The organism is Microbacterium sp. JB110, from assembly GCF_003335195.1.
Classification (GTDB): domain Bacteria; phylum Actinomycetota; class Actinomycetes; order Actinomycetales; family Microbacteriaceae; genus Microbacterium.
The window spans coordinates 398,172-454,008 of sequence record NZ_QPGM01000001.1 but is presented as its reverse complement, the minus strand read 5'-3'; the positions used below and the strand labels follow the sequence as shown (position 1 = coordinate 454,008).

Genomic DNA, 55,837 nt, shown 5'->3' with positions numbered 1-55,837 from the left:
CTACGCCCGCGAGTCATCGTCGGCTCGGCGCGCTGCGGAACCGATCAGGACGGAGCGGCCCATCCACAGCCGCAGACAGCACGGTCGCCTCACACGTCGCTTCTGGAAGAATGGACGGATGACCACCGCGCTGACCGAACCGCATGCTGCGGCCCCGGCGAACCCGACGGGCGGGCCGCTGAAGATCGGCCCGCTCTCGATCGACGTTCCCGTGGTGCTCGCTCCGATGGCAGGCATCACCAACACGGCATTCCGACGCCTGTGCCGCGAGTACGGTGCAGGCCTCTACGTCAGCGAGATGATCACGACCCGCGCCCTGGTCGAACGCAACCCGGTCACGATGCGCCTCATCCAGCATCACGAGTCCGAGACGCCGCGTTCGATTCAGCTCTACGGCGTCGACCCCGAGTACACGGGGAAGGCCGCGCGCATCATCGCGGAGGAGAATCACGCCGACCACATCGACCTCAACTTCGGTTGCCCCGTGCCGAAGGTCACGCGCAAGGGCGGCGGAGCGGCGCTGCCGTGGAAGCTCGACCTGTTCCGCGACATCGTGAAGGCCGCAGTCGACGGTGCCGGCGATCTGCCCGTGACGGTCAAGATGCGCAAAGGCATCGATGACGACCACCTCACCTTCCTCGACGCCGGCCGCATCGCGGAGGACGTCGGCGCGAAAGCCGTCGCCCTGCACGCCCGCACGGCTGGCGAGTTCTATTCGGGCCACGCCGACTGGTCCGCCATCGCCGAGCTGAAACAGGCGGTCACCTCGATCCCCGTGCTCGGCAACGGCGACATCTGGAGCGCGGACGACGCCGTCCGGATGGTCGAAGAGACCGGATGCGACGGCGTCGTCGTCGGCCGGGGCTGCCTCGGGCGCCCATGGCTGTTCGGCGAGCTCGCACGGGCCTTCGGCGGCGAGGGCACCTCCGTGAATGCCACGCTCGCCTTCGTCGCGCAGGCGTTCAAGCGCCACGCCGAGCTCCTCGTGGAGTTCTTCGAGAGCGAGGACCGCGGCTGCCGCGACGTGCGAAAGCACGCCTCGTGGTACTTCAAGGGGTACCCGATCGGCGGCGATCTGCGCGGGCAGTTCTCGCAGGTCACGTCGCTGGACCACATCGACGAGCTCATCTCCCAGCTCGACCTCGACGCTCCGTACCCGGGTGCGCCGGCGGAAGGGCAGCGCGGGCGGTCCGGCCGCCCGAAGCGACCCGTGCTGCCCGAGGGCTGGCTAGACTCGCGAGGGATGGCCGCAGACGCGACCAGCGAACTTCAGGAAGCGGAGCTGGACACCAGTGGGGGATGAGCTGACCCGGATGAGGCCTGCCGGATACACGGACGAAGACGCAGAGCGCTTCCATCCGGAACAGCACCGTTCCGAACGCGACAGCTTCGCGCGCGACCGCGCTCGAGTGCTCCACTCCGCGGGCCTTCGGCGGCTGGCGGCGAAGACGCAGGTGCTCAGCCCCGCCAGCCCTGCCGATTTCGCACGCAACCGGCTGACGCACTCGCTCGAGGTCGCGCAGGTCGGCCGCGAGATCGGCAGCTCGCTCGACATCGCCGCCGATGTCGTCGACACCGCGTGCCTGAGCCACGATCTCGGCCACCCGCCGTTCGGACACAACGGAGAACGCGCGCTCAACACCTGGGCCGGCGACGTCGGAGGCTTCGAGGGCAACGCCCAGAGCCTGCGCATTCTGACGCGCCTGGAGGCCAAGATCGTCGGCGACGGGCGCTCGCACGGCCTCAACCTCACGCGCGCCTCGCTCGACGCCGTCTGCAAGTACCCGTGGACCGTCGATGATCCCGTGCCCGACCCCGGCGGCCGCCTCAAGTTCGGTGTCTATCCAGAAGACGAAGACGTGTTCGCGTGGATGCGGCAGGATGCCCCGTACCGGAAGCGCTGCATCGAAGCCGAGGTGATGGATCTCTGCGACGACATCGCCTACTCCGTGCACGATTTCGAGGATGCGCTGCTGAACGGCTACCTCGACCTCCGGCTCATCAACGATCCGGTCGAGCATCACCCGATGGTGGGACGCATCCAGCAGTGGGTCGGCTACGACTTCTCCCGTGAGGAGCTCGCCGACGGCCTGTACCGCCTCACCCATCAGCCGATGTGGCTGAGAAGGTTCGACCGCTCGCGCTCCGACATCGGCCGACTGAAGAACCTCACCAGCGACCTGATCGGCCGCTTCGCCACCGAGAGCGTGAAGGCCACCCGCGAGGCATACCCGCAGGAGTCGCTCACGCGCTACCGTGCCAGTGTCATCGTTCCGCGCGAGGTCGAGGTGGAGATCGCGGTGCTCAAGGGCATCATGGGCGCGACGGTCGCGAGCCTCGACACCCGCCGCGGCATCTACGAGGAGCAGCGCCGGGTGCTGGAGCGCCTCGCGAACACACTGCTGTCGACCGACACGCTGTTCTCCTCCGGCGCCGACCAGCTCGATCCGGAGTTCGCCGCCGACTTCGCGGACGCGACGAGCGATGCCGAACGCAAGCGGGTCATCGTCGACCAAGTCGCGAGCCTGACCGATCAGACGGCGCTCTCGTGGCACAACCGGCTGGTGGGCCCCATCGACCCCGAGGAGGTCGGCATCTGGGCTCCTCGCCCCTCCGAGCTGGCGGAGGTGTAGCCCGTGCCGCGCATTCGACAGGCCGACGTCGAAGAGGTCAAGTCACGCACGAACATCGCCGACGTGATCGGCGAGCGCGTCGCTCTGAAGACTGCAGGCATCGGCTCGATGAAGGGCCTGTGCCCGTTCCACGACGAGAAGTCACCCAGCTTCCACGTGCGGCCGCAGCACGGTTACTACCACTGCTTCGGGTGCGGCGAATCCGGCGACGTGTACAGCTTTCTGCGCGAGATGGACCACATGTCGTTCACCGAGGCCGTCGAGCGTCTCGCCGCGCGCATCGGCTTCCCCCTGCACTACGAGGAGGGCGGCGGCCCAGCACCCGAGACGAGCGGCAGGTCACGGCTGCTCGCGGTGAACAAAGCAGCGGCCGACTACTTCCGCTCGCAGCTCGGCTCACCCGGCGCCGAGATCGCGCGTCGTTTTCTGGGGGAGCGGGGCTTCGATCCTGCTGCGGCCGCACATTTCGGCGTCGGCTTCGCACCCCAGGGGTGGGATCACATGCTGAAGGCTCTCGGTCAGCAGGGTTTCACTCGTGAGGAGATGATCGCCGCCGGCGTGGTCTCGCAGAACCAGCGAGGCGGCGTCTACGACCGATTCCGCGGGCGCGTCGTGTGGCCCATCCGCGACGTCACCGGTCAGACCATCGGGTTCGGCGCGCGCAGGCTCTTCGACGACGACAAGGGTCCGAAGTACCTGAACACGCCAGAGACCGCCGTGTACAAGAAGAACCAGGTGCTGTACGGGCTCGACTTGGCCAAGCGAGACATCTCGCGCGGCGAGCCGAAGCGCGTGGTCGTCGTCGAGGGATACACCGACGTGATGGCATGCCACCTCGCAGGCATCACCACCGCGATCGCGACGTGCGGTACGGCGTTCGGGTCGGAGCACGTCACCGTGCTGCGACGTGTGATGGGCGATGACTCCGCCAACGGCGAGGTCATCTTCACCTTCGATCCGGATGAGGCGGGCCAGAAGGCGGCCGTGCGCGCCTTCGCGGAGGAGAAGCGGTTCAACGCCCAGTCCTACGTTGCCGTGGCCCCGGACGGCCTCGACCCGTGCGACCTCCGCCTGCAGCGTGGCGACAGCGCCGTGAAGGGCCTCATCGAGCAGAAGAAGCCGATGTTCGAGTTCATGATCGACCGGCGGATCTCCGGGTTCGACCTCGCGACGGTCGAGGGCAGGGTCGGTGCACTGCGTTCGGGCGCTCCTATCGTCGCGGAGATCCGGGATCGACTGCTGCGCCCCGGCTACGAGCGCGTCCTGGCACTTCGCCTCGGCATGGATCCGGCCGACGTGCACCGCGAGGTCGAGGGTGCCGCGCGCCAGGCGCGTCGCACTGCGTCCCAGCCGCAGCGCACCTACGGTGCGGAGCAGGTGCCAGAGCAGCAGGTCGCAGCCCCCGCGGTGACACTCGGCTCGCTCCCGCCCACACCGCAGAACGCGCGCGAGCGCGACGCCCTCACCGGCTTCCTGCAGTACGGCCATCGGGTCGATCCGGAGCTGTTCGTCAGGGCGCTCGCCGTGCCGTTCCATCATCCGGCACTGGAAGGCGTGCGCGTGACACTGGAGGGAACCGATCGGACCAAGCCCGGATGGGCGCTGACGGTCGTCGAGACCGCACCGTCCGCCTACGCGACACTGGCCGGCGAGCTCTTGGCGCGCGACTTCCCCGCACGTGACGAAGAGCACGCGGTCAGCTCGATCAACGACCTGGCCAGGCAGCTCATCATCGGAGCGCTCCTGGCGCAGAAGAATCAGCTGCTCGGGGCGATCCAGCGCGTGCCGGCCGATTCCGAGGAGGGCAGAGCGCTGCGCATGCAGCTGCGCGACCTCGACGCACAGAAGGCGCGCCTCACCCTCGACGACTGAGAGGCGGCACGAGAAAGGCCCCCACCCCTGAGGGTGAGGGCCGTCTGCTCCCCGGGTTGGACTCGAACCAACAACCTATCGGTTAACAGCCGATTGCTCTGCCATTGAGCTACCGGGGAATACTCCGTGGAGCACGCCGCCGCGATCGCGGCAACTCGTCCAGCTTAGCAAATGATCCGGAGGGAGAACGACTCGTGACACGCCCCGGGCGCGTCACGAGATCGAGAGCGTTCCGTCGACCTGGGCATCCGGCGTCCACTGCACGTCGTCGCTGGTTCCGATCGCCACGACGTGTCCGCCGCGCAGCTGCATCCGGTCGGCGCGCAGCTCCCGCGCCAGATAGGGGTCATTGCTGACGATCAGCGAGGCCATGTTCCACTCGGCGCGGCGTTTCACGATGGCATCGAAGACTGTGTGGCGCACCTCGAGGTCGAGATTCGCCAGCGGCTCGTCGGCGACGAACAGCTGCGGGTCGAGGACGAGTGCGCGAGCGATCGCGACGCGCTGTCGCATGCCGGCGCTGAGTTCGTACGGGAAGCGGTCCGTGGCGCCCAGTGGGAGCTGCACCTCATCGAGCAGTGCCGCGATGCGCAGGTCGAGTGCGCGCCCGGATGCGCGACGGTCGCGGGAGAGGATCGGCTCGGCGATGATCTCGGCGACGTTGAGGCGCGGGGGAAGGTTCGCTCCCGCGCTCTGCGGCAAGTATCCGGCGCGGTACGTCAGAATGCGGTGCCCGCGACCGGGCTTGCGCACGTTCACTCCGCACACGGTGGCCTCGCCGCCAGCCACCTTGCGGGTGTCGTCTCGTTCTCCTGCGAGCACGGACACGAGACTCGATTTGCCGGAACCCGTCGGCCCGCTGATGCACATGGTGCCGCCCCAGGCAAGAGTGAATGAGACGCCGTCTGCGGCTCTGATCGTCGGCCCTCGCCCTGAACGTCCGACGCTGAGATCGCGACAGGTGATCGCAGCGTCTGGATGGTCTTCGATGCGCATTCCTCCATCCTGCCCCACGAAGAGCGCCCCGTGGTGGTCACCGCCCGCCGGCGAGTGCGAAATTCACTCTGGACATCGGAGCGTCGGCATTGCAAACTAGCGGCAAGCGGCCGATGAGCCGACCATCGAGAGCAAGGGGGTTGTCTGTGGGAATCGACGATATCGCTGGCAAGGCGAAGGGCTTTCTCAACTCCGACAAGGCAGAAGAGATCAGCGACCAGGTACTCGATGGGGCTGAAGGCCTCGCAAACAAGGTCACAGGTGACAAGTTCGCCGACAAGGTCGAGGGCGCACGCGATGCGGCTGACGACAAGATCGGCAACGAGTAACCTTCGCACTTGACGCGAACAGGTCCCTCGCTCGGTTTCCGAGCGAGGGACTCTTGCTGTGTGCTGACTCCTGGGGTCAGCCCTCGAGGTCGTCGATGCCGGGTGTCCAGGCCCGGCCCGGCTTGCCCCAGCCACGCTTCTTCGAGATCTTCTGCGCGGTCTTCCAATCGCGGTCGGAGACCCGATCGAGGTAGATGATCCCGTCGAGGTGGTCGAACTCGTGCTGCATGATGCGCGCGCGCCATCCGTCGACGTCGATGCGCACCGCATCACCGCGCACGTCGATGCCCGTCACGATCACACGATCGGAACGGCGCAGCGGGAACCTCTCACCGGGAAAGGAGAGACATCCCTCCGACTCCTCGTCCTCATCCGGGTGACCGGGCTCTGGGGGCGTCATGAACAGCTCCGGGTTCAGGATCTCCCCGCGCCACGGCCTGCCGTCGTCGTCTTCGAATGAATACACGTAGATGCGCAGGGCGACCCCGACCTGGGGTGCGGCGAGCCCGACGCCTGGCGCGGCGTCCATGGTCTCGTACATGTCGGAGACGAGGGCACGGATCTCGTCGGTGATCTCTGCGACCTCGTCGGCGGGTGCGTGGAGGACGGGATCGCCCCAGATGCGAATGGGAAGAACTGCCATTGCTTCAGCGTAGACGCGCCGGTTCGGAGAACAGTGCGAACGCCGAACCGTCTCGATTCGGTCACAGCAGCGGGGGAGAACCCCCGTAATCGCGTGGTTTCCTGCGTGCTGGCGCCTGCTGTGCAGGAGCGCGCATTAGGCTCGGTTTCCGTGATGTGGGGCATGGAGGTCAACGATCCCGGCGAGCAGCTCGTCGGGTTCCTGGACAACCCCGGGCTGCTTCTCGGCATTCCGCTTGCGCTGGCCGGAGCCGTTTTCATGTCGCTCGGCGCGCAGTACCAGAGCCGCGGCGTCCGGAAGGTCGAGCGGATCTCCGGCGAGACCGGTGAACAGGGGCTCGGGATCTCGCATTTCCTGCGCCTGCTGCGTCGTCCGTCGTGGATCGTCGGCACGCTCCTGCTGGGCGTCGCCGTCCTCTGCCAGCTCAGCGCTCTCTCCGTTGCTCCGCTCGTCGTGGTGCAGCCACTCGGCGCCGTCTCCCTGGTGATCACGACCCTGCTCAATGCGCAGATGACGGGCCACATGCCGACCAAGCGGTCGATGACCGCGATCGGCCTGTGCGTCGGCGGCATCTTCGTCTTCGTCATCATCGCGGCGCTGTTCGCAACCGAGCGACCGGTCACCGACTACGAGCTGCTCACGGTGCTCGCGATCCTGCTCATGGTGGCCATCGCACTCGGAACGGCATGGCTGGCGCTGCGGAGACGACTGTCCGCGCTGTTCTACATCACCGCAGGCGGCATGCTCTACGGCTTCGTCGCCACATTCGCGAAGATCATCATCCTCCGCGTGCAGAGCGGGAACTTCGGCTGGGTGTCCATCACCTGCGCGGTCGCATTGGTCGCCGCGGCCGTCGTCGGCGGGTACTTCGTGCAGACCGCGTACTCCTCGGGGCCGCCTGACCTGGTCATCGCCGGGCTCACCGTGATCGACCCGATCATCGCCGTGCTCATCGGTGCGCTGGTGCTGGGGGAGACGGCGCACGCGCCGATGTGGGCCGTCATCGTGTTCCTGCTGATGGGCGGCGTCGCCGCCGTCGGGGTGTTCCTGCTCGCCAGACACCACCCCCAGGTGATCAGCGAGTCGCAGCAGCTGAACATCGCGCGCGGCGGCGACCCGCGTCTCGATCGGACGGCCACGGACGCACGCCGCGGGGCGCCGCGCTCATCCAACGAACCGTTCGAACAGGATTCCGCAGTGATTCGGGATCAGCCGCTCACGCGCGATCCGGATTCTTCGCATTCACCGTCGACGCCGCTCGACGACCTGCGCGCGCTGCGCGACCCCGATGATCTGCTTCAGCGCCGCAACCCGCCGCAGGACGGATCGCCGAAGCGCGGCGGGACCGCCCCGCCGCCGCGCGGCACCGACGACACCTCGCGATAAGCTGTGAACCGACAGGGGGCCGTAGCCAAGATGGTCAAGGCAGCGAGCTCATAACTCGACGATCCGTGGGTTCAAGTCCCACCGGCCCCACCAAGTGCAGGCTCTGATCGACGCACGATCTGCTGAGTCACGACGCGCCCGAATGACACGCTTGTGATTTCGGTGCCGAAGGTGTGATAATCGAACCGCAATCGAATACGCAGTCCGCCGGTTCTCCGGTCGGGTTCATGACAGGTCGTAGGGGAAGACGCACCTGACACACGAACCAGACGAAAACGGAGAAGATCATGGCGACACCACATGCGCGCGGAGTGATCTACATCCACTCCGCGCCGAAAGCGCTCTGCTCACACCTGGAGTGGGCGGTCGGCCGTTCGCTCGGCCGGGCCGTGAACTTCGAGTGGGCGGAGCAGTCGGTTATGCCCGGTGCTCGGCGTGCCGAGTTCTACTGGGAGGCTCCGGCGGGAACCGGCGCCGCTCTGGCGACCGCGATTCGCGGCTGGGAGCATCTGCGATTCGAGGTGACGGAGGATCCGACGCCTCGCAGCGACGGCGGCCGTTGGATGCACACCCCGGATCTCGGCATCCACTACTCCCAGATGGACACTGTCGGCAATGTCGTGATCCCGGAGGATCGCGTGCGCTACGCCATGGAAGTCGCCTCAGGTGATGCGTTCGAGCTGCAGCGTGAGCTCGACATCGCGTTGGGCTCCGCGTGGGACGACGAGCTGGAGCCCTTCCGGCACGCCTCTGACGATGCCGCCGTGGTCTGGCTCCACAAGGTCGGCTGACCGACCCTCAGGCAGTCATCTGTGATCCGTCGGCGGACACAAAGACTTGCGGCCGCCCGGTCGAAGGATCCTGGGCGGCCGCAGTACGTCGTCGTCAGCCGTCAGCCGTCATAGCTGACGAAGGCCACGACGGCGTTGTGCCCGCCGAAGCCGAACGAGTTGCTGATCGCGATCTGCGGACCGTCACCGAGCGGCTGCGCCTCACCAGACAGCTTGAATGGAACGTCCGGATCCTGTTCCGTCATGTTGATCGTCGGCGGGGCGACGCGGTCGCGCAGCGCGAGCACCGTGAACACGGCTTCCAGCGCACCGGTTCCGCCGAGCAGATGCCCTGTCGACGCCTTGGTCGCCGACACCGGGATGTCGTCGACCCTGTCGCCGAACACGCTCTTCAAAGCCATGTACTCGTTCGGGTCACCGACCGGGGTGGACGTGGCGTGGGCATTGATGTGCGTCACCTCGTCCGGCGTCGCACCGGCCTGCGCCAGCGCCTGCTCCACGGCGCGGGCTGCGCCCGTGCCCTCCGGGTCGTTGCCCGTGATGTGGTACGAATCCGCGGTCACGCCGCCGCCCACGAGGTAGGCGTAGATCTTCGCGCCGCGCGCCTTGGCGTGCTCCTCGGTCTCGAGCACGAGCGCGGCTCCGCCCTCGCCCATCACGAAGCCGTCGCGGTCGATCGCCCCGGGACGCGATGCACCCTCCGGATCGTCGTTGCGACGCGACAGCGCCTGTGCGGATGCGAACGATGCCATCGTGATCGGGTGGATCGCGGATTCCGCGCCGCCGGCGATCACGACATCGGCGAGTCCGTCCTGCAGGTGCTCGTACGCGTTCCCGATCGATTCCGTGCTGGAGGCGCAGGCGCTGACCACAGTACGGGCGAAGGCCTTCGCGCCGAACTGCAGCGAGAGATTGCCTGCACCCGCGTTGGGCATGAGCATCGGCACGGTGAGAGGCATCACCCGCCTCGGGCCCTTCTCGCGCAGCGTGTCCCAGGCGTCCAGCAGCGTCCATACGCCGCCGATGCCCGTCGCCCAGTCCACGCCGAGCCGCTCGGGGGCGACGTCCGGGGCACCGGCGTCCTCCCACGCCTCGCGGGCGGCGATGAGGGCGAACTGCGTCGACGGATCGAGACGCTTCGCCTCGTGGCGGGGCAGCACTTCCGAGGGACGAACGGACGCCTCAGCGGCGAACGTCACCGGGATCTGATACTGCTCGATCCACTCGTGGGGCAGAGTGTGCGCTCCTGGCGTTCCTGCGAGCAGGTTCTTCCAGTTGTCCTGCACGGTGCCGCCGAGCGCCGAGGTGGCTCCGATTCCGGTAACGACAATGCGCTTGGTCATGGTTGGTTCCTTGATCCGGGCTTGAGTGTTGCTCGGGAGAGTGACGTGGTGCCGCGCGCCGTGCACACGGCACCACGCACCATCACTGGTTGTTGGTGATGTAGTCGACCGCGTTCTTCACGGTCTTGAGGTTCTTGACCTCGTCGTCCGGAATGGTCACGCCGAACTTCTCCTCCGCGTTGACGACGATCGTCATCATCGAGATCGAGTCGATGTCGAGATCGTCAGTGAACGACTTCTCGAGCGCCACCTCCGATGCGTCGATGCCGGTCTCGTCGGTGATCAGCTCAGCAAGGCCCTCGAGGACCTCGTCGTTCGTGAATGCCATGGGTTTCTCCTTAGTCGAAGGGATTATTCGGGTCTCAGAACCGGGATCAATTCTATGAGTGATCGTGCTCGATCACGGGAGCACGACCACCTGCGCGGCGAAAACGAGGCCGGCGCCGAAGCCGATCTGCAGTGCGAGGCCGCCGCTGAGCTCCGGCCGCTCCTCGAGAAGCCGGTGCGCGGCGAGCGGAATCGACGCGGCTGAGGTGTTGCCCGTCGTCGTGATGTCATCCGCAATCGCGACCGTGTCGGGCAGGCCGAGCTGCTTCGCGAACTCGCTCACGATGCGCATGTTGGCCTGGTGCGGCACGAAGGCAGAAAGATCTTCGGCCTTCACGCCCGCCTCGTCGAGCGTCTTCTGGGCGACCTTGACCATGTCCCACACGGCCCAACGGAAGACGGACGGACCCTCCTGGCGCAGCGTCGGCCACTCCGCCTCGCCGTCGCGGAACTGCGTCAGTGTCGCGTTCATGCCGACGAGGTCGGCCTTGGAGCCGTCAGAGCCCCACTGCGTCTTGGAGACGCCCGGCGTGTCGCTCGGGCCGAGCACGGCGGCGCCGGCGCCGTCGCCCAACAGGAACGAGATGCTGCGATCGGTCGGGTCGATGACGTCGCTGAGCTTCTCGGCCCCGACGACGACCACGAAGCGCGCTCCGCCCGACCGGATGAGGGCATCTGCCTGCGCGATCCCATAGCAGTATCCGGCGCAGGCGGCGTTGAGATCGAAAGCGGCGGCCGGCGTCGACCCGATGCGGTCTGCGACGATCGCCGATACGGAAGGAGTCTGCTGCGGGTTGCTGATCGTCGCGACGATCACCGCGTCGATCTCCGTCGGGTCGACACCGGACTTCCGAATCGCCTCAGTCGCGGCGTCGACGGCGAGGTCGACAGCTGACGTCGATTTGTCGGCCCGCACGCGTGTGATCACACCCGTGCGCTTCTGGATCCACTCGTCGCTGGAGTCGATCGGTTCGATGATGTCCGCGTTCGGCACGATGTTCTCGCCGCGCGCGGCGCCCATCGCGTAGATCCGCGAATGGGCGGCGCCGGTCGCTTCGGTGATTGTGGCAGTCATTCTGGGTCTTTCTGCTCAGGCGGCGAGAAGCTCGCGTGCGGCGGCGAGATCATCCGGGGTCTTGACCGCGACGCTGGGCACGCCGCGGAGTCCGCGCTTGGCGAGGCCGACGAGCGCGCCGGCAGGTGCGAGCTCGATGATGCCCGTGATGCCGCGTTCGACGAAATCGGCCATGGTGAGATCCCAGCGCACCGGGTTCGAGATCTGGTGCACGATCAGGTCGAGTGCGCGCGCTCCCGTCTCGACCGGCTTGCCGTCGCTGTTGCTCCACAGCGTGAGCGACGGGGGCTTCACGTCTGCGACACCGTCGACGGCCGAGCGCAGCTCGTCCCGCGCGGAGGCCATGTAGCGCGTGTGGAAGGCACCGGCAACCTGCAGTGGGATCACGCGTGCGCCGCGCGGAGCGTTCTCGCCGAGGGAGACGAGGTTCTCCTTCGCACCGGCGGCGACGATCTGGCCGCCGCCGTTGAAATTGGCTGGCTCCAGGTCGTTGTCCGCGATCGCCTGCAGCACCTGCTCCTCGACGCCGCCCACAACGGCGCTCATTCCGGTCTCGACTCGTGCCGCGGCCTCGGCCATCGCACGACCGCGCGCTCCGACGATGCGCACGGCCTCATCCTGGGAGATCACGCCGGTCGCACCGAGCGCGGCGAGCTCACCGACCGAATGGCCGGCGACTCCCGCCGGGGGAGTGGCCTCGGCGGTCAGAGCGTTCCACGACACCAGGCTCGCCGCCACGATCAGCGGCTGCGCGACGCGGGTGTCACGGATCTGGTCCGCGTCCCACTCCGTGCCTGCGGCGAGCAGATCAACGCCTGCGGCTTCGCTGAAGGCGGCGATGCTTTCGCGCGCGCCCTCCAGTTCGAGCCAAGGGGCGAGGAATCCGGGCGTCTGGGAGCCCTGTCCAGGGCATGCGACAACAATCACCCGTCAAGTCTGCCAAGCCGGAGGCGCAACCCTGTGGAGGCTCTCGAACAACAATCGGATGTTCCGTTGTGCCTGTCGCACAGTTGCGCGTGCCTCCCGTCGCATACGGAGACTATCGAGCACGACGCGGCGAGCCCGCACGACGCCGTGCGAAGGCATCGCCCGAACCCATGGAGCCCAGGATGAGCGAGGTCTGCAGGATGAGCGCCTCCCGCGCTCCCTGTGCGTCCCATCCGATCACGTCGCCCACCTTCTTGAGTCGGTAGCGCACCGTGTTCGGGTGCACGAACAGCTCGCGGGCGGTGGCTTCGAGGGAGCGGCCGTTGTCGAGGTAGGCCCACAGCGTGGTCACGAGATCCGTCGAGTGGTCCGCGAGCGGCTGGTACACGCGTTCGACCAGGGTGCGTTTGGCGAGCGGGTCGCCCGCGAGCGCGCGTTCCGGCAGCAGATCGTCGGCTTCGACGGGGCGGGGTGCCTTCCGCCACGCTCGCGCCACGGCGAAGCCGGCCAGGGCGGCACGGGCGCTGAGGCTCGCGTCCACGAGCGCATCGACGGCCGGTCCGAGAACGAGATGCCCCTCGCCGAAATACGGCTCGAGCCCGAGCGCGATCTGCGGGAACGGCAGCTCCGCCTTCTCCTCCTGCCGAGGGCCGGCATGCGCACGACCGAGCACCAGTACGAGTCGGGATCCCTGCACCCCGATCAGCACATCGACGCCGAGCTTTCGCGCCGACCGGCGGACCTGATCGACGTCGAATCCGCGCGAGACCGTGCCGACCAGCACGCACGATTCGCCGTGGCCGTGCCAGCCGAGCGCCGCGATGCGGCTGGGGAGCTCCTCATCGCTTTCGCCCGTGAGGATCGAGTCGACGACGAGCGCTTCGAGCCTGGCGTCCCACAGACCGCGCGATTCAGCTGCACGCGCGTACACGTCGGCTGCGGTGAACGCGACTTCGCGGGAGTACAGCAGCATGGCTTCGCGCAGCTGTTCGCTCTTGCTCGCCACGCGCTCTTCGACGACCTCGACCGTCAGGCGGACCAGCTGCAGCGTCTGCTGCAGGCTGACGCTTCGCAGCAGTTCGCGCGGTGCCGCAGCGAAGATGTCGGCCGCGACAGAGGGCGTCGAGGTCGGGTCGTCGTACCACTGGATGAATGACGAGATGCCCGCCTGCGCGACCAGCCCCACAGCGGAGCGGCGCGAGGCGGGCATGTCGACGAACCACGGAAGCTGCTCCTCGAGCCGCTTCGTGGTGGCGGTGGCGAGGTCGCCGGAGATGCGCCGCAGCCACGAGAGCGTGGCCGCTTTGTCCATCCCGACGGTCCCGCCGCCGTGCGGGGCCTGCTCAGGCATCCCCGCCCGCGTTGCCGGAGGTTCCGGCAGTGACATCGAGCAGGCGATACTTCTCGATCGCCTGCGCGACGACACCCTCGTCGACCTTGCCCTGCTCCGCCAGCATCTGCAGCGCCTTCACGACCATCGACGGACCGTCGATGGTGAAGAAACGGCGCGCGGCCTGACGGGTGTCGCTGAAGCCGAAGCCGTCCGCACCGAGGGTGCCGTACGGGCCGGGGACCCACGCCCGGATCTGATCCTGCACGGCGTGCATGTAGTCGCTCGTCGCGACGAAGGGCTGTCCCTCGGCGTGGGCGAGCTTATCGGTGACGTAGGCGGTGCGCGGGGTCTCGTCGGGGTGGAGCATGTTGTGCTCGTCGGCGTCGAGGCCGTCGCGACGCAGCTCGGTCCAGCTGGTCACCGACCACACGTCGGCGGTGACGCCCCAGTCGTCGCTGAGGAGCTTCTGGGCTTCGAGCGCCCACGGCACGCCGACTCCTGAGGCGAGCAGCTGCACCTTCTCGCCTGCGCCCTGCCCCTCCGACACACGGTGAAGACCCTTCACGATCCCCTCGACGTCGACGCCCTCCGGCTCTGCCGGCTGGACCATCGGCTCGTTGTACACCGTCAGGTAGTACATGACGTGCGGGTCGGCGTGCTCGCCGCCGTACATCCGCTCGATGCCGGACTGCACGATGTGCGAGACCTCGTAACCGTACGCCGGGTCGTAGGAGACGACTGCCGGGTTCGTGGAAGCGAGCAGGTGCGAGTGGCCGTCCATGTGCTGGGTGCCTTCACCCGTCAGCGTCGTCCGCCCCGCGGTCGCGCCGATGACGAAGCCCTTCGCCATCTGGTCGCCGGCGGCCCAGAACGCGTCGCCGGTGCGCTGGAAGCCGAACATCGAGTAGAAGATGTAGACCGGGATCAGCGTTTCGCCGTGCGTCGAGTACGACGTGCCCGCGGCCGTGAGCGCAGCGGTCGCGCCGGCCTCGTTGATGCCGACGTGGATCATCTGACCCTGCGGGCTCTCCTTGTAGGCAAGGAGCAGTTCGCGGTCGACCGACATGTAGTTCTGGCCGTGCGGGTTGTAGATCTTCGCCGTCGGGAAGTACGAGTCCATGCCGAACGTGCGCGCCTCATCCGGAATGATCGGGACGATCCGCTCGCCGAAGCCCTTGGTCCTCATGATGTCCTTGAGCATCCGCACGAAGGCCATCGTCGTTGCGACCTCCTGTGTGCCAGAGCCCTTCTTCGGCATCCCGTAGGCCTTCTCCTCCGGCAGGCTCAGCGGCACATTGGTGACGCGGCGCTCTGGCAGGAACCCGCCCAGCTGCTGGCGACGGTCGATCATGTACTTGATCGTCTCGTCAGACTCACCTGGGTGGTAGTACGGCGGACGGTACGGGTCCTCCTCGAGCTGCGCGTCGGTGATGGGGATGTCCATCGTGTCGCGGAACAGCTTGAGGTCGTCGAGGGTCATCTTCTTCATCTGGTGGGTCGCGTTGCGACCCTCGAAGTGCGGCCCGAGACCGTAGCCCTTCACCGTCTTGGCGAGGATGACCGTCGGCTGCCCCTTGTGCTCCATCGCGGCCTTGTACGCCGCGTACACCTTGCGGTAGTCGTGACCGCCGCGCTGCAGCGCCCAGATGTCGTCATCGGAGTAGTCCTTGACGAGCTCGAGCGCGCGCGGGTCGCGGCCGAAGAAGTTGTCACGGACGAACTTGCCGTCTTCGGCCTTGTACGTCTGGAAGTCACCGTCGGGCGTCGTGTTCATCAGGTTCAGCAGCGCACCGGACGTGTCTCGCGCGAACAGGTCGTCCCAGCCGCGGCCCCAGACGAGCTTGATGACGTTCCATCCGGCGCCGCGGAAGAAGCTCTCCAGCTCCTGGATGATCTTGCCGTTGCCTCGCACCGGACCGTCGAGGCGCTGCAGGTTGCAGTTGATCACGAAGGTGAGGTTGTCGAGGCCCTCGTTCGCCGCCACCTGGAGCTGCCCGCGCGACTCGACCTCGTCCATCTCGCCGTCGCCGAGGAAGGCCCACACGTGCGAGTCCGCGACGTCCTTGATGCCGCGGTTGGCGAGGTACTTGTTCGTCATCGACTGGTAGATCGCGTTGATCGGTCCGAGACCCATCGACACAGTCGGGAACTGCCAGAAGTCAGGCAGCATGCGCGGGTGCGGGTAGGACGGAAGCCCGTGCGGTGCGGCGGACTTCTCCTGACGGAACCCGTCGAGCTGCGTCTCCGTGAGACGGCCCTCGAGGAACGCGCGGGCGTACATGCCGGGGGAGGCGTGGCCCTGGTAGAAGATCTGATCGCCGCCCACGGAGTGGTCGAGCCCGCGGAAGAAGTGGTTGTGGCCGACCTCGTACAGCGAAGCGGCAGAGGCGTAGCTGGAGATGTGCCCGCCGACGCCGATGCCCGGACGCTGCGCGCGGTGCACGGTGATCGCGGCGTTCCAGCGCAGCCAGTGGCGGTAGCGCCGCTCGAGGCCCTCATCACCGGGGAACTCGGGCTCGTCCTCAGCCGAGATCGTGTTGACGTAGTCCGTGGTCGGAACCATCGGCACGCCCAGGCGCTTCTCCTTCGAACGCTTCAACAGGCTCAGCATGATCTCGCGGGCGCGCTCCGTGCCCTTGGCCGCGACGAGCTCGTCGAGCGACTGCTGCCACTCGCTGGTCTCTTCGGGATCGCTGTCCTGCGGCCCCTGCGAGTACGGATCCTGATCGTGAACAGCCACCGGATGACCTTTCGTCGTAGCGGCAGTTCATGCCGCGGAGTGATACCGGGGCGCGCGGAAGGTCCGATCCGGACGAGCCCGCACGCTGTCGCATCCAGCCTATCCCCATCCGGAAGTGCTGGTTGAACTCGACAAACCCGATCCGTTGCGGTCGACGAAGCCGAGGTCGGATCACCGCGTGGATGCGGTGCGCATCGGCCACAGGCGGCAGGTACGATGGCCCCGATGAAAGCGGATTGGACGCGGCTGTGCCAGCTGCTCGATGACGACCAGGAACTGCTCGAGGCCGTGGAGCTCGCGGCGGGCGACCCCGACGCATTCCTCGAGGCCCATGGCGACGTGCTGAAGGAGCTGGGCATCACCACCGCCTCGCAGATCGATCCGTGGCTCGCCATGATCGATGCGCTCGACGATGCCGGCGCTCTCGCGTACCTGGAGCGGGATGACGCGGGGGAGGAGCTCGCCGATGCGCTCGCCGGGCTGCCGAGAGTGGTCGGCGCCGACGTGGAGCTCGATGAGGTCTCGGACGTCGAGGACTCGCTCGTCACGGCCGTGGAGGTCGCCGATCGCCTGCTCGCACCGCACGGCCTCCGCGTCGTGTACCTCGACGAGGGCACAGAGGACGTGCCGCTCGTCGTGGTGCCGCTCGCCAACACAGACGAGATCAACCGCGTCGCAGCGCGCCTCGGCCGCACCGCACGCGTCTACGGCTGACGGACATCCGGAGCCGTGGCGAGTCGATACAGCACCTCGGGCCGTCCGCGCCTGCCATAGCGGTGGGCGATATCGGTTCGTCCCTCGGATGCGAGGTGCTCGAGATAGCGTCGCGCGCTCGCTCGCGAGATCGACGCCCGCTCCGCCACCTCGGCGGCAGACGCGGCCGTGACCGGATCGAGCGCGACCAGCACGCGTCTCAGCGTGACCTCGGCGATCCCCTTCGGGAGGGATGAGGGCGAGGCAGGACGCGCGGTCGAGGGCGGAAGCTCCACTCTCCCTGTGCTCAGCAGCTGGTCGATCTCCTGCTGTGCCAGATCGCGCTCGCGCTCACTGCGCGTCTGCGCCTCATGCTGCGGCCGGTGCTCTGCACGGTACCGCCCCAGGCGTTCGGCGAGCGCCTCATATGTGAACGGCTTGATGAGGTAGCCCGCGATCCGGCCCGCGAGCGCCTGCCGCACCGTCACCTGGTCGCGCGATGAGCTGATGATCATCACGTCGGGGGAGCGGCTGCCGAGCGTGCGCAGCCGGTGCAGCACCTCGATGCCGCTGACGTCGGGAAGGCGCAGATCGAGCAGAATCAGGTCGATGCCGCCGTGCGAGCCCAGCTCGATCGCGGATGCGCCAGAGCCGACGGTCGCCGCAACGGTGAAGCCGGGGGCCTCCGAGACGAATCGCGCGTGCAGCGACCGAGCGGCGGCATCATCATCGACGACGAGCACGCGCACCTGTGCATCGCTCACGTGCTGGCCTCCATATCGAATGCGAATCGTGCACCGCCGAGCATGCCGGTCGAGACTTCGACGGTGCCGCGGCGCGCCGCAACCGTGCGACGCACCATGTCGAGTCCGATCCCGCGCCCAGTTCCGGTTCGGTCGGGCTTCGATGAGTATCCCCGTGCGAACATCCGCTCACGCTGCAACTCGCCGATGCCCGGCCCGTCGTCCTCCACGACACCGCTGATGCGTCCGTCGCGCTCGTACAGCTCGCACCTCACCCGCGCGGCGCCGGCCTCGCCGGCGTTCCGGCACAGGTTCGCCAGCACCAGCATCACGGGGTCGTCGATCTCGCCCGTGACGTCGATCACGGTCTCCAACGAAGCGCCGGCCCCACTGAGTTCGGCGCGCAGCGCCTCGATCGTCGCACGCAGCAGCGGAGGGCCTGCGGGTGCGTCATCCTGCACTGCCGTGGACACGCTCGTCGAGCCGTCGATGTAGTCGACGGCCTCGCCTGTGTCACCGTGCGCGACGAGACCGCGCACGACATGCAGACGCGTATCGAACTCGTGGGCCTGCTCGCGCAGCGCCGCGGCGGTGCGTCCGACCTGCGCCAGCTCACGCGCCGCCGCGTCGTGCCTGCGGAGCCGCCCCCTGATGGCGGCGGCCACGGCCGAACTGGCGATCAGCCCCGCCGCAAGCGCCCCTGCCGCCCATGGCAGCAGCTGCCACAGTGCGGTTTCGGCGTCATCCGCCATCCGGGATTCGAGCATGCCAGCCGAGATCGCACCGATGATGTTCCCCTCGGCGTCCAGCACGGGGTTCTTCGCACGCAGCGTGCGACCGATCGTTCCCGTGTCCATCTCGAGCACCCGCTCGCCTGACAGCACAGCGCTGCTGTCGGTGGAGACCGGTCCGCCGCGCTCGGCCGGCTCTGGGTGGGTGATCCGGATGCCATCGGTCGTCATCACGACGACGTAGTCGACGCCTGCGGAGCGTTCGACGATGCTCGCGATCGGCTGCAGCTCGGCCGTCGCCTCCTCTCGTGAAACGGCGCTGTCGAGCACCTGCACGATCTGATCGAGTTCCGCCAGTTCTGAGGACACGTCAGAGACTCGTTCCGCCGTCGCCTCTCGGATGCTGTCGCGCTGCACTGCCATCGCAATCGCCGTCGTCGCACCGACGCACACCAGCACGATCACGCTGGGCAGAACGACCAGTGCGAGGCGCGTCATACGGTATCGCCACGACGTCTCCACAGCGTTCGTCCTTCCGTTCCGAGCATGTTCGACCGTGCGCACTTATGAGCACAAACCGCGCCATGGCTGTGCGCGGCGCTGCGCCTAATGCATGTTAGGTCCTGCACCCCGTCCGCGCAGTGGTCGCTGGACGCTGAGACCCGCCAGCACGGGCCGCGCACGACGAAGACGTCAGCACGAAGGAGTGAGCCCATGTCAGACGCATCGCGTCCTCCGCACGAGGACGATCCCGGTCGACCCACGTCGGCACGCAGACGCACGGTGCTGCGTGCGATCGGCGGAATCGTCGCCGCGGCGACGATCGGCGCGGCGAGCTACGGCTCGATCACCGCTGCGGCATCCGGCGACGATTTCCACGCGTCGATGACGCTCGTCGCACCGGCGGCGGCGGGAGGCGGATGGGACACCCTGGCGCGCGAGCTGCAGCAGGCGCAGAAGGCGAACGGGCTCGTGAACAACGTGCAGGTCGTGAACATGCCGGGCGCCGGCGGCACGATCGGGCTCGGCAACGTCTCGACACTCGAGGGACAGCCGGACAGCCTGCTCGTCGGCGGCACGGGGCTGCTCGCCGCGACGATCCAGTACGGCACCGCGACGACGCTCGACGATGTCACCAACCTGGCCGTGCTGTTCGAAGAGTACGACGTGATCGTCGTTCCTGCGGATTCGCCGCACCAGACGCTCGACGATCTGGTGCAGGCATGGCGGGAGGACCCCGCGTCGATCCCGTGGACCGGCGGCGGGTCGTTCGACCAGCTCGTCGTCACGGACCTCGCCCTCGAAGCGGGTATCGAGCCGGTCGAGACGACCTACATCTCCTCCGACGGCGGAGGCGAGGCCATCCAGGCACTGCTCAACGGCACAGCCGGTGCCGCAACCGGCGGCTACCCCGACAACATCGATCAGATCGAGTCCGGCAGGCTGCGTGCGCTCGCCCTGGTCGCACCGGAGCCGGTCGACGGCATCGACATCCCCACGGCCCGCGAGCAGGGCTACGACATCACGCTGTCGAACTGGCGCAGTCTCTCCGCGCCACCCGGCATCACCGACGACCAGGCGGCCGGTCTGGAGTCGCTGATCGAAGACACGCTCGCGACTGACGAATGGAGCGCAGCCGTCGATCGCTACCACTGGACGCCGCAGGTGCGCACGGGCGACGAACTCGATGCGTTCCTCGACGAGGAGCGCGCCCGGATCGAGCGACTGTACGAGGAGATGGGACTGTGACGTTCTCCGATCGAGGTTCCAACAACCCGACGTCCGTGTCGGCCACGCTCGGGCGCACGTACCGCGGCGGCTCCGGGGAGATCGCGAGGAGCCTGGTGATGCCGGGCCTGTTGGCGCTCTTCGGCTGCTATCTCGTGTTCGGCATCATCACCATGGAGGTGCCGGAGGGCACGGCGTTCCCCGGTCCCGGATTCTTCCCCGGCCTGATCGCGGCCGGGCTGTTCCTCTTCGCCGTCCTGCTCGTCGTAGGCGACCTGCGCAGGCGACGCTCGGCTCCGGCTGACGACGAGGCCGACGAGCCGGATGGAGCTCACGCAGACGATCGTGCCGATGGCCGGCTCTCCTGGTCGTCGCTGGCATGGGTCGTGCTGGGATTCCTCGGGTTCGCTCTCACCCTGAACGTCCTCGGCTGGATCATCGGGGCCGCGCTGCTGTTCTGGTGCGTCGCGCACGGGTTCGGGGAGAAGCGACGCCTGGTCAGCCTGGTCGTCGGACTCACGGCGAGCTCGATCACCTACATCGCCTTCGACATGCTGCTGGGGCTCTCGTTGCCCTCCGGCATCCTCGGTTGGGAGTTCTGAGATGGACACTGTGCAGCTGCTCGGCGAGGGCTTCCTCGGCGCGCTCACCCTTCAGAACCTGCTGTGGGTGCTCTTCGGATGCCTGCTCGGCACCGCAGTCGGTGTGATGCCCGGGCTCGGTTCGTCCATGGCGGTCGCGCTGCTGCTGCCGATCACCTTCGCGCTTGAGCCGACGGCGGCCTTCATCATGTTCGCCGGTGTGTACTTCGGCGGGCTGTTCGGTGACTCGACCATGGGCATCCTGATGAACACGCCCGGTCAGGCATCCGCGATCGCGTCGACCTTCGAGGGCCACAAGATGGCGCTCGACGGCAGAGCGACGCAGGCCCTGGCCACCGCGGCGATCGGCGCGTTCATCGGCGGTTTCGTCGCGTCCATCGCGGTCGTGTTCCTCGCCCCGGTGCTGGCGGATTTCTCGACGCAGTTCGGGCCTGCCGAGTTCTTCGCTCTCGCGGTGTTCGCCTTCGCGGCGACCTCCACGGTCGTCACCGACAACACCGTGAAGGGTCTGGCCTCGCTCTTCCTGGGCCTCGGCATCGCCGTGATCGGCATCGACGGAGTGTCCGGTGCCCCGAGATTCACTCTTGGGTCGCCATACCTGTTCGACGGCGTCTCCCTCGTGACCGTCACTGTTGCGATCCTCGCGCTCGGAGAGGTGATCTTCGTCGCGTCCCTGGCCCGTCACGGCGGCGGCTTGAAGCTCATCCGGCCCAAGGGGAGTCCGTGGCTGTCGCGTCGTGCGATGCGCGAGGCGGCTCCGGCATGGGCACGCGGCACGGCGATCGGGCTGCCGTTCGGCATCGTGCCGGCTGGAGGGTCGGAGATCCCGACCTTCCTCGCCTACGGGCTCGAGAAGCGCCTGGATGCGCGCCGGAAGTCACCGAAGTTCGGGAAGGGCGCTATCCGAGGCCTGGCGGCGCCGGAGGCGGCGGGCAACTCGACGACCGGCATGGCGATGGGCGCGCTGCTCTCGCTCGGACTGCCGATCTCGGCGACCGCCGCGATCATGCTCGCCGCGTTCCGCCAGTACGGGCTGCAGCCGGGGCCGCTGCTGTTCGAGCGCTCGCCTGAATTGGTCTGGTCGCTGCTGGCGAGCTTCTTCATCGCGATGGTCGTGCTGCTCATCCTGAACCTCCCGTTCGCGGCCCTGTGGGCGCGGCTGCTGCTGATTCCGAAGCCGTACCTGTACGCGGGCATCACGATGCTGTGCGCGATGGGCATCTACGCCTCATCCGGTTCGGTGTTCGACCTGCTGATGGTGCTCGGGATCGGTGTGCTCGGGTTCATCATGCGCGCACACGATTTCCCGCTGGCGCCGCTGATCATCGGCATGGTGCTGGGACCGCTCGCCGAGACGAGCCTGCGCGATGCCGCGATGAGCGCCGACGGCGACTTCACGGTGCTCGTCCAGAGCCCGATCGCGCTGGGGCTGTACGGCGTGCTCGTGATCGTGCTGGGCTTCGCCGTCACCAACCGCGTGCTCGCAGGGCGCCGCGCCCGCGTCATGGCCTGACGCGGCTCCGGCCGCCCAGGTGTTCGACGCCGGGCGGCCGGAGCCGCGGTAGCGTGACCTCATGCACTACGCGCCATTGGGAAGAAGCGGTCTCGTCGTCTCGGCTCTCGGAGTGGGGTGCAACGCGTTCGGCCGCCGGATCGACCAGGACGCCGCGGACGATGTCGTCGCCGGCGCGCTCGACAACGGCGTGAACTTCTTCGACACCGCAGACTCGTACGGGGCGGGGGAGTCGGAGACGATGCTCGGCCGCGCACTCGGCGGCCGCCGCGACGAGGTCGTGATCGCCACCAAGTTCGGGATGGACATGGGAGGCATCTACCCCGGTGCCAGGGAGAACCGCGCCAGCCGCGGGTACATCACACGCGCGGTCGAGGGGAGCCTCACGCGCCTCGGGACGGACAGCATCGACCTGTACCAGCTGCACACCCCGGATCGCATCACGCCGATGGAGGAGACCCTCTCGGCGCTGAGCGACCTCGTCAGGGCGGGTAAGGTGCGCTACATCGGGTGCTCGAACCTCGCGTCGTGGGAGGTCGCAGACGCGGCTGCCGTCGCCGACGCGATCGGCGGCGAGCACTTCGTCACCTCGCAGAACGAGTACTCGCTGTACAACCGAAGCGCTGAGGCCGAGCTGGTGCCGGCACTGGAGCACTACGGGATGAGCCTGCTGCCGTACTTCCCGCTCGCGTATGGGCTGCTCACCGGCAAGTATGCGCAGGGCGAGGCGGCGCCTGCAGGGACCAGGCTCGTTACCGAGACCGCGCGCTTCGACGGCGCGAACTGGGACATCGTCGAGGGGGTCCGCACCTTCGCCCGCGAGCGCGGCATCAACATGCTCGACGTCGCGCTCGGCGGCCTGCGCGCGCAGCCCACCGTCGACACCGTCATCGCCGGTGCGACGCGCGGCGAGCAGATCGTCGCGAACGCACGATCGGTGGCGTGGACGCCGAACGAGGAGGACCTCGCAGCGCTCGATGAGATCGTCGCCCCCGGCACGGGCACCGGGTATCTGACGTTCGCGACGCCGCGACGGTAGCGAATCGCGGTCATGTCCTCAGCAGAGCCGACGAGATGAACGCGAACCCGAGTGACAGCTGCCGTTCATCTGCGCCTTCGTCGACGATTGCCTCGTCCAATGCCGCGAAGGACACAAACGAACGACGCGTTCAGCGTACGCCTCGCCTTTGAGATACCCGACTGAGTGGAGAGTGGGCCCTGCCGGGATCGAACCGACGACATCCACGGTGTAAACGTGGCGCTCTACCAGCTGAGCTAAAGGCCCTGATGCCGACCAGTCTATCGGCACCAGACGGATGCGCCTGTCACGCCGCGGCGCGCTTGGGCCACATCCGACGCGGCAACTCGAACAGCAGGCTGAAGGGCAGCCGCCGACCGATCAGTGCAAAACCTGTCGAGACGGCCAGCGTCACCAGGAACACGACCGGCAGCACCACAGCGGGGTGCGTCACGCCGACCCGCTCGGCGATGTTGAAGATCGCCGCATACGCGGGGTAGTGCACCACGTAGAAGATCAGCGAGTACTGCCCGACGAAGCGCACGGGCCGCAGCCATCCGGCATCCGGAATGTACACGGCCACGCGGGCGAGCGCGAGAATGCCGAGCAGGCCGGGCACCGCGGCGAACGGCTCGTACCAGAGCGGCACCCAGAACGCCGAGGCGAGGCCGAGCGCAAGGGGGATCGCGGTGAGAGCGATCGCCACGGGCACGTTGATCGCGGCGACGAAGCGATCCCAGAATCGTTCGATGAAGGCGCCGAGGAAGAAGAACGGCATCAGGTAGAACAGCCGCTGGATCAGCGTGTCGTCCGGCAGCAGGAACATGCCGACGAAGCCCAGCAGGATGAATGCCCACGCCGGCACCCATTTCGTCAGCAGCGCGACGAGGTAGTACACCAGCACGAACTGCATGAACCACAGGTACGTGTTCCAGAAGGCCCACTCCCATGGCATGCCGGGCAGCGAGCCCCCACCGGCGATGAGTGCGAGGTTGAAGACGGCCGTCCACACGATGATCGGCCACAGGATGCGCCGCAGCTTGCCCCAGACGTACTGACCGGCCGTGCGCTTCAGCGACCCGGAGATCAGCAGACCCGACAGGAACATCAGCATCGGCATCCGGAACGGCGCGAAGAACTCGCTCAGGAAGATGAACGGTTCCAGCACCGCGGGCGGGTTCGGATCGTCGGCGAACGGTGCCGTGACGATCTGCGTCGAGTGGTGCAGGATCACCAGCAGGATCGACAGCCCTCGCAGGGTGTCCATCCATCCCAGTCTGCTGCTCGATCGATCGAGCGCACCGTGCGCGCGGCTCACCGGCGCACCAGCACGCGCTGCCCTGGCATCGGCGCGCGATCGAGGGTTCTCTGACTCAGACACGCCGTCACTATATCCGCGCTCGACCGCGGCGATGCGCAGCCGGGCCGATCGGCACTCAAGGCACGGCGCATCCGGATGTGCATTCGGCCCGCAGAGACCGGCGCGCTGACGTAGGTTGGAGGGATGAAAGCCTCTCCTGCCGACCAGCGCCTCCTGCTCGATATCGCCGCGCTCGATGATCGGTACGATCGCGCCAAGCGCACCAAGGAGAACCCGCCGCAGGCCGCGCGCGTGCGAGAACTCGTGGAGCAGCGCACGGCGGAGAACCGGGTGCTGGCCGAGCGAGTGGGGGAGCGCGATGCCCTGCGCAACGAACTGACGAAGATCGACTCCGACGTGGACCTGGCCACGACGCGCAGGGAACGCGACGCGAAGCGCCTCGAGCAGGCCACGGATCTCGCCACGATCAAGGCGCTCGAACAGGAACTCGCCTCGCTGGCGCGCCGCCTCGACGGGCTCGAGACGGCCCAGCTCGAACTGATGGAGAAGATCGAGCCGGCCGAGACTGCCGTAGCCGAGCAGGAGGCGACTGTGCGGACGACGATCGAGGAGGGCCAGCGGCTGAGCGCCGAGGGCAAAGAGGGCGTCATCTCCGCCGCCCGCGAAATGGAAGAGGCCGCGCGCGACCGGGCCGCCGTCGCCAGCGGCGTGCCTGACGCACTGCTCGCGATGTACGAGCGGCTGCGCGCCCGGGGCGCCGGTGCGTCCCTGTTCACCCGAGGCGTGTGCGGCGGGTGCCACATGACGCTGGCACAGAGCGACCTCGCCGCGGTGCGTACGCTCGCCGAGGACGAAGTCGCCACCTGCCCCGAGTGCGGCGGAATTCTCGTGCGCACGGACGAGAGCGGCCTCGGCGACGCCGGCGACGGGCATGACCAGGGGACGGGCACCGTCTCGTTCTCCTGACGCCGTGGCGGTCGAATCCCCCTGGGGCGATGCCGATCTGATCGCACTCGGACGCGACGGTCGGGATGCGGTCGTCGCTGTCGCGCTGAAACGCACCAGCGGCTCCCCGACGGAAATCGGACGCCGTCCACTGGCGCACGCTGAGCTCCCCGCCTGGGTGGCCGCCCGTGAGAGCGAGGCGCGCGACGGCGGGCGGCACGTGCGCTGGGTGTGGTCGTCGTCGTCCGTGTGGTACCCGCCCCTGCTCGCCTCCGGGGTGCGCGTGGAGCGCTGCACCGATCTGCGCCTGTCCCGCACGATCCTTCGCAGCGCACGGGACGGCGCTCTGCCCGACAGCGCGGCCTGGGATGCGCCGACCGAAGACGCCGCGCCGGCTGCGCTGTTCGACCTGCCTCCTGATGACGGTTCGCGCCCGCAGCACGTCGACGAGACGCTCGCCGAATCGGCTCGCCACGACGACATCCTGCGCACCGCGCCCGCCGACGCAGCCGGCCGTCTGCGTCTGCTGTTGGCCGCAGAGTCTGCGGGTTCGCTCGTCGCGGCGGAGATGACCACGGCCGGCCTGCCGTGGGATCGCACGCGCCACGAGCAGATCCTCGTGGGCGAACTGGGGGAGCGGATCGCGGGCGGCGTGCCCCGGGGCATCGCCGAGCGGGCCGACGAGGTGCGCCGCGCGCTGAGGGACCCCGCGGCCTCGCTCGATTCGCAGCCCAAGCTGCTGCGCGCGCTGCACAGGGCAGGTGTCGAGGCGCGTTCGACCAGCAAATGGGAGCTCGCCGATCACGATCATCCGGCGATCGCGCCGCTGCTCGACTACAAACGGATGATGCGGCTGTACACCGCCAACGGGTGGGCCTGGCTCGACGAGTGGGTGCGCAATGGGCGTTTCCGCCCGGTCTACGTGCCTGGCGGCGTCGTGACCGGCAGGTGGGCATCGTCCGGTGGCGGCGCGCTGCAGATCCCGAAGAGCCTGCGCGATGCCGTCCGGGCCGACCCCGGGTGGGTGATCGTCGACGCCGACGTCGCGCAGCTGGAACCACGGGTGCTCGCCGCCATGGCACACGACGAGCGCATGGCGGATGCCGCGCGCGGCCGGGACCTCTACGACGGCATCGTCGACACGGGGATCGCCGCGTCGCGCACCGAGGCGAAGTACGCCGTCCTCGGGGCCCTGTACGGTTCGACGACGGGAGATGCCGCCCGGCTGATGCCGCGTCTGCGGCGCGCGTTCCCTCGCGCCATCAGGCTGACCGACGACGCCGCGCGGGCGGGGGAGAGAGGCGAACGCGTCTCGACGCTGCTCGGGCGGGTGTCGCCGCCTCCTGACGAGCGCTGGGTCGAGCTCCAGCGTGACGCAAGGGAGTCGGCGGCGAACGAACGAATCGCAGGCACGGTTGCCCGCGAGCGCGGCCGATTCACCCGCAACTTCGTCGTACAGGGCACCGCAGCGGAGTGGGCGCTGGCGTGGATGGCCGACCTTCGTTCGAAGCTGGCCGCCTTCCCGCTCTCGAACGCGCCTGCGCCGGCATCCGGCCCTGCATTCGCCCGCAGGGCGCACCTGGCCTTCTTCCTGCACGACGAGGTGATCGTGCACGCTCCTGCCGAGCACGCCGAGGCCGCAGCCGACGCCATCAGGGCGTCCGCGGCAACCGCCGCTCGCGTGCTGTTCGGCGACTTCCCGATCGACGTCCCCCTGGACATCCGGATCGGCCCCAGCGCCGCGCCCTGACTCTTCGAGTGCCCCGCTTCTCCTCAGCCGACGGCTGAAGTGACGCGGGACACTCGAAGAAGTACGAGGTGCGAATGGGCCGGCCTGTACGCCGGGTTCTGTTCGGGAGCTCTCGCTCCGTCGGCGGCCATCTCTCTCCGCGACGCGTTGCCGCGCCGCTCCAGCAACCTACCCGGGGACTCGGCGGGCCGCGTCAACATCCCCTGTCTGGTCTTGCTCCCGGTGAGGTTTACCCAGCGGGCCATGTCACCACGGCCCCTGGTGGTCTCTTACACCACCGTTTCACCCTTACCGGCCGGAGCCGGCGGTCTGCTTTCTGTTGCACTGTCTCGCGGATTGCTCCGGGTGGGCGTTACCCACCACCGTGCCCTGTGGAGCCCGGACGTTCCTCGGCGTGCTCATCGCACGACGCGACCGCCCGGCCGACCCATTCGCTACGTCGAGTCTACCGCCGCCGGCTCTTCAGAACGTCCTGGCGCGTCAGACGCGTGCGAGGTGGTCTTCGTCGCTGCGGGCGAGACTGGCGGCGCCGATGATGCCCGCGTTGTTGCGGTGCTCGGCGATGCGCATCTCGGAGCGAGTGGACAGGTACGGCATGAACTTCTCGGGGTTCTTGGACACACCGCCGCCGACCAGGATGAGGTCGGGGGAGAAGAGGAACTCGACGTGCTCGTAGAAGTGCTGCAGGTTCTCGGCCCAGTCCTTCCACTTCAGGTCGAGCCGCTCGCGCGCCGATGCCGAGGCGAAGCGCTCGATGGACTCGCCCTGCCAGAGCAGATGGCCCAGCTCGGTGTTCGGAACGAGCCTGCCCGCGAACAGGAACGCGGAGCCGATTCCGGTGCCCAGCGTGGTGAGGATCGTCAGACCCGGAACGCCTTTGGCCGCACCGTAGCGAAGCTCGGCGAGGCCGGCCGCATCCGCATCGTTGACGAAGTGGATGTCGTGCCCGAGCCCGTCCTCGAAGAACTTCTCAGCGGCGAAGTCGATCCAGTCGTCCGAGATGTTAGCGGCAGAGAGCGTCTTGCCGTGCTTGACGATCGCGGGGAAGCACACGCCGAGCGGCAGACCGTCCGCGTCGTCGCCGAGAAGGGCGAGCAATTCGCCGGCCGTCTCGAGCACGTCCTTCGGGTGTGCGCCATCCGGCGTAGGAATGCGCACGCGATCGGTCACCAGCTCGCCGGTGTCGAGATCTACGATTCCAGCCTTCATGCCGGTTCCTCCGACGTCGATTCCCACCGCACGGTTCTCGCTGTTTGCCATGACCATCAGCTTACTTCGGGGCGTGCGGTGCCTCGTGCCACCGGTGCGCCGTTGGTCCGATTATGACGACGTTCCGCAGTGGGATGAACGACGAAGGGCGCCAGCACCCGGAATCGCTTCCGGATGCAGACGCCCTGTCGAGATCGCGTGCTACGCGCTCTTGGCTTCCTTGTCGCCCTGCCCGCGACGGGCGCGGACGAACTCGAGGCGCTCCGCGAGGATCTCCTCGAGCTCCGGGAGAGTACGCCGCTCGAGCAGCATGTCCCAGTGAGTTCGGGGGGTCTTGTCATCGGAGTGGTCGACTACTGCCTGACCCTTCTCCGTCTGCAGAAGCGCCTCGCCCGTGCAGGTGCGGCACTCCCAGCCAGCCGGCGGCTCAGCGTCGGCCGCGAAGTTCAGTACGGTGTCGCGACCGCACTGCGTGCATTTGTAGGTGTACTCTGCGCGCTCCATGAACACGACGCCGTCTTCGCTCTGTAGGCTCTGGGCGCCGAGTCGGATGCCACGAAGGCTACGGTCTGCCATTGTGTGGTCCTCTCGTCAGCTTTTCTTTATAGCGCGTGCGCCTGAATGGATCATCCGAAGGTACACCCGGCGCGCCTCCATGTCAGCCGGAAAGCGCAAGATCACCCAGTCATCCCAGCGTGCGAAGTGCCGCATCAGAACGATCGGTGACGATGCCGTCGACGCCGCGACCGATGAGCAAGCGCATGCGGTCGGTGTCGTTCACCGTCCACACGTGCACCTCGGTTCCCGCGGTGTGCGCATAGTCGATCAGACGGCGCGTCAGCACGCGCACCGGCCCCTGACGCTCCGGTATCTGCAGCGCGTCGATCTCCGCGAGCAGGCGCGAGGCCCACGTCTCGGCGCGGATCGCCGCAGCCAGAAGCAGCCGGATGATCGTTGCCCGGCCGGCGGATGTGGCAGGGCGCGCGGGCGCCGCCGCGCGCAGCGCCGTCAGTCGTCGCGCGTCGGAGAAGCTCGTCACCAGCGCGCGTTCGGCGTACCGCCCGATGATCCGGCCGGCCGGCCCCGCCGCATCGTTCGCCTTGACGTCGATGTTGAACCGCATGCGCGGGAACGCGTCGAACGCCTGCTCGAGCGTGACCAGGCCGCCGCGGTCGGCGAGCTGGCGCTCCATCTCGTGCGCCGTCACCTGATCGACGCGGCGCGGGTCACCCGTGATGGACGCGAGTGTGTCGTCGTGGAAGAGCACGACCTCGCCGTCGGCGGTGAGGTGGCAGTCGCTCTCGATGTACTCGACACCCTCAGCGTGCGCGGCGGCGAAGGCCGCGAAGGTGTTGGGTGCATGCTCATCGCCTGCGGCAACGAGCCCCCGATGTGCGAAGACTCGGGGGCTCGTCGGCGTGAAGAACGGGTGCGTCACTCGTTCGGCGGGTAGCCGCCCGGTGCGGGCGGCGCAGGGGGAATCGACCCCTCGGCCGGTGCAGAGCGCTGCTCGGCGCGGGTGGCGGGGGCCGGCGCTGAGCCGACCGTCGAGGTCGCGGCCTCGGCCTCAGCCTCCTCCGTCACCTTCGCGGCCTCCGCGACCGCTGCCGCGGCAGCTTCTGCGGCAGACGAGGACGGCTTCGGCGGAACGGGTGCCGGGGGAGTGGGTGCGGACCCGGAGGGGCCTGCCTGACCGCCGCCGGCGAATCCGCCGGCGATCCCCTTCAGCGCCTCGGTCATCTCGCTCGGGATGATCCACATCTTGCTTGCTTCGCCCTCGGCGATCTTCGGCAGCGTCTGCAGGTACTGGTACGCGAGAAGCTTGTCGTCCGGTGCACCGGCGTGGATCGCGTGGAACACCGTCTGGATCGCCTCGGACTCACCCTGAGCGCGCAGGACCTGAGCCTGCTTGTCACCGTCGGCCTTGAGGACCTCCGACTGGCGCGATCCCTCTGCGACGAGGATCTGCGACTGCTTGTGGCCCTCCGCCGTCAGAATCGCGGCACGGCGGTCGCGCTCCGCACGCATCTGCTTCTCCATGGCATCCTGCAGCGAGGGCGGCGGGTCGATCGCCTTCAGCTCCACGCGGTTCACCTTGATGCCCCAGCGGCCCGTCGCCTCGTCGAGCTCAGTCATCAGCTTCGCGTTGATCGTGTCGCGCGAGACGAGCGCCTGCTCGAGGTTGAGCGAACCGACCACGTTGCGCAGCGTGGTGATCGTGAGCTGTTCGACAGCGCCGAGGTAGTTCGCGATCTCGTAGGTCGCTGCCCGAGGGTCGGTGACCGTGAAGTAGACGACCGTGTCGACGTCGACCGTCAGGTTGTCCTCGGTGATGACGCCCTGCGGCGGAAACGAGACGACCTGCTCGCGGAGGTCGACGCGCAGACGGGGCTTCTCCAAGAACGGGATGATCCCGTGCGGGCCTCCGAAGAGCGTGCGGTTGTACTTACCGAGCCGCTCGATGATCAGCGCGTCGCTCTGCCGCACGATCGTGATCGCTTTCGCAAGCGTCACGATCACGAACAGCAGAATCGCGATCGCGAGGATCCACATGACAATGGTTCCCGGCATGATTAGTTCTCCCCAGTGTTGGTGGGCGGAATGGGCTGGTCGATGACGTACACGGTGGCCCCTGACACCTGCTGCACGTAGATCAGTGCGCCGGATGGGATCTGGCGCGCCGTCGATGTGCGCGCCGTCCATGTCTGCCCGTTGGACAGCTTCACAGTTCCGGTGGTCGGGCTGACAGCCTGCTGCACTGTGCCTGCAATGCCCATCAGCGCGTCGACGTTGAACTTCTGCGGATCGCGCGGCCGCTTCACTCGCTTCAGCAGCGGCGGCCGGATGAACAGCAGCAGAACCACCGCCACGACGGCGACGACGATCACCTGCAGCCAGATCGGCGCGCCGAGAAGCGAAGAGACCACACCGGCGACACCGCCGATCGACAGCATCAGGAAGGTGAGCTCGCCTGAAAGCATTTCGATGACCAGCAGGATGGCGATGATCGCGATCCAGCCGATCCAGGCGTAGTCGGTGACGAGGTCCATTGATCCTCCACTTGCGGCGTTTACTGAAGCCTATCGGTATAGTCTCGGCGTGGTCTGCCGCGACGCGTGCACTACGACGCCCGGTATTCCGACAGTCCCGATCACAGGTCATAGGAGTTCACCCGTGCCAGAGCCGCTTGCCCCCGGAACCCTCACCGGAAAGACCGCCGTTGTGACGGGGTCATCCCGCGGAATCGGCGCGGACACCGTCCGCAGCCTGGCGCGGGCCGGTGCCGATGTCGTCATCAACTACCGCAACAAGGCGCCGCGGGCCCAGAAGCTCGCGAACGAAGTCCGGGAGCAGGGCGTCGAGGCGCTCGTCGTCGGCGCCGACCTCACGGACGCCGATTCGTTGGAGTCGATGTTCACCAGCGTGAAGGAGACCTTCGGCACGATCGACATCCTCGTGCTGAACGCGTCGGGAGGCATGGAGTCCGGTATGGCCGAGGACTACGCCCTCACGCTGAACCGCGATGCCCAACTCGCAACGCTCGACGCCGCAGCGCCGCTGCTGGGCGCAGGATCCCGCGTCGTCTTCGTCACGAGCCACCAGGCCCACTTCATCCGGACCACGCCGACCATGCCGGAGTACGAGCCCGTCGCCCTCTCCAAGCGCGCAGGCGAGGATGCACTCCGCGAGCGCATCCCCGCCCTCACGGAGAAGGGCATCGAGTTCGTCGTCGTCTCAGGCGACATGATCGAAGGCACGATCACAGCCACGCTGCTCGAGCGCACCAACCCCGGTGCTCTCTCGGCGCGTCGCGAGGACGCCGGCAAGCTGTACAACGTCGCGGAGTTCGCTGCCGAAATCGCCCAGGCCGCCGTCGAAGCGATCCCCGAGAACAACGAGCGCATCGTGGGAGACGTCTCCGGCTTCACCGCCTGACCCCGCAGAAGATCCCACCACGGTGGGATCCGGCGTCAGAACCCGCGTGGCACGATGGCTTCGTGGCACGACAGAAGAGACCCAAACGCGTGCGCCCGAGGCGGACTCGTCAGGGCGCCGTCGGCCGGTGGGTGCGGCAGCACCCGATTGCGGTCTGGTACGTCTCGGCCAGCGCCGTCGCGGCTGTGCTGTACGCGGTCGCCGCACCGCTCGAAGCCGTGCAGTACGGCGCGCCTGTGCTGGTTGCACTGCTGATCACCGCTGCCCGGTTCGGCGCCATCGTGCTCGCCGTGCGATTCCCGCTCAGCGCAGCGATGCTGTTCGCCGCGGCGAGCGTCGTGGTGCGCTGGAGTCCGGCCCCGAACGGCCTCCCGTGGCCGTGGACGGTCACGACGATGGTGGGCTTCGTCGCGCTCGTGCTGATCGTCTGGGCACGCCACGGCTGGCTGCGAGGTCTGATCGTGTACGCGGTGCCCGCGGTCTCCGTGAGCGCCCTGGCGGCCATCGAGTTCGATGCCAGATCGCTGTCCGGGTTCATCGTCGCGGTGTCCGTCGGCGCAGTCGCAGCAGGCGCTGCCGCCCTCCTGCGTGAGCGGGCCAGGCTCGGCCGCGCATTGACCAAGGAGCGGGAGGTGAGCGAGGCCGAGCAGGAGCGGCGCCTCGTCTCGGAGGAGCGACAGCGCATCGCGCGAGAGCTGCACGACGTCGTCGCTCATGGCCTGTCGCTGATCCAGGTGCAGGCGACGTCTGCCCGCTATCGCCTTCAGGACGTCCCGGACGACGCCGCAGCGGAGTTCGATGACATCGCAGCGTCCGCACGCACCTCGCTCGCCGAGATGCGGCACCTGCTCGGGGCCCTGCGCGGCGACGAGCAGCCAGCGCAGCACGCCCCGCAGCCCACGATCGAAGACGTCGGTGACCTGGTCGCAGACGCCCGGCGTGCCGGCGCCGACGCGTCGTTGACGGCCGTCAACCTCGACAGCGTTCCCACGGCGGTCAGCCTGACCTCGTACCGCATCGTGCAGGAGGCGCTGAGCAACGCGATCCGGCACGCGCCGGGAACCCGCGTCGACATCGCACTGCATCATGACGACGGCCGACTGCTCATCGAGGTGCGCAACTCCGCTCCGGCGCAGCCCGCACCGCGCGCAAGCGGCAGCGGCCACGGGCTGATCGGCATGCGAGAGCGCGCCGGTCTGCTCGGCGGCACACTCACCGCCGGCGCGACCGATGTCGGCGGCTACCTGATTCGCGCCGAGTTGCCCGTCGAATCGGACGGCACAGGGCAGAGCATGACGGAGGACCGATGAGCACGGATCGGATCACGGCGCTGGTCGTCGACGACCAGAGCATGGTGCGGGCGGGGTTCGCTGCGCTCCTCGATGCGCAGCCAGATATCCGGGTGGTCGGTCAGGCCGCGGACGGCGCAGAGGCTGTCTCGCTCGCGCGCGAACTGCGCCCGGACGTCGTACTCATGGACGTGCGCATGCCGACGATGGACGGCATCGAGGCCACGAGGAGGCTGCTGCGCCCCGATCGCCCGCTGCCACATGTTCCGCGGGTGCTGATGCTCACCACGTTCGACATCGATGATTACGTTCATGAGGCGCTGCGCGCAGGCGCCAGCGGCTTTCTGCTCAAAGACGCGCTGCCGGATGAGCTCGCGCAGGCCGTGCGCGTGGTCGCTGCGGGCGATGCGCTGCTCGCACCGAGCGTCACGAAACGTCTGATCGAGAGATTCGCCGACACGCGTGACCCCGCGCCGTCGCGCGCCGCTCTCCGGTTGAGCTCCCTCACCGACCGTGAGCGCGAGGTGCTTGAGCACATCGGCCGGGGGCTGTCGAACTCCGAGATCGCCTCGGCTCTGTTCATCGGCGAGCAGACGGTGAAGACACATGTCGGCAAGCTCCTGCAGAAGCTCAGCGCTCGCGACAGAGTGCAGCTCGTGATCACCGCCTACGACGCCGGGCTCGTCTCGCCGGAATGATCCCTCTGCGGTAGGGGGCACCCGCCGGAAGATCACTCCGGGGTCGGATGTCCTCGCCGAGGCCGCCGACGTACCTTCCTCGAAGTCGATTCGAGGAGAGCTCCATGACCACCTTGCACGTGCCAGCCCCTGCAGTGAGCACCGCCGGACGCGCGCCGACGACTGCCGCCCCTGGACGGGATCGCAGCATCGATCTGATCCGTTCGGCCAGTCTCGTGCTCGTCGTGCTTCTGCACGCCATGATGGTCGGCGTCACGCTGTCCGGTGGTGAACCGGTCTTCGAGAACGCGCTCGAGACGGACTGGTTCGATCCGGTGAGCTGGTTCGTGCAGATGATGCCGCTGTTCTTCTTCGCGGGCGGTTTCACCGCCTTCGGTTCGTGGCGCAGGGCACGAGCGAGGGGAATGTCGGCCTCGGCATTCGTATCCGGCCGCGTGATCAGACTGATGACACCGGCCGTCGCCCTCTTCGTCGCGATCGCTGCCGGACTCGCTGCTCTCACGCTCGCGGGAGTTCCGGCCGACATCGTGGCCACAGCCGGTTTCCGCATCTCGCAGCCCCTCTGGTTCCTCGGTGTGTTCCTGCTCGCTCAGGCGCTCGTTCCGGCGATGGCCTCCTGGCACGAACGGCGACCGGCGCTGGCCCTGGCGACTCTCGTGACGGCGGCCGCGGCGATCGATGCGGTCCGGTTCGCAACCGGCTGGGAGGCGATCGGCTTCCTCAACCTCGCGGTGGTGTGGCTGTTCGTGCAGCAGCTCGGGTTCTGCGACGCGGACGGCCTCATCGCCCGGGTGCCTCGCCGCATCCGGATGGGCGGGGCCTTCGGTCTGCTCGGCGGTCTGGTCGTGCTCGTAGCGACGACCCCGTACGTGGCGAACATGTACGCCAATCAGGACCCGCCGACACTCGTGCTCGCGGTGCTCGCCGTCGTGCAGGTGGCCTTCTTCTCTCTGGCTCGGCCGCACCTGGCCCGATTCGCGCAGCGCCAGGGAGTCGCGCGGGCGGTCGCGTGGATCGGTGACAGGGCGATGACCATCTACCTGTGGCACATGACCGTCCTGATCGCGCTGGCTGGCTTCAGCGTGATCGGCGCGATGAGCGGACTGATCGTGCTGCCTGACCTGCATTCCGCGCAGTGGTGGCTGACGCGGCCGGCATGGCTGCTGGCCGCCGTGGTCGCCGTCGCCCTGGTCTCCGCGGCAGCCGCCCGCTTCGAGCGGAAGCCGATGCCGCTCCCATCCGGTGCTGCCTGGCGCACCGTCCCGGCGACCGCCCTCGGGGTGGGGTGCGTCGTCATCATCTTCGTCGTCGGCCTCACCTGGGTCACCGCAGTCGCCTGCGCCGTCCTCGCAGCCGTCGCCATCGCTCTGGCGGGGGATATCCCCCTCGGCAAGACACGAGGTTTCGCCATACCGCTTGCCGCGTCGCCCCGCGATGCTGGGGGAGTGGCAAGAGAAAACGGGGTGCGCGCGTGACCGAGATCACGGAGATGTTGCTGGCATTGGCTACGTCCCCCTGGGTGTATCTGATCGCCTTCGCCGTCACGATGCTCGATGCCTTCTTCCCGCCGGTTCCGAGCGAGTCACTCGTCGTGGCGTTCGCCGCGATCGCCGCGTCGACGGGCGAGCTCAATCCGTTCCTGCTCGGGGCGTGCATGGCTGTGGGGGCATTCGCCGGTGACAACATGGTGTTCATGCTCGGCCGCCGCCTCGGCATCGACCGATTCGGATGGATGAGAGGTCGCCGCGCCCGCTCCACGCTCGCCTGGGCGAGCCGTGCGCTCGAGCGCCGAGGGTCGATGCTCATCCTGATGGCGAGGTACATTCCGATCGGGCGCATCGCCGTGAACCTCACCGCCGGGGCGACCGGGTTCCCTCAGCGCCGGTTCGTGCCGCTGTCCGCCGTCGCCGCAGTGCTGTGGGCCGGATACTCCGTCGGCATCGGCATGCTGGCCGGCGCATGGTTCGAGCAGTACCCGCTCGTCGGAGCCGCGGTCGGCATCGTGCTCGCCCTCGTGCTCGGCGTGGCTGTCGATCAGGGCCAGGTGCTGCTGCGCCGGATCCGCACGCGTCGTGGCGGAGCCCTGGGATCAGCTGAGGAGCAGAACCGCGCAGAGCAGGACCGGGACGCAGCCGATCGTCGTGACGAACACGGTGTCGCGGGCGATGACCTCGCCGACCCCGTACCGCTGGGAGTAGTTGAAGACGTTCTGAGCGCTGGGCAGGCAGGCCATCACGACCACCGCGAGCAGGTCATGGCCGGTCATGCCGAACACGAAGGCGCCGACCAGCCACGCGACGACCGGCATCACGACGAGCTTCAGCCCGGACGCGATCAGGACGTCGATGCGCGTGCCGGGCGTGGAGAGCACGCGGGAGCCGCTGAGCGACATGCCGAAGCTGATCAGGAGCACGGGGATCGCCGCACCGGCTATCAGCTCCGCCGGTTCCATCACCATGTCGGGCAGCTCGATCTCGAAGGCCGCCACCAGCGTGCCGAGCAGCGCACCGATGATCATCGGGTTGCGCGCCGTGCGCTTCAGAATCGGTCCCAGAGCCGTGCTGCCGGTTGAGATCGCGTCAAGCAGCATCAGGAACACCGGGGTGAGAACCAGCAGCTGCAGCACGATGATCGGAGCGGAGTATGCGCCGCTGCCCAGCACGTAGGTCGCCAGAGGCAGCCCGATGTTGTTCGCATTGACATAGCCGGAGGCGAGGCTGCCGATCACGGTCGCTCCCGCGGAGCGCTTCAGGATCAGACGCGCGAGCACGGCGAAGATCGCGAACATCGCCGCAGCAGAAATCGCCGCGACCGGCAGCTGCGACGAGAACAGGACGTGCACGTCCGCGTTCGCGAGCACGGCGAACAGCAGGAAGGGGCTGAGTACGAAGAACGTCAGCCGGCTCAGGACGAAGCGGCCGTGCTCACCGAGCAGGCCGATCCGGCCCGTGACGAATCCCGTCACGATCGCGACCCCGACAACGACGAAGCCGGTGAGCGCGGGGATCATGCCTCTACCGGCATATATGAGCTGCGCGGGTGATTCATCATCGCCCACAATAGTGCGCACGTGTCCGACCTGGTCGACGACGCTCTCGCGGGATAGCGTGCTCACATGGCCACGCATCCCGCTGACTCCCACGACGCCATCCGCGTCCGCGGCGCGCGCGAGAACAACCTCACCGGTGTCGACGTCGATGTTCCCAAGCGGCGCCTGACCGTCTTCACCGGCGTGTCGGGATCCGGGAAGAGCTCGTTGGCGTTCGGAACCATCGCCGCTGAGTCGCAGCGGATGATCAACGAGACATACAGCGCGTTCGTGCAAGGGTTCCTGCCGCAGCTCGCACGCCCCGAGTTGGACTCGATCGACGGTGTCACCACGGCGATCCTGGTGGACCAGGAGCGCCTCGGCGTGAACATCCGATCGACCGTCGGCACAGTCAGCGACGCGAACGCGATGCTCCGCACGCTGTTCAGCCGCGTCGGAGAGCCGCAGGTCGGCCCGCCCAATGCGTTCTCGTTCAACACACCCTCGGTGAAGGCATCCGGCGCGATCCTCGTCGAGCGAACCGGCAGAGCGAAGCGGGAGCGCGCGTCGTTCACCATGCTCGGGGGCATGTGCCCGGGCTGTGAGGGTACAGGGCGCGTGTCGGATCTCGATCTCGCACAGCTGTACGACGAGACGAAGTCGATCAACGACGGCGCGATCACGGTTCCGGGCTACAAGCCCGGCGGCTGGTCCGTGCGCTTCTATGCCGAGTCGGGGTTCTTCGACCCGGACAAGCCGGTACGCGATTTCACCCCGGACGAGCTCGACGCCTTTCTGCACAAGGACGAGACGAAGATCAAGCTCAACGGCATCAACATCACGTACGCAGGACTCGTGCCGCAGGTGCGCAAGTCGATGCTGTCGAAGGACAGGGAGGCGATGCAGAGCCACATCCGCACCTTCGTCGACCGCGCAGTGACCTTCATGTCATGCACGGAATGCGGCGGGACGCGCCTTGCCGAAACCGCGCGATCATCGAAGATCGCCGGCCTCCACATCGGCGAAGCCTGCGCGATGCAGGTCTCCGACCTGCTCGAGTGGGTGCGAGGACTCGACCTCGAGGGAGCCGTCCCGCTGCTGACGGCGCTCGACGATCTGCTCGCCTCGTTCGTCGACATCGGGCTCGGCTATCTGTCCCTGGAACGTGCATCCGGCACGCTCAGCGGGGGAGAGGCACAGCGCCTGAAGATGATCAAGCATCTCGGGTCGCCGCTCACCGACGTCACCTACGTGTTCGACGAGCCCACAGCGGGGCTGCATCCGCACGACATCGAGCGGATGAACGACCTGCTCGTGCAGTTGCGAGACAAGGGCAACACGGTGCTCGTCGTCGAGCACAAGCCGGAGACGATCGCGATCGCCGATCACGTCATCGACATGGGCCCAGGCGCCGGTGCGCACGGGGGAGAGGTGTGCTTCGCCGGCGACCTCGCCGGCCTGCACGAGAGCGGCACCGTGACAGGACGCCATCTCGGCGACCGTGCCCGCATCAAGCACCAGGTGCGTGCGCCGAACGGCGCGATCGAGGTGCGCGGGGCGTCGTCGAACAACCTGCGCGACGTCGACGTGGACGTGCCGCTCGGCGTGCTCGTGGCGCTGACGGGTGTTGCAGGGTCGGGAAAGAGTTCTCTCGTCGACGAGAAGCTGGCACGGCGCGACGGCGTCGCGTTCGTCGACCAGACGCCGATCAAGGGATCGAGCCGGAGCAATCCGGCGACGTACACGGGCCTGCTCGAGTCCATCCGGAAGGCCTTCGCGAAGGCGAACGGCGTCAAGCCTGCCCTGTTCAGCTCGAACAGCGAGGGCGCGTGTCCGACGTGCAAGGGGAACGGCACGATCACGACGGAGTTCGGCTTCATGCAGGGGGTGACCACGCCCTGCGAGGACTGCGGCGGGCGGCGCTTCACCGCGGCCGTGCTCGAGTACCAGTTCGGCGGGAGGAACATCGCCGACGTGCTGGCGCTGCCGATCTCCGACGCGCTGGAATTCTTCTCCTCAGGCGAGGGGAAGGTACCGGCGGCCGCGAAGATCCTGAAGCGTCTCAACGACGTCGGGATCGGCTACGTCAGCCTCGGTCAAGCACTGTCGACGCTGTCAGGCGGCGAGAGGCAGCGCCTCAAGCTCGCCGTGCAGATGGGCGACGGCGCAGACGTGTATGTGCTCGATGAGCCGACTACGGGCCTTCATCTGCAGGATATCGAGGCGATGCTGGCGATGCTCGACGAACTCGTCGACTCCGGACACTCGGTGATCGTCCTCGAACACCATCAGGCCGTCATGGCCCACGCCGATTGGATCATCGATATGGGCCCGGGTGCAGGTCACGACGGTGGCCGGGTCGTATTCGAAGGGACGCCGGCTCAACTCACCGCAGATGGTTCGACACTGACAGGCAGACACCTCGCCGGGTACGTCGCTGAGTGAGAGACACGTGAGAGACGTGGGCGCGCCGGAGCAGTCGGCCCGCACCGAGCGCCGAAGACTGGTTCCATACAGTCTTTTACACGTCCCTCACTTGTCGATGGTTATAGCCGATAATGCACATTATGTCAGTTCGAAGTCACGTCGCCTCTTCTCTGACCCTGCAGCCACTGTTCCCCGCCCATGGGCGTTCGTGCCCTTCGTGCCAGGATCGGTGTATGACCGCAGAACACCTCAGGAAGCAGGACGGCAGCGCCGGTGATGCTGATTACGGTGTCATCGGGAAGACGTACGCCGACTACCGCCGTCCCGATCCGCGGATCGCGCAAGCCATGTGGGATGCGCTCGGCGATGCGCGTACCGTGCTCAACGTCGGAGCGGGAGCAGGCAGCTACGAACCCACGGATCGCGACGTGACGGCGATCGAGCCGTCCGCCAGCATGCGCAACCAGCGCCCGATCGTGCTCAGCCGGGCGATCGATGCAGTTGCCGAGTCGCTGCCGTTCCCGGACAGCTCGTTCGACGCGGCGATGACGACATTCTCCGTCCATCAGTGGGGTGACTTGACCGCCGGGCTCGCAGAGATTCGACGCGTCACTCGCGGCCCCGTCGTCATCCTGACCTGCGATCCGGACCTACTCGACCGCTTCTGGCTTGCCGAGTACGCACCGAGTGTCATCTCGACGGAGCGCCGCCGCTACCCGGCCATGTCCCAGCTCGTCGAGGGCTTGGGCGGGACAGTGACCGTGGACCTCGTGCCGATCCCCCTCGACTGCACCGACGGCTTCAACGAGGCCTACTACGGTCGTCCAGAGGAGCTGCTCGTCGCGGGGGCACGAGCTGCATGCTCGGCCTGGAGCTTTGTCGATCCGACGCAAGCCGACCAGTACACAGCGGCGCTGCAGACCGCGCTCGATTCCGGCGAATGGGACACCAGGCACGGCGCACTCCGTCAGCAACCGACTTTCGAAGGGTCACTGGTCATCGTCCGCGCGATGCCGTAGCCGCCATCGTCAGCGTCCCCCACCGATCCGCGCCGTCCCGCTCTTCGTCCTCTGTGTGGTCGCTGATGAAGCCTGCTCGCGTGAGAGCACGAAGCGACGCTGCATCTGAGGGGCGAACAGTCGCCCGAAACCGTATCCATCCAGCTCGATGAGCTTGCGCCACGACGTGCGCCAGTGCACCCATAGCTCATCGAGACCACTCCCCGATGGCGTGCTGATTCGAATCACACGTGTCCCGGACGCCACCCGGTGTCGCGCAGCGCGCGCAGGTAGCGCCGCCGCACGACCAGTTGCGCCACCCGGAGCGCGGGGAACATCGCGCGCCACGGCTGCTGTGGTGAAGGCTTTGTGAGCGAACGCACTGTGAGCACGACCTCATCGCCGACCCGAGAGACGATGAAGGCCTCCTCCCCCGACACCGGATGTCCAGGCAGGGTTCGGTACGAGAATCCGACACGCGTGGGCGAGGCATGCACGTCGACGACCTCGACCGGCTCTCGGATCGTGATCCCGAGAATACGAAAGGTGATCGTCAGACGCACCCCGGGTTTTGCGGGCTCGTCGCCGCCAACGGTGAAGCCACTGCGTGTCTTGACCTTCCAGCGCAGCACGTCTCGCGACACACGACTCCAGACCGCGTCCCCCTGCCCGACGACGGCGGACACTTCCGACCGCACGTGGCCGTCGTGTTCGGAAGGCCACACCGCGAGACTCGGATTGGTCATCGTCAGCGTCCCTCACCGATCTGCGCCATCCCGCGATTCTACGGTTCAGGCCGTGGGCACGCGGTACTTGAACCCGACGTGCGAGTCCGCGAACCCCAGCCGTGTGTAGAAGCGGTGGGCGTCTGAACGCTGAGCGTCGGAAGTGAGCTGAACGAGATTCGCTTCGAGTGCCGGTGCCGCCGTGTGCATCGTCCAACGCATCATCGCTGCCCCGATCCCTGACGAGCGACGGTCGCTGGCCACCCTGACCGCCTCGATGAGCAGCCGGGAGCTCCCCCGCCGCGCCATCCCGGGGATCAGCGTCAGCTGCATGGTCGCCACCACCGCATCCCCATCTGTGACGACGACGAGCTCGTTGCCCGCATCTTCCAGGATCGCGCGCAGCGCGGCTGCGTAGCGCTCGGTGTCGGAAGGATCCGCGACGTCACCGCGCGAGCTGCTCACCGGGTCATCGGAGAGCAGGCGCATCAATGCGCCGAGATCTTCCGGAACGGCACGTCTCAGTGTCAGCGGCGAAGCGGGATCGAGCGGGACCGGCAGGTCGAGAAGTGTCAGCACTCCCCTATTCTGCTCTGCGGTTGTTCACTCCTCGGCACATGGGTCGGATACCGTGAAGCCCAGCTGTCGGGCGACGGCCAGCATGCGGGCGTCGTGGCTCACGACAACCAAGTCTTCTACGCCCGAACGCAGCGCCGTGGCAACGTGAATCGCGTCAAGTGTGCGCAGGTGCGGCACGATCGCTTCTGCCTCGGTGAGCACTGCGTGATCGATGGGCACGAGTGCGATGAAGTCGAGCACCTCATCGCGCTCTGCGATCGACATATCCTCCCGGCGAATGAGTCGCGTCAGCTCGGTCTTCGACAAGCGCGACGAGATGAGGTCTTCTGATTCAGCGGCGTCTTCGAACCACGCGACAGCCTTCGACGAATGCCGGAGCAGGACCCTGCCGAGCACAGATGTGTCGACGTAGTACGCAGTCACCACTCCCCCTTCATGTCATCGAGCAGCTCGTCGACGGACTCAGCCGTACGAAGTTCATGCACCGGCAGGCTGGAGAGTTCCGGCCGACCGGTCCGCTTCGGCGGGATGATCTGCGTTGACGACACAATCGGTTCGATGCGCGCGATCCGGCGGTTGTACGACGTGATCGTATACGCCTCCCCTGCCTCAACATCGCGTAGCATCGAAGCCGGATTCTGACGCAGCTCGCGAACGGAAATGGTCTTCATGCAACCATTCTCGCACGATATTCTACATTGATCTACATTTGCGATCGATGTCGCCGATAAGGGCACGCTCTCGCAGTGCCGGGCTCAGCGCAGAACACCCGCTGCGTCAAGAACCGCGGTCAGGTCATTCGGAGCGGGTGCATCGCGCGCGATGCGGAGCGCACGCATGCCGGCACTGCGCGCGCCCTCCACATCGTGGAGCGGGTTGTCGCCGACGAACAGGCACTCCCCCGGCACCACGCCGAGGCGTTCGGCAAGAGCGTCGAACGCGCGGGCATCGGGCTTCTGCACGCCGATCCCCTCCGAGGTGCACACGATGTCCACGGCGTCGGCCAGGCCGATGATACTCAGCTTCTCCTTCTGCTGCACCTCGGCACCGTTCGTCAGTACGCCGATCCGGAGCTCCGCCCGGCGAAGCGCCGCGAGCACCTCAAGCGCCTCCGGGAACGCACGCCAGTGCGTGCGATACATCGCCAGGTACCGGTCGAACATCGCGTCGAGGCCCGCCGCGTCCGCGGGCACGTCAAGACCGAACACACGCAGCACGCGCACGAGACGCCGGCGCCGCTGTTCCGCGAAAGAGATCTCTCCCCGGCGCCAGCGCTCGAACTCCGTCTCTTCGGCGGCGGACCAGGCGGCCCGGAACGCCGATGCATCGTCGACGCCGAGGTGCGCGGCGAATGCGTCAGCACCGGCATCTGCTGCACCGCGATGGTCGAACAGCGTCTCGTCCAGGTCGAAGCCGACCGCCTTGACTGGGCTCACCGCCACCACGGTAGCCCACGCACCCGTCGCTCTTGAGTGATCGATGACGTCAACGTCCGGAGACTCCCCCGATCACCGCCGAAAGCGGCCGCGGCGCAGCCGAGGCATGTTCGACGACGTCGACGCGCCGTGCTCCGCACACGACGCACGACACGTAGCTGACGGTGCCCACGCTGGTCACGTGCGATGACTGTGTCGCCCACCCGTGCTCGTGCGCCCTCGGTGTTGCTCCGGTGGGGATCTGCTGAAGCTCTGTTGTCATGATTCCCAGCGTGGTGTAATGCCGTTATGCATCTCAACCCTTACGGCGAGTACGCGGTTCTGCTCGCAGCGTCCCTGGCGAATGACTGGCCGGATGATCGCGAACAGATCGAAGAGCGCACGCGCGACTTCGGCATGACGATGGCGTTCGCACGGCGCGATGACGACCATGCACTCACCGGAGCCGTCATCGACCGCTGGCTCGCGATCGTCGATGCAGCCGACGAGACCGGGCGTGCGGCCCTGCTCAACCTGGAGATGGCACAGGCATCGGCCTACCCGAGGCTCGTCGATCACGATGACGAGGGCTGGCACCTGCATTACCGCGACGAGGACCAGTCCCTCGCGCACGTGCTGCACGCGGTGATCAGCGTAGGCACGGCATTCCACCTCACCACGCGCGGCATGCACCGCCTCGGCAGATGCGCAGCCTCCCCGTGCACGAACGTCGTCGTCGACATCACGCGGAACGGTCGGCAGCGCTACTGCTCGGTGCGGTGCGCCAATCGAGACGCGGTCAGGCGCCACCGCGCACGAGCCCACTGACGCAGCAGCGGCACCCCACTCCCCCACGCCGACACGACTGTGGGCGGGCGCCTGCACGAGACGCCCGCCCACAGTTCATCCGGACCGGGTCAGCCCTTCGGCAGCACCAGTTCCTGGCCGACCTCGATGAGGTCGGGGTTGGTGATGTCGTCCTGGTTCACGGCGAAGATGCCGAGCCAGCCGCTGTCGAGATCCGTGTGCTCTGCGATCTCGAACAGGGTGTCACCCGACTCGACGGTGTACGTCTTCTTCGAGGCCTCCACGTCCGGCAGCGTGTAGGTCGGGGCAGCGGGCTCGGCTGCCACCGGCTGCTCTGCGGGTGCGGCGGGTGCGGCAGGCTCCTGCGACTCGCTCTGGCCCGACGCGTCACTGCTGGTCTCGGCGGGTGCCGGCGCCGACTCCGTCGGCTCAGCCGATCCGGATGCACCGATCTGCGCCGAGCACGACGGCCATGCTCCCCAGCCCTGACCGGCGAGCACGTTCTCGGCGATCCGGATCTGCTCCGAGCGGGAGGCGTCAGCGGGGTTGCCCGAACCGCCGTAGGCCTGCCAGGTCGACATCGAGAACTGCAGGCCGCCGTAGTAGCCGTTGCCGGTGTTGATCGACCAGTTGCCACCGGACTCGCACTGGGCCAGCGCGTCCCACGTCGCACCGTCGGCGGCATTCGCGGCGGTGGGAACGAAAGCGGTCGCGGCCATCGCCGCTACGCTCGCAGCCAGCAGACCGCCGCCGAGACGGCGAGCGGAACGACGGCTGTCAGCGTTGGTGAGGGAAGTCTTCTTCTTGAACACGGTGAACTCCACAGCCCCGTCTCGATCTGCACTGTGTGAAGATCGTCCGCCCGACCGAAGCATCGCATTGGTTTCGGGTGACGCAAAGGACTCTTGGGGGCGGATACGACGGCTGCCCTTTGCGGTTCAGGGTCCTACACCACCACACATCACGACTTGGTAACAAATCAATTCAGCTCCTTGCCAGGAAGATCACAAGTCAGTAGTGCGCCACGATGTCGGCGATCGTGGCAGTTCCGATGCTCGCCCCTCCCTCTGTACCAGGCGGCGCGGGGCTCGCATACTGGAGTCATCCCGCACACGATCGATGAAGGAGCCGGCCGGATGGACAGCACTGAGATCGCCAGGATCCTCAGCCTCCCCTACAGCGAAGAGCTGCTCGCACGCGACATCCTCCGTATGGCGTATGTCGCGAAAGACGGCTCGCCGCGCAACGTGCCGATGGGCTTCGTCTGGAACGGGACATCGGTCGTCGTGTGCACGACGACGAATGCGCCGAAGCTGCGGCACCTGCGCGAGAACCCGCAGGTCGCGCTCACGATCGATACGGAGGTCTTCCCGCCGAAGATCCTGCTGATCCGAGGCGACGCCGACCTCGAGCTGGTTGACGGCATCCCGGATGAGTACATGAGCACCAACAACGTCTATTCGATGACCGACGAGCAGCGCACCGAGTGGGAGAAGGAGGTGCGCTCGCTGTACAAGCAGATGTATCGCATCACCATCACCCCGACGTGGGCGAAACTCATCGACTTCGAGACGACGCTTCCGTCAGCCGTGGCGGAACTGATCCAGGAGCGCGCGGCGCGCGAGGGCGGCTGACGAACTCTCTCCTGCGCCCGGCCACGGCGGTGTGCCTGTCGCACCGCAGCGATCAGGAATGTCTACGCTGTCGTCATGGTCGACGCTCTCCCTCTCATCCACCACACCGGGTTCTACGCCTCCGACTATGCCGCCAGCGAGCGGATGTTCACCGCGGCGCTGGCGATGCTGGCCATCGTCCCGATCGAGCGGGAAGACGGGTTCGTCGAGTACGCCCGCGAGGGCACCGACACTCCTTCGTTCTGCGTCGAGCGAGCGAAGCGCCCGGATGCCGTCACGAGGCGTGTGCACGTCGCCTTCACCGCGCCGGACCGCGAGTCGGTGCGGCGCTTCCACGACGCGGCAGTCGCGGCAGGCGCCCGCTCCAAGCACGCGCCCCGCGTCTGGCCCGAGTACGGCGCCTTCTGCGCCTTCCTCCGCGATCCCGACGGCAACAACATCGAAGCGGTGCACAAGCTGCCGAAGGTGCGCTGACGGACCGCACCCAGACCGTCCGGTCACGCGCGGGCCCGGTCAGCCCGTTCGCTCCTGTGCGAGGCGGAGGGCGAGCGCGGTGCGGTCGCGCTGACCGAGTTTGCGCAGCAGCGTGGAGACGATGTTCTTCACTGTGCCATGGGCCAGGTGCAGGTCGTCTGCGATCTCGACGTTGGGCAGGCCGCGCGCCACGAGTTCGGCGACGGCCCGCTCCGATTCGGTGAGTTCAGGGAGGGGTGCTGCCGACGTTGCGGGCGACAGCGCCGCTCGTGCGACACGAGGGTCGAGCACGAGTCCTCCGGCGATCACCTGACGGATCGCCTCGACGAGGCCGTCGGTGGAGACGTCCTTGAGCAGGAAGCCAGCCGCACCCGCATCGAGCAGATCGCGCACGGTTCGTGCGTCGTCAAAGGTGGTGAGGACGAGCACCGGCAAGCCGGGATGGTCGACGATGCAGCGACGCACCAAGCCGAGCCCGTCGAGCGTGGGCATCCGTGCGTCAGCGAGTACGACGTCCGGAGCGACTTCGGGGATCATCGCGAGCGCCCGCAGCCCATGCTCGGCCTCACCGACCACTTCGATATTCGCGTCGGTCTCCAGGATCATCCGGAGCCCGCGGCGCAGCAGCTCCTGATCGTCCACGACGAGCACCCGAACGCCATTCATGCTGTGCCCCCAGAAGCAGACAGCGCCACGGCCGCCGCTTCCGACGGCAGCGCGACTGCCAGCCGGAATCCGTCCAACGTCGGCTCGGCGGTCAGCCGCCCGCCGAGCGCTTCCGCACGGGAGCGCAACGACCGCAGTCCGAATCCGTCTGCCGCGGTCGCGCCGACGGAGCCCGTCCCGCCATCGTCCGCGATCACGGCATCCACGCCGTCGGGCGCGACGACCACATGCAACCGAACGGCGGTCGCCCGGCTGTGCCGCACGACGTTGGTCAGTCCTTCCTGCACGAACCGCAGCAGCAGTAACGATTGCTCGTGCGGCAGCGGCACGTCTTCGCCCTCGATCGTCACCGTGATGTCAATACCGGTCCCCCGGAACGCCTCGGCGACCGCACCGAACGCCTCCGCGTCGCCGAGCGCGGACAGTTCCACCGGATGCATCGCGCGCACCAGACGTCGCATGGCAGCGAGAGAATCACCGACGACACTCCTCGCCCGGATGACCTCCGCGCGTGCCGCATCCGGATCGTCGACGCGGGAGACGTAGTCGAGTGAGAGACCGATCGCGGTGAGCCGATGACCGAGGTCGTCGTGCAGCTCCCGCGCCGTGCGCTCCCGCTCTTGTGCCAGTACGAGGTCTCGATCCGCCTGAAGCCGTCTCTGCAGCTCCTCGTTGGCTGCGTCCAACCGCACGAGCGCGTCCTGCAGCGAGTCGCTCACCCGGAGGCTGTCGCGCAGCACCACCGCGACGGCCGCCGCGATCCCAGCCAGGAGCGCCGCACCGATAGCCTCGATGAAGATGATCTGGGGAGGGCTGCCGGTACTCAGATGCAGCGCGACGACGAGGGTGACCAGCCCTGCGGCGTAGGCCCACAGCACAATGCCAGCGGAGAAGGTGACGCCGAGGACGAGACAGGCCGTCCAGATGATGCCGTAGTAGAGCGCGCCGTTGCCGAGTGCCATCGTCACGATTGCGACGAAGGCGACTGCGGCGATCCGGGATCTCTGCGCCGAGCGGCGCCACATCACCCACGTGACAACGGCAGCGGCGAGCAGCCCGGCGATCAGGGCGCTCACACCTGGGTGCCTGACGGGTGCTGAATACAGCGCCATCAGCGCCGGCCCGGCGATGCCGATGCCCGCGGCGAGATCGAGCAGTCCGGTGCGAAGTGACGGGCCGCTGAACATGACTACCAGCGTATGCACGAAGGGCGCAGATGACACGTGACCGCAGTCACGAAGACTGCCCGGGTCCGGTGGCTTCCGTCACCACCGGTGATGACCGCAGCGCGGCGCGCACGGCCACGTCACCTCCGTAGCGTTCCAGATATGACGTCCTCTGCTTCTGCTGCTGTCCGCACCGGCCCTGCCCCGATGCCCAGGCTCGGCACCGGACCGCTCGGCATCACGCTGCGGATCATCGTCGCGGTCGGCGTGCTGGCGGTCGCCAACGTCGTCGCCGGGATCCTGCCAGCCTCTCTCGTACTCATCCCCGGTGCACTCGATCTGCTCTCCGGCTCCTCGCCGTGGGCGTTCGCTGCCGCGTTCATCCTGCAGTCGCTCGTCCTCATCATCGTCGTCCTCCTGGTGTGGGCGTGGATGCGATGGGTGGAACGCCGGTCGATTCGAGATGCAGGCTGGCGCTGGGGGCGCCAGTCGATCCTCTGGCTTCTCCTCGGCGTCGCCGTCGCGGCAGCCAGCCTCATCGTGGTGACGGCCATGCTCCCAGCCGTCGGATCCGTGCCCGCCTCCCCCGCCATGTTCGGTGAGCCCGGCGCCGCGCCGTTGACGGTCGCCCTGCTGATCCTGCACTACATCGGCCTCGCGTTCCTGCAGCAGAGCATCCCGGAAGAACTGCTGTTCCGCGGCTGGCTGCTGTGGCGGCTCCGTCATCGGCCCGTCGTCGCCGTCGTGGTCACCACGCTTGCGTTCACTGTGATCCATCTCGTCTCCAGCGGCGGTCAGCAGTCCGCGTGGGAGCACGTGCTCTATCTCGCACTGCCCTTCGGCTTCGCCGTGCTCGCGACGGGCATGCTGCTGTGGACGGGCTCGCTGTGGGCGGCGGTCGGCGTGCACGGCGGCTTCCACATCGGCAACTACATCGCCGCTTCGGTCCTGGCCCCTGTCGACTCGGCCACGTCGTGGCTCGCCGTCGGCGGAGTCCAAGCCACCATCGGCCTGGTGCTCGTGGCCACCGCCCTCCGCCGCGGCAAGACGATTCTCGACGCACGCGACTGACGGTGATGCCGGAAGCTGTCTGAGTGCTGGTATCGATGCCGAGGCATTCCGCGAAGTCATCCGGATGTGCGCAGCGCCCCGGCTGAGACAATGGTCGTCGTGACGACACCCCCGCACGAGTTCGACCTCGCCTCCATCGGCGATGGGCTCGTCGTCTCGGGAGCTCGCGCCGAACTCGAACACGCGGCGGCCACAGGAACGATGGTCGTCACTGCTCCGCCCGGCACAGGAAATACCACATGTCGCGTTTGACGCCACTGCGAACGCTCCCGACCACTGGCTGAGCGGCGTTCCCGACTCGAGGTAATACCTCGTCAGCGCCGACGCCGCATCACGATCGCCGTCACCGATGACGACAGAGTTCTGCAGATACCGGTAGCCGTCACCAGCAGGCATCACCCTGATCGACACCGTCACACCTGTCAGGTGCGCGACGGCCCTTTCGTCGGAGCGCGCTGAGGACGGGGTTCCCTTCTCTCCGCTGACTTCGTCAGACGCACAACAGCACGCGTGCCCTGGCAGCTGCGTCGCCACACGCGGGCTGCTCATGGTCACGGGCGGGCTCGGTGATCGCTGGGACCGCCGCCGCGTGTTCGTGATCGGCCCGGCACTGTTCGGCATTGCGTCCGTGCTCGGCGCCTTCTCACCGTCCCCCGAGTTGCTGACTGCCGCATGCGCGCTCAGGGGGATCGACGGCGCGGCGCTCCTGCCGTCGGGTCGGGGCGGAGCGAGCCAGTGGTCGACTTCTCAAAAATACACTCTATGTTGATTTATGGCTGTCAGATCTCTAGGTTGGTGAGGTAAGCGTTACCTAACCCCTCAGCACCCAAGGAATCACCGTGCCAATCACTCGAACCATCGCAGCCCCCCTGACTCTTGTTGCTGCGGCATCCCTGCTTCTCACCGGATGTGCGCTGTCTACGCCTGCCGACAACGGCGTAGCGACGCCAGGGAGTACCAGTTCGACGTTGATCCAGCTGGATCGGCCCGAAATCAGTGCGCACGCCGAGGACGAGGCGATCTCGTATCCGATCACCATCGAGCATGCACTGGGCGAGACCACGATCGTTGAGGAACCGCAGCGCATCGTGGCCCTCGGCGCGGTCGAACGCGACGCCGTCATAGCGCTCGGTGCCGCTGATCGCCTGGTGGGCGCAGGAGTGCCTTTCTACGATGACAGCGTCAACCCGTGGATCGATGATTTGGTCTCCGCCGAAGACTTCGTCGCCATCCCGTGGGATCAGAATGCGCAGTACAACATCGAGCAGATCCTGAGCCTCGACCCGGACCTGATCCTCGCACCAACCTCGTTCACCATCTCGACGGACTACGCCACACTCAGTGCCGTGGTCCCGACCATCGCCTTCCTGGAGAACCCCATCACAGATCGTTGGCAGGACGTGACGCAGCTGACCGGTGACGCCCTCGGGCAGCCCGCTCGTGCGGCCGCACTCGTCGACGAGGCCGAATCCGCCCTCTCGCAGCTCGCGGAGGCCTACCCGGGGTTGCAGGGCAAGACCGTGAGCTTCACGGTCGCGCAGGGCGGCGACGCCTACGGTGTGCTCTCCGACGTGAACGACACCATGATCAAGAATCTCTCTGATCTGGGACTCTCCGTCCCTGCCGCAGTCGAAGCGCTCCCGGAGAATCCGCTCAACCCGGGAGTGAGCGACATCAGCATCGAAGAGATCGGAGCGATCGACGCTGACCTCATACTCATCGCCCACATGGCCCCCGATGCCGAAACTGCTACCGAATCGAGCCCCCTGTTCGATGCGCTGGATGGAGTGAAAGACGGCGGATACCAGTCGTTGAATCTTCTGGCCGCCACCGCGCTTCGTACACCGACCGCGCTCTCGCTCTACTGGGGCCTGAATACCATCAGCGGCACGCTGAGCACAGTGGCGGACAAGTGAGCGGCGCCATCACCGGCCACCTCGCAACAGTCACCCACGTGGCCGACCTATCGCCGGGCCTGCGACGGGTAACCGTGTCCGCCACGTCGCTCCGCGATCTGGCGCCGAGCGGATCGGGCGGCGACGCAGTCAAAGTGTTCTTCCCAACGCCGACCCGACCCGAGCCGGGGGTGCCGTTCCTCGAATCTCCGGGAGTGCTCGCCCATCCGGGCGGAGAGCGGTCGCCGATGCGCACGATCAGCGTCGCAGCGTTCCGCCGGGCGCGTGATCGGCTAACACGGTCGGGAATCAGCGAACTCGACCTGGACTTCGTCATGCACGATTCCGAGGGCGTCGCAGGCCCCTGGGTGAAGAAGGCCTCCCCTGGCGCATTGCTCGGGCTGCTCGGACTCGCCAATGCATTCGTAATAGCCGACGGCACTCGTCGACTCGTCGCGCTCGCCGACCTGAGCGCCCTCCCAGCCCTGCTGAGCGTCGTCGAGCACCTGAGCGCTGAGATCGTCGTCGACGTCACCCTCGTCGAGCCGGATGTGCGAAGACTGCCACCGCTGCCACCGCGACTGCAGCATAGCGCCGTCGTCCCCGACACTGTGGGTGCCGTCACGTCAATGTCGCGGGTGCTCGCAACGCTTCCTGACTTCACGGAATCGCAGTTCTGGTTTGCCGGCGAACGCGCGCTGGTGCGCGACATCCGGCGACAGGCGAGAGCCGCCGGAGTTCCGCGGGAACGGGCCTACGCGAGCGGTTACTGGCGCGCGGGGTGGGATGCGCCACGGCTCGAGAAGCACGAGATGAGCCTCTTCCAGTCGGGCCTCGCGGAGGGGCGCTCGCTCGCAGAGATCGACCTCCTCTCCGAATGACAACGACCCTGCGCCGTGCGCTGCCCGCGTTCGTCGGCGTTGCCCTTCTCGTCCTGTTCGCGATCCTCTCACCCGCCGTCGGGGCGAAGTCCCTCCCGATTGACCAGGTGATCTCCGTGCTATGGCAGCCGGACGACAGCGCAGCATCCGTGATCGTATGGGGTCTCCGGATGCCTCGAGTACTGCTCGGCGCGGCTGTGGGAATCGCCCTCGGAGCGGCCGGGGCTCTCGCACAGGCGGTGACGAGGAATCCCCTTGCCGACCCGGGCCTGCTCGGCGTGAATGCCGGCGCATCGGTTGCCGTCGCCATGGCAATCACCTTCGGCGGGGTCAGCCACTACCTGGGCTTCGTCGCCTGGGGCGTCGTGGGCGCCACCGTCGCGGCGGTCATTGTCATCACTGTGGGCGCGGCAGCGCGGATCGGGGATCCCCGCACGCGTCTCGTGCTGACCGGCGTCGCTCTCTCCGCGATGCTCACCTCGGTCACCTCCGCTCTGACGGTGACCGACTCGACGACGCTCAATCGCTTCCGCATCTGGACGGTCGGGAGCCTCGCCGGGCGAGGTTGGGAGGTCGCCGTGCCCACGGCCCTATGCGTCGCGATCCTGCTGCTGCTCGTCACACCGCTCATCCGCGATCTTGGCACGGCGGCGCTGGGAGACGACGTGGCCCGGGCGCTCGGAGCACACGTGGTGAGGACCCGTTGGCTCGTCGTCGGCGGATTCGCCGCGCTCAGCGGTGTCGCGACCGCAGCCGCAGGCCCGATCGGCTTCGTCGGACTCATCGTCCCGCACCTGGCACGCATCGCCACCGGTCCCGCTCTGGGTTGGAACGTGGCTGGCAGCGCGGCACTCGGCGGCGCTCTCGTCCTCGCGTCGGATATCGTCGGGCGCGTGGCCGTCCGACCGGGAGAGCTGGACGTGTCGATCGTACTCGCGTGCATCGGCACCCCGGTCTTCCTCCTCCTCATCGTGAAGACCCGCCGGCGACGAGCATCCACGGCGAAACGGAGCGCAAGGGTGGAAGCTACCCGATGAGCGCGCCCGCAGGTTCCGGCTGGAGAACATCGACGCGTGCGCGGCGGCGAGGCGGACACGTCGCATTCATGGTCCTTGCCGCAGTTGCTCTCGCGATCGTGGGACTGGGCGTGGGGACGTACGCGATTCCGGTCTCGGACATCGTAGCGACCCTTTTTGGCACCGGAGGCGAGCGGGAAAGCGTCACGGTCAGAGACCTTCGCGCCCCGCGCATGGCCGCGGCACTCCTCGTCGGGGCCGCGCTCGCAGCCGGCGGATCGCTCATGCAGACGCTGACCCGCAATCCACTCGGAAGCCCCGACCTGCTCGGCATCTCCGCCGGTGCATCCACTGGCGCGCTTGTCAGCATCATCGTCGCTGGTCAGCTCGGCGCCGTCGTCGGAGTGGGTGCGCTGGTGGGCGGCGCCGCGGCGGCAGCTGTCGTGTTGGCCCTCGCTGCGCTGACCCGCGGCACCGACCGCATGGGAACGGTCGTACTGGTGGGGGTCGCCGTCGGGCTGCTCGCGCTGGCCGTCAACACCTTCCTGATCTCGGCAGCCTCCTCACAGACCGCACTGCAGGCCTCCGTATGGCTAACGGGCAGTCTCCACGCCGTCACTTGGGCCCAGATCGGCTGGCTCGCGGGGGCCTGCGCACTGCTGCTGCCCGCCGCCGCGGTGGCCACGCGCCCGCTTCGGATTCTGGTCCTCGGGGATGACCTCGCGACATCGCTCGGAGCGCGCTTGCGCAGCGCCCAACTGTTCGTCCTCGCCGTCAGCGTGCTTCTTGTCGTGGTGACCGTCAGCGTCGCGGGCCCGATCCCATTCGTCGCGCTGGTCGCTCCGGCGCTCGCACGACGTATCACGGGCACGGCGGGCTCGGCGCTGGGAGCGTCAGTGGCCTGCGGGATGCTCCTGGTGGTCGCGGCCGAGATCGTCGGAACGATTCTGCTGTCACCGGTGACCCTCCCCGTCGGTGTCGTCACCGGAGCGATCGGCGGGATCTATCTGCTACTGCTGCTGGCGGCGCCGCTCTGGCGCAGCCGCCGTACGTGACCCAGAGCTCGCTCGATCATGACCTCGAAATGGTCGTCGTTGGTCCCGAGTTCGAGGTCGAGCGCTGCACGGGACAGTGGCACGTCGAGGTCCCTGTGAACATCCAGCCACGGCGCCGGCACGGGCGCGCTGTGCTCGCGTCGCGTCGCGTCGTCGCTGCGGTCGTTCCGGTCGTCGATGAGGAGCGTGTACCCGAAGATGTCGACGAGGAAGAGCCCGCGCACGGCGACCGCGTCCTCGAGGCGAAGGCCGATGCCGGTGAGGAAGGCGAGCATCCGCTCCGTCGAGAGGATGCGCGAGATGGGTACGGTGGTCAGCGTCACCGTCTCGGTCAGCGAGATCAAGGCAGCACGTGGGTGCTGCCTGTAGAACGCCCGGCCCTCGCGATACATCTGTCGGAAGGAATCCTCCCAGTGTTGCGGATCGAAGTCGTGCGCAGGGATCGCGTTCGTCATCTCCGCGGCGACGAGATCAATGACCTCCTGGCGATCGCTGACATGGTTGTAGAGCGCACGCACTGTTACGCCAAATTCCTCGGCAAGCCTCCGCATCGTGAGCGCAGGGAAACCTTCAGCGCCCGCGATACGCAGAGCGGCCGTGGCGATCACCTGCTTGTTGATCGTCCTACTGCCGCCTGCTCTCGGGCGCCCGCGCTTCTTCGGAGCAGTCTCAGTCATAACGCAACAGTCTAATCAACCATATATACATGCAGTGTTGATTTAATGGCTAGCTCGTCCTACGCTGAGTTAGGTGAACCTCACTACAGAGCAATCGCCAGGCACACTTTCGATGTCAACGAGCGACGATGAAGAAGCGAAAGTACCCATCGAGGCCACACCGCCACGAAACGATCTGGCTCCGACACTCTCGATCGTGGCCCGGCAGCGGGCGTGGTTCGTTCTCGCTGCCGTGTGCGCCGTGCTCTCCGGCGCCTGCTCACTGGCACCGTACATCGCAGTGTTCGCAACAGTCACCGTGTTGTTCGACGGGGACGTCATCGGCGATGCTGGCGCGGCGGTGATCGCGATCGCCATCGGATGCGCACTCGCGATCATCGCCCGCGCCGTGCTCAGCGGCATCTCCACCCATATCGCGCACGTCGCCGCGTACCGGGCACTCGCCGACATCCGGCTCGAGCTCGTGCAGCGGATGCACCGGCAACCCGTTAGCCGCGTGCGCACCCTCTCATCGGGGCAGACGAAGAAGCTGTTGCACGACGATGTCGAGCAATTGGAGGAGGCGCTCGCTCACGGCATCACCGATCTATCGGCAGCAATCGCGGTTCCGGTGACCACCACCGTGCTGCTCTTCGTCGTCGACTGGCGACTGGCGCTCGTCGCCCTGCTCGCCCTGGTACTGCTCGTCATCGTTTCAGGAATCGGCATGGCCAGGGCGCAAGGCAGCAACGCCGCGTCCGCCGCTCATCTGG

Annotated in this window: 57 protein-coding genes, 3 tRNA genes, 1 other RNA gene and 1 pseudogene (1 of these 62 running past the window's edge); 32 read left to right on the top strand and 30 right to left on the bottom strand. The window is 67.5% G+C overall.

Going from position 1 to position 55,837, the window contains the following annotated elements:
• Window positions 1–118: 118 nt before the first annotated feature.
• From dusB to dnaG, 3 genes are read left to right on the top strand one after another with little or no spacing between them, the layout of a single operon-like run.
• Window positions 119–1,303 (top strand): tRNA dihydrouridine synthase DusB, encoded by a 1,185-nt coding sequence (gene dusB / locus CIK77_RS02125; protein ID WP_087055357.1) that lies wholly within the window; start codon window positions 119–121, stop codon window positions 1,301–1,303.
• Window positions 1,304–1,313: 10 nt separating this feature from the next.
• Entirely contained in the window at window positions 1,314–2,633 is a 1,320-nt protein-coding gene (locus CIK77_RS02120) for a deoxyguanosinetriphosphate triphosphohydrolase (protein WP_087055723.1), read from the top strand.
• Between the two features lie 3 nt (window positions 2,634–2,636).
• Complete coding sequence (gene dnaG, locus CIK77_RS02115) at window positions 2,637–4,505, top strand: DNA primase (RefSeq protein WP_087055358.1); 1,869 nt, start codon at window positions 2,637–2,639, stop codon at window positions 4,503–4,505.
• A gap of 47 nt (window positions 4,506–4,552) precedes the next feature.
• Here the strand turns inward: dnaG and CIK77_RS02110 are convergent.
• Together CIK77_RS02110 and CIK77_RS02105 are read right to left on the bottom strand one after the other, a co-directional pair.
• Window positions 4,553–4,624, bottom strand: a tRNA-Asn gene (locus tag CIK77_RS02110).
• A gap of 94 nt (window positions 4,625–4,718) precedes the next feature.
• Window positions 4,719–5,501 carry an ATP-binding cassette domain-containing protein gene (locus tag CIK77_RS02105; protein ID WP_087055359.1) on the bottom strand — a complete coding sequence of 261 codons (783 nt, stop codon included), beginning with the start codon at window positions 5,499–5,501 and terminating at the stop codon, window positions 4,719–4,721.
• Between the two features lie 146 nt (window positions 5,502–5,647).
• Between CIK77_RS02105 and CIK77_RS02100 the strand changes: the two genes are divergently transcribed.
• On the top strand, window positions 5,648–5,830 hold the full coding sequence (locus tag CIK77_RS02100; protein ID WP_170934163.1) for an antitoxin: 183 nt from the start codon (window positions 5,648–5,650) through the stop codon (window positions 5,828–5,830).
• A gap of 76 nt (window positions 5,831–5,906) precedes the next feature.
• Here the strand turns inward: CIK77_RS02100 and def are convergent, their stop codons facing one another.
• Window positions 5,907–6,473, bottom strand: a complete 567-nt coding sequence (gene def / locus CIK77_RS02095; protein ID WP_087055361.1) for a peptide deformylase — start codon at window positions 6,471–6,473, stop codon at window positions 5,907–5,909.
• A 153-nt stretch (window positions 6,474–6,626) separates the two neighbouring features.
• Between def and CIK77_RS02090 the strand changes: the two genes are divergently transcribed.
• The 3 genes from CIK77_RS02090 to CIK77_RS02080 all read left to right on the top strand — a co-directional run bounded on the left by CIK77_RS02090 (window position 6,627) and on the right by CIK77_RS02080 (window position 8,650).
• Window positions 6,627–7,859, top strand: coding sequence for a DMT family transporter (locus tag CIK77_RS02090; protein WP_170934194.1), 1,233 nt, complete (start codon window positions 6,627–6,629; stop codon window positions 7,857–7,859).
• Window positions 7,860–7,874: 15 nt separating this feature from the next.
• Window positions 7,875–7,952 (top strand) — tRNA-Ile (locus CIK77_RS02085).
• 194 nt (window positions 7,953–8,146) lie between these two features.
• A complete protein-coding gene (locus CIK77_RS02080) occupies window positions 8,147–8,650 on the top strand; it encodes a DUF3145 domain-containing protein (RefSeq protein ID WP_087055362.1) in 504 nt (167 codons plus the stop codon).
• Window positions 8,651–8,751: 101 nt separating this feature from the next.
• On the opposite strand, the gene CIK77_RS02075 is transcribed toward CIK77_RS02080, so the two are convergent.
• The 6 genes from CIK77_RS02075 to aceE all read right to left on the bottom strand — a co-directional run bounded on the left by CIK77_RS02075 (window position 8,752) and on the right by aceE (window position 16,395).
• Window positions 8,752–9,993 (bottom strand): beta-ketoacyl-[acyl-carrier-protein] synthase family protein, encoded by a 1,242-nt coding sequence (locus CIK77_RS02075; RefSeq protein ID WP_087055363.1) that lies wholly within the window; start codon window positions 9,991–9,993, stop codon window positions 8,752–8,754.
• An 82-nt stretch (window positions 9,994–10,075) separates the two neighbouring features.
• Window positions 10,076–10,321, bottom strand: a complete 246-nt coding sequence (locus CIK77_RS02070) for an acyl carrier protein (RefSeq protein ID WP_087055364.1) — start codon at window positions 10,319–10,321, stop codon at window positions 10,076–10,078.
• A gap of 72 nt (window positions 10,322–10,393) precedes the next feature.
• Entirely contained in the window at window positions 10,394–11,395 is a 1,002-nt protein-coding gene (locus tag CIK77_RS02065; protein WP_087055365.1) for a beta-ketoacyl-ACP synthase III, read from the bottom strand.
• Window positions 11,396–11,410: 15 nt separating this feature from the next.
• Window positions 11,411–12,322: an ACP S-malonyltransferase gene (locus CIK77_RS02060; protein ID WP_087055366.1), complete on the bottom strand. Its 912-nt coding sequence runs from the start codon at window positions 12,320–12,322 to the stop codon at window positions 11,411–11,413.
• Window positions 12,323–12,434: 112 nt separating this feature from the next.
• Window positions 12,435–13,673, bottom strand: coding sequence for a PucR family transcriptional regulator (locus tag CIK77_RS02055; RefSeq protein WP_249268622.1), 1,239 nt, complete (start codon window positions 13,671–13,673; stop codon window positions 12,435–12,437).
• A complete protein-coding gene (aceE, locus tag CIK77_RS02050) occupies window positions 13,666–16,395 on the bottom strand; it encodes a pyruvate dehydrogenase (acetyl-transferring), homodimeric type (protein WP_087055367.1) in 2,730 nt (909 codons plus the stop codon). Before aceE ends, CIK77_RS02055 begins: the two co-directional genes overlap by 8 nt.
• Before the next feature lie 225 nt (window positions 16,396–16,620).
• Between aceE and CIK77_RS02045 the strand changes: the two genes are divergently transcribed.
• Window positions 16,621–17,109, top strand: coding sequence for a DUF6630 family protein (locus tag CIK77_RS02045; RefSeq protein WP_087055368.1), 489 nt, complete (start codon window positions 16,621–16,623; stop codon window positions 17,107–17,109).
• Here CIK77_RS02045 and CIK77_RS02040 read toward each other — a convergent pair.
• Entirely contained in the window at window positions 17,100–17,852 is a 753-nt protein-coding gene (locus CIK77_RS02040; RefSeq protein WP_087055369.1) for a response regulator, read from the bottom strand. The genes CIK77_RS02045 and CIK77_RS02040 overlap by 10 nt on opposite strands.
• A complete protein-coding gene (locus CIK77_RS02035; protein WP_087055370.1) occupies window positions 17,849–19,060 on the bottom strand; it encodes an ATP-binding protein in 1,212 nt (403 codons plus the stop codon). The genes CIK77_RS02040 and CIK77_RS02035 overlap by 4 nt, the downstream gene beginning before the upstream one ends.
• A gap of 216 nt (window positions 19,061–19,276) precedes the next feature.
• Here CIK77_RS02035 and CIK77_RS02030 point away from each other — a divergent pair, with 216 nt between their 5' ends.
• The 4 genes from CIK77_RS02030 (at window position 19,277) to CIK77_RS02015 (ending at window position 23,444) form a co-directional block, all read left to right on the top strand.
• Window positions 19,277–20,311, top strand: a complete 1,035-nt coding sequence (locus CIK77_RS02030; RefSeq protein WP_087055371.1) for a Bug family tripartite tricarboxylate transporter substrate binding protein — start codon at window positions 19,277–19,279, stop codon at window positions 20,309–20,311.
• Window positions 20,308–20,892 (top strand): tripartite tricarboxylate transporter TctB family protein, encoded by a 585-nt coding sequence (locus CIK77_RS02025; RefSeq protein ID WP_170934155.1) that lies wholly within the window; start codon window positions 20,308–20,310, stop codon window positions 20,890–20,892. Before CIK77_RS02030 ends, CIK77_RS02025 begins: the two co-directional genes overlap by 4 nt.
• A gap of 1 nt (window position 20,893) precedes the next feature.
• Window positions 20,894–22,405 carry a tripartite tricarboxylate transporter permease gene (locus CIK77_RS02020; RefSeq protein WP_087055372.1) on the top strand — a complete coding sequence of 504 codons (1,512 nt, stop codon included), beginning with the start codon at window positions 20,894–20,896 and terminating at the stop codon, window positions 22,403–22,405.
• A 61-nt stretch (window positions 22,406–22,466) separates the two neighbouring features.
• Entirely contained in the window at window positions 22,467–23,444 is a 978-nt protein-coding gene (locus tag CIK77_RS02015) for an aldo/keto reductase (protein WP_087055373.1), read from the top strand.
• Between the two features lie 173 nt (window positions 23,445–23,617).
• Here the strand turns inward: CIK77_RS02015 and CIK77_RS02010 are convergent.
• Both CIK77_RS02010 and CIK77_RS02005 read right to left on the bottom strand, forming a co-directional pair.
• A tRNA-Val gene (locus tag CIK77_RS02010) sits at window positions 23,618–23,690 on the bottom strand.
• Window positions 23,691–23,730: 40 nt separating this feature from the next.
• On the bottom strand, window positions 23,731–24,690 hold the full coding sequence (locus CIK77_RS02005) for an acyltransferase family protein (RefSeq protein ID WP_087055374.1): 960 nt from the start codon (window positions 24,688–24,690) through the stop codon (window positions 23,731–23,733).
• A gap of 237 nt (window positions 24,691–24,927) precedes the next feature.
• On the opposite strand from CIK77_RS02005, the gene CIK77_RS02000 reads away from it, so the two are divergent.
• Window positions 24,928–25,710, top strand: a complete 783-nt coding sequence (locus CIK77_RS02000) for a zinc ribbon domain-containing protein (RefSeq protein WP_087055375.1) — start codon at window positions 24,928–24,930, stop codon at window positions 25,708–25,710.
• Window positions 25,676–27,439, top strand: coding sequence for a bifunctional 3'-5' exonuclease/DNA polymerase (locus CIK77_RS01995; RefSeq protein ID WP_087055376.1), 1,764 nt, complete (start codon window positions 25,676–25,678; stop codon window positions 27,437–27,439). Before CIK77_RS02000 ends, CIK77_RS01995 begins: the two co-directional genes overlap by 35 nt.
• Before the next feature lie 71 nt (window positions 27,440–27,510).
• On the opposite strand, the gene rnpB is transcribed toward CIK77_RS01995, so the two are convergent.
• From rnpB to CIK77_RS01965, 6 genes are all read right to left on the bottom strand, one after another.
• Window positions 27,511–27,869, bottom strand: an RNA gene (gene rnpB / locus CIK77_RS01990) — RNase P RNA component class A.
• A 50-nt stretch (window positions 27,870–27,919) separates the two neighbouring features.
• Entirely contained in the window at window positions 27,920–28,699 is a 780-nt protein-coding gene (gene ppgK / locus CIK77_RS01985) for a polyphosphate--glucose phosphotransferase (RefSeq protein WP_087055726.1), read from the bottom strand.
• Between the two features lie 150 nt (window positions 28,700–28,849).
• A complete protein-coding gene (locus CIK77_RS01980) occupies window positions 28,850–29,224 on the bottom strand; it encodes an RNA polymerase-binding protein RbpA (RefSeq protein ID WP_087055377.1) in 375 nt (124 codons plus the stop codon).
• Window positions 29,225–29,333: 109 nt separating this feature from the next.
• On the bottom strand, window positions 29,334–30,086 hold the full coding sequence (locus CIK77_RS01975; RefSeq protein ID WP_087055378.1) for a glycerophosphodiester phosphodiesterase family protein: 753 nt from the start codon (window positions 30,084–30,086) through the stop codon (window positions 29,334–29,336).
• On the bottom strand, window positions 30,083–31,219 hold the full coding sequence (locus CIK77_RS01970) for an SPFH domain-containing protein (RefSeq protein ID WP_087055379.1): 1,137 nt from the start codon (window positions 31,217–31,219) through the stop codon (window positions 30,083–30,085). The genes CIK77_RS01975 and CIK77_RS01970 overlap by 4 nt, the downstream gene beginning before the upstream one ends.
• 2 nt (window positions 31,220–31,221) lie before the next feature.
• Window positions 31,222–31,698 carry an NfeD family protein gene (locus tag CIK77_RS01965; RefSeq protein ID WP_087055380.1) on the bottom strand — a complete coding sequence of 159 codons (477 nt, stop codon included), beginning with the start codon at window positions 31,696–31,698 and terminating at the stop codon, window positions 31,222–31,224.
• Window positions 31,699–31,822: 124 nt separating this feature from the next.
• On the opposite strand from CIK77_RS01965, the gene CIK77_RS01960 reads away from it, so the two are divergent.
• From CIK77_RS01960 to CIK77_RS01940, 5 genes and pseudogenes are all read left to right on the top strand, one after another.
• Window positions 31,823–32,584 carry an SDR family oxidoreductase gene (locus CIK77_RS01960; protein WP_087055381.1) on the top strand — a complete coding sequence of 254 codons (762 nt, stop codon included), beginning with the start codon at window positions 31,823–31,825 and terminating at the stop codon, window positions 32,582–32,584.
• A gap of 62 nt (window positions 32,585–32,646) precedes the next feature.
• Window positions 32,647–33,894, top strand: a complete 1,248-nt coding sequence (locus CIK77_RS01955) for a sensor histidine kinase (protein WP_140403542.1) — start codon at window positions 32,647–32,649, stop codon at window positions 33,892–33,894.
• The gene (locus tag CIK77_RS01950; protein WP_087055383.1) at window positions 33,891–34,571 is read left to right on the top strand and encodes a response regulator; all 681 of its coding nucleotides are present in this window, start codon (window positions 33,891–33,893) and stop codon (window positions 34,569–34,571) included. The genes CIK77_RS01955 and CIK77_RS01950 overlap by 4 nt, the downstream gene beginning before the upstream one ends.
• A gap of 104 nt (window positions 34,572–34,675) precedes the next feature.
• Window positions 34,676–36,046: an acyltransferase family protein gene (locus CIK77_RS01945; protein ID WP_170934164.1), complete on the top strand. Its 1,371-nt coding sequence runs from the start codon at window positions 34,676–34,678 to the stop codon at window positions 36,044–36,046.
• 14 nt (window positions 36,047–36,060) lie between these two features.
• A pseudogene (locus CIK77_RS01940) lies at window positions 36,061–36,507 on the top strand (DedA family protein); the annotation flags it as partial.
• A gap of 153 nt (window positions 36,508–36,660) precedes the next feature.
• Here CIK77_RS01940 and CIK77_RS01935 read toward each other — a convergent pair.
• Window positions 36,661–37,686, bottom strand: a complete 1,026-nt coding sequence (locus CIK77_RS01935; protein ID WP_332841602.1) for an AEC family transporter — start codon at window positions 37,684–37,686, stop codon at window positions 36,661–36,663.
• Here CIK77_RS01935 and CIK77_RS01930 point away from each other — a divergent pair, their 5' ends adjacent.
• A complete protein-coding gene (locus tag CIK77_RS01930) occupies window positions 37,687–40,044 on the top strand; it encodes an ATP-binding cassette domain-containing protein (RefSeq protein WP_087055386.1) in 2,358 nt (785 codons plus the stop codon).
• Window positions 40,045–40,259: 215 nt separating this feature from the next.
• Window positions 40,260–41,045, top strand: coding sequence for a class I SAM-dependent methyltransferase (locus CIK77_RS01925; protein ID WP_087055387.1), 786 nt, complete (start codon window positions 40,260–40,262; stop codon window positions 41,043–41,045).
• A gap of 224 nt (window positions 41,046–41,269) precedes the next feature.
• On the opposite strand, the gene CIK77_RS01920 is transcribed toward CIK77_RS01925, so the two are convergent.
• From CIK77_RS01920 to CIK77_RS01895, 6 genes are all read right to left on the bottom strand, one after another.
• The gene (locus CIK77_RS01920) at window positions 41,270–41,770 is read right to left on the bottom strand and encodes a DUF1990 family protein (protein ID WP_087055388.1); all 501 of its coding nucleotides are present in this window, start codon (window positions 41,768–41,770) and stop codon (window positions 41,270–41,272) included.
• Window positions 41,771–41,815: 45 nt separating this feature from the next.
• Window positions 41,816–42,328, bottom strand: a complete 513-nt coding sequence (locus CIK77_RS01915; protein WP_087055389.1) for a GNAT family N-acetyltransferase — start codon at window positions 42,326–42,328, stop codon at window positions 41,816–41,818.
• A gap of 24 nt (window positions 42,329–42,352) precedes the next feature.
• Window positions 42,353–42,751, bottom strand: coding sequence for a type II toxin-antitoxin system VapC family toxin (locus CIK77_RS01910; protein ID WP_249268624.1), 399 nt, complete (start codon window positions 42,749–42,751; stop codon window positions 42,353–42,355).
• Window positions 42,748–42,999 carry a type II toxin-antitoxin system Phd/YefM family antitoxin gene (locus CIK77_RS01905; protein WP_087055391.1) on the bottom strand — a complete coding sequence of 84 codons (252 nt, stop codon included), beginning with the start codon at window positions 42,997–42,999 and terminating at the stop codon, window positions 42,748–42,750. Before CIK77_RS01905 ends, CIK77_RS01910 begins: the two co-directional genes overlap by 4 nt.
• An 84-nt stretch (window positions 43,000–43,083) precedes the next feature.
• Window positions 43,084–43,764, bottom strand: a complete 681-nt coding sequence (locus tag CIK77_RS01900; RefSeq protein WP_170934165.1) for an HAD family hydrolase — start codon at window positions 43,762–43,764, stop codon at window positions 43,084–43,086.
• 49 nt (window positions 43,765–43,813) lie between these two features.
• Complete coding sequence (locus tag CIK77_RS01895; protein ID WP_087055393.1) at window positions 43,814–44,026, bottom strand: hypothetical protein; 213 nt, start codon at window positions 44,024–44,026, stop codon at window positions 43,814–43,816.
• Window positions 44,027–44,052: 26 nt separating this feature from the next.
• Here CIK77_RS01895 and CIK77_RS01890 point away from each other — a divergent pair, with 26 nt between their 5' ends.
• Window positions 44,053–44,571, top strand: a complete 519-nt coding sequence (locus tag CIK77_RS01890; RefSeq protein ID WP_087055394.1) for a CGNR zinc finger domain-containing protein — start codon at window positions 44,053–44,055, stop codon at window positions 44,569–44,571.
• 89 nt (window positions 44,572–44,660) lie between these two features.
• On the opposite strand, the gene CIK77_RS01885 is transcribed toward CIK77_RS01890, so the two are convergent.
• Window positions 44,661–45,374 (bottom strand): transglycosylase family protein, encoded by a 714-nt coding sequence (locus CIK77_RS01885; RefSeq protein ID WP_258861437.1) that lies wholly within the window; start codon window positions 45,372–45,374, stop codon window positions 44,661–44,663.
• A 312-nt stretch (window positions 45,375–45,686) separates the two neighbouring features.
• Here CIK77_RS01885 and CIK77_RS01880 point away from each other — a divergent pair, with 312 nt between their 5' ends.
• Both CIK77_RS01880 and CIK77_RS01875 read left to right on the top strand, forming a co-directional pair.
• A complete protein-coding gene (locus tag CIK77_RS01880) occupies window positions 45,687–46,184 on the top strand; it encodes a pyridoxamine 5'-phosphate oxidase family protein (protein ID WP_087055396.1) in 498 nt (165 codons plus the stop codon).
• A gap of 75 nt (window positions 46,185–46,259) precedes the next feature.
• Window positions 46,260–46,658 (top strand): VOC family protein, encoded by a 399-nt coding sequence (locus CIK77_RS01875; protein ID WP_087055397.1) that lies wholly within the window; start codon window positions 46,260–46,262, stop codon window positions 46,656–46,658.
• 39 nt (window positions 46,659–46,697) lie between these two features.
• Here CIK77_RS01875 and CIK77_RS01870 read toward each other — a convergent pair whose 3' ends face one another.
• A complete protein-coding gene (locus CIK77_RS01870; protein ID WP_087055398.1) occupies window positions 46,698–47,324 on the bottom strand; it encodes a response regulator in 627 nt (208 codons plus the stop codon).
• On the bottom strand, window positions 47,321–48,511 hold the full coding sequence (locus CIK77_RS01865) for a sensor histidine kinase (protein WP_087055399.1): 1,191 nt from the start codon (window positions 48,509–48,511) through the stop codon (window positions 47,321–47,323). Before CIK77_RS01865 ends, CIK77_RS01870 begins: the two co-directional genes overlap by 4 nt.
• 141 nt (window positions 48,512–48,652) lie before the next feature.
• On the opposite strand from CIK77_RS01865, the gene CIK77_RS01860 reads away from it, so the two are divergent.
• The 7 genes from CIK77_RS01860 (at window position 48,653) to CIK77_RS01835 (ending at window position 54,408) form a co-directional block, all read left to right on the top strand.
• Entirely contained in the window at window positions 48,653–49,561 is a 909-nt protein-coding gene (locus CIK77_RS01860; RefSeq protein WP_170934166.1) for a CPBP family intramembrane glutamic endopeptidase, read from the top strand.
• Window positions 49,562–49,660: 99 nt separating this feature from the next.
• The gene (locus CIK77_RS17555) at window positions 49,661–49,813 is read left to right on the top strand and encodes a hypothetical protein (RefSeq protein WP_170934167.1); all 153 of its coding nucleotides are present in this window, start codon (window positions 49,661–49,663) and stop codon (window positions 49,811–49,813) included.
• Between the two features lie 295 nt (window positions 49,814–50,108).
• Window positions 50,109–50,330, top strand: coding sequence for an MFS transporter (locus tag CIK77_RS18275; protein WP_114347177.1), 222 nt, complete (start codon window positions 50,109–50,111; stop codon window positions 50,328–50,330).
• A gap of 199 nt (window positions 50,331–50,529) precedes the next feature.
• Entirely contained in the window at window positions 50,530–51,477 is a 948-nt protein-coding gene (locus CIK77_RS01850) for an ABC transporter substrate-binding protein (protein WP_170934168.1), read from the top strand.
• Window positions 51,474–52,337, top strand: coding sequence for a siderophore-interacting protein (locus CIK77_RS01845; protein WP_087055402.1), 864 nt, complete (start codon window positions 51,474–51,476; stop codon window positions 52,335–52,337). The genes CIK77_RS01850 and CIK77_RS01845 overlap by 4 nt, the downstream gene beginning before the upstream one ends.
• Window positions 52,334–53,374 (top strand): FecCD family ABC transporter permease, encoded by a 1,041-nt coding sequence (locus CIK77_RS01840; protein WP_087055403.1) that lies wholly within the window; start codon window positions 52,334–52,336, stop codon window positions 53,372–53,374. The genes CIK77_RS01845 and CIK77_RS01840 overlap by 4 nt, the downstream gene beginning before the upstream one ends.
• Window positions 53,375–53,442: 68 nt before the next feature.
• Window positions 53,443–54,408: a FecCD family ABC transporter permease gene (locus CIK77_RS01835; RefSeq protein ID WP_170934170.1), complete on the top strand. Its 966-nt coding sequence runs from the start codon at window positions 53,443–53,445 to the stop codon at window positions 54,406–54,408.
• Here the strand turns inward: CIK77_RS01835 and CIK77_RS01830 are convergent.
• Window positions 54,357–55,016, bottom strand: a complete 660-nt coding sequence (locus tag CIK77_RS01830; RefSeq protein ID WP_212647498.1) for a TetR/AcrR family transcriptional regulator — start codon at window positions 55,014–55,016, stop codon at window positions 54,357–54,359. The genes CIK77_RS01835 and CIK77_RS01830 overlap by 52 nt on opposite strands.
• Before the next feature lie 265 nt (window positions 55,017–55,281).
• Here CIK77_RS01830 and CIK77_RS01825 point away from each other — a divergent pair, with 265 nt between their 5' ends.
• On the top strand, window positions 55,282–55,837 hold the start of the coding sequence (locus tag CIK77_RS01825; protein WP_212647499.1) for an ABC transporter ATP-binding protein. 3,098 nt of this gene lie beyond the right edge of the window; the window shows 556 of its 3,654 coding nt (coding positions 1–556); the start codon lies at window positions 55,282–55,284; its stop codon lies beyond the right edge, outside the window.

Coding starts and splice junctions, on each gene's coding strand:
- dusB (WP_087055357.1), top strand. CDS start 119: ATGACCACCGCGCTGACCGAACCGCATGCTGCGGCCCCGGCGAACCCG.
- CIK77_RS02120 (WP_087055723.1), top strand. CDS start 1,314: ATGAGGCCTGCCGGATACACGGACGAAGACGCAGAGCGCTTCCATCCG.
- CIK77_RS02105 (WP_087055359.1), bottom strand. CDS start 5,501: ATGCGCATCGAAGACCATCCAGACGCTGCGATCACCTGTCGCGATCTC.
- def (WP_087055361.1), bottom strand. CDS start 6,473: ATGGCAGTTCTTCCCATTCGCATCTGGGGCGATCCCGTCCTCCACGCA.
- CIK77_RS02090 (WP_170934194.1), top strand. CDS start 6,627: ATGTGGGGCATGGAGGTCAACGATCCCGGCGAGCAGCTCGTCGGGTTC.
- CIK77_RS02080 (WP_087055362.1), top strand. CDS start 8,147: ATGGCGACACCACATGCGCGCGGAGTGATCTACATCCACTCCGCGCCG.
- CIK77_RS02075 (WP_087055363.1), bottom strand. CDS start 9,993: ATGACCAAGCGCATTGTCGTTACCGGAATCGGAGCCACCTCGGCGCTC.
- CIK77_RS02070 (WP_087055364.1), bottom strand. CDS start 10,321: ATGGCATTCACGAACGACGAGGTCCTCGAGGGCCTTGCTGAGCTGATC.
- CIK77_RS02065 (WP_087055365.1), bottom strand. CDS start 11,395: ATGACTGCCACAATCACCGAAGCGACCGGCGCCGCCCATTCGCGGATC.
- CIK77_RS02055 (WP_249268622.1), bottom strand. CDS start 13,673: ATGCCTGAGCAGGCCCCGCACGGCGGCGGGACCGTCGGGATGGACAAA.
- CIK77_RS02045 (WP_087055368.1), top strand. CDS start 16,621: ATGAAAGCGGATTGGACGCGGCTGTGCCAGCTGCTCGATGACGACCAG.
- CIK77_RS02035 (WP_087055370.1), bottom strand. CDS start 19,060: ATGACGCGCCTCGCACTGGTCGTTCTGCCCAGCGTGATCGTGCTGGTG.
- CIK77_RS02030 (WP_087055371.1), top strand. CDS start 19,277: ATGTCAGACGCATCGCGTCCTCCGCACGAGGACGATCCCGGTCGACCC.
- CIK77_RS02020 (WP_087055372.1), top strand. CDS start 20,894: ATGGACACTGTGCAGCTGCTCGGCGAGGGCTTCCTCGGCGCGCTCACC.
- CIK77_RS02015 (WP_087055373.1), top strand. CDS start 22,467: ATGCACTACGCGCCATTGGGAAGAAGCGGTCTCGTCGTCTCGGCTCTC.
- CIK77_RS02005 (WP_087055374.1), bottom strand. CDS start 24,690: ATGGACACCCTGCGAGGGCTGTCGATCCTGCTGGTGATCCTGCACCAC.
- CIK77_RS02000 (WP_087055375.1), top strand. CDS start 24,928: ATGAAAGCCTCTCCTGCCGACCAGCGCCTCCTGCTCGATATCGCCGCG.
- CIK77_RS01995 (WP_087055376.1), top strand. CDS start 25,676: ATGACCAGGGGACGGGCACCGTCTCGTTCTCCTGACGCCGTGGCGGTC.
- ppgK (WP_087055726.1), bottom strand. CDS start 28,699: ATGGCAAACAGCGAGAACCGTGCGGTGGGAATCGACGTCGGAGGAACC.
- CIK77_RS01980 (WP_087055377.1), bottom strand. CDS start 29,224: ATGGCAGACCGTAGCCTTCGTGGCATCCGACTCGGCGCCCAGAGCCTA.
- CIK77_RS01970 (WP_087055379.1), bottom strand. CDS start 31,219: ATGCCGGGAACCATTGTCATGTGGATCCTCGCGATCGCGATTCTGCTG.
- CIK77_RS01965 (WP_087055380.1), bottom strand. CDS start 31,698: ATGGACCTCGTCACCGACTACGCCTGGATCGGCTGGATCGCGATCATC.
- CIK77_RS01950 (WP_087055383.1), top strand. CDS start 33,891: ATGAGCACGGATCGGATCACGGCGCTGGTCGTCGACGACCAGAGCATG.
- CIK77_RS01945 (WP_170934164.1), top strand. CDS start 34,676: ATGACCACCTTGCACGTGCCAGCCCCTGCAGTGAGCACCGCCGGACGC.
- CIK77_RS01930 (WP_087055386.1), top strand. CDS start 37,687: ATGGCCACGCATCCCGCTGACTCCCACGACGCCATCCGCGTCCGCGGC.
- CIK77_RS01925 (WP_087055387.1), top strand. CDS start 40,260: ATGACCGCAGAACACCTCAGGAAGCAGGACGGCAGCGCCGGTGATGCT.
- CIK77_RS01920 (WP_087055388.1), bottom strand. CDS start 41,770: ATGACCAATCCGAGTCTCGCGGTGTGGCCTTCCGAACACGACGGCCAC.
- CIK77_RS01905 (WP_087055391.1), bottom strand. CDS start 42,999: ATGAAGACCATTTCCGTTCGCGAGCTGCGTCAGAATCCGGCTTCGATG.
- CIK77_RS01895 (WP_087055393.1), bottom strand. CDS start 44,026: ATGACAACAGAGCTTCAGCAGATCCCCACCGGAGCAACACCGAGGGCG.
- CIK77_RS01890 (WP_087055394.1), top strand. CDS start 44,053: ATGCATCTCAACCCTTACGGCGAGTACGCGGTTCTGCTCGCAGCGTCC.
- CIK77_RS01880 (WP_087055396.1), top strand. CDS start 45,687: ATGGACAGCACTGAGATCGCCAGGATCCTCAGCCTCCCCTACAGCGAA.
- CIK77_RS01875 (WP_087055397.1), top strand. CDS start 46,260: ATGGTCGACGCTCTCCCTCTCATCCACCACACCGGGTTCTACGCCTCC.
- CIK77_RS01870 (WP_087055398.1), bottom strand. CDS start 47,324: ATGAATGGCGTTCGGGTGCTCGTCGTGGACGATCAGGAGCTGCTGCGC.
- CIK77_RS01865 (WP_087055399.1), bottom strand. CDS start 48,511: ATGTTCAGCGGCCCGTCACTTCGCACCGGACTGCTCGATCTCGCCGCG.
- CIK77_RS01860 (WP_170934166.1), top strand. CDS start 48,653: ATGACGTCCTCTGCTTCTGCTGCTGTCCGCACCGGCCCTGCCCCGATG.
- CIK77_RS18275 (WP_114347177.1), top strand. CDS start 50,109: ATGGTCACGGGCGGGCTCGGTGATCGCTGGGACCGCCGCCGCGTGTTC.
- CIK77_RS01840 (WP_087055403.1), top strand. CDS start 52,334: ATGACAACGACCCTGCGCCGTGCGCTGCCCGCGTTCGTCGGCGTTGCC.
- CIK77_RS01835 (WP_170934170.1), top strand. CDS start 53,443: ATGGTCCTTGCCGCAGTTGCTCTCGCGATCGTGGGACTGGGCGTGGGG.